We start from the raw sequence: 46,128 nt of genomic DNA, 5'->3' as shown, positions 1-46,128 counted from the left end.
GATGTTGATGGACGCGACTTGCTATTTGGGGGAGATGGAAATGACTTTCAGGGTGGGGGTGAGAGTTCCGACTCTCTTGATGGGGGTTTGGGTAACGATACCCTTCGTGGAGGCAAGGATGACGATGTTGTACAAGGAGATGCTGGCGAGGATTTGATCTACGGTGATGATGGCAGCGATATTTTGTGTGGCGATGAAGGTAATGATACTATTTTTGGCGATCGCGGGGAAAATCTGCGAGGCGCTGTGGGCTCTGACGGTCAGCAAGACTGTATTAATGGTGGTAGTGGCGATGACCTGTTATACGGCAATGAAGGTCAAGATACTCTCAATGGTGATGATGGTAATGACACTATTTACGGAGGGAAAGATAGGGATATTCTCAATGGGGGTGTTGGGGATGACTGGCTGTTTGGTGATGGGGTAGATGATACTTTGATTGGGGGGATTGGGAGTGATCACTTTGTGTTAAGCGCTAACAGTGGTCTGGATACTGTGCTCAATTTTTCCGTAGGAAGTGATAAGTTTGTTCTGGCTGGTGGCTTGAGTTTTGAGGCTTTGCAAATTAATCCGACGGCGAATGCCACACTGCTACAAGTTGCGGCGACTGGTGAGGTTTTGGCTCAGGTTTTTGGTGCTGATAATTCTATCACTGCTCTGGATTTTCTCACTCTTTCTCCTTAATAACAAAGCGCATTAAACAGCGTGTAAGGTTCCATTCACACAGCACCTTACCGCTGTTTATTCAAAAAATCTAATCCTAAAAAAATAGCTGCGATGCTTCCGGCTACACAAATTTCTCGGGTTTCTATTTTTAATAAAACTTCGGCAAGGGGGACTAAAACTACTTCAATATCTTCTGTAATATCTAATTGTATTTTGCTGGCAAATTTGACATTTTTAGCAAAGTAGAGGTAGATAGAATTGGTATCTTTTACGGGGTTATCATATAAGGTTGCTAGTTCCAAAATTTCTTCAGCAACATATCCCGTTTCTTCGGCAAGTTCTCTGGCGGCAGCACATTTGCCACTTTCTTCAGCAGGGTTGAAAGATCCAGCAGGCAGTTCCAGCAAAATTTCGCCTACTCCGTGCCTGTATTGTCGCACTAATACAAGTTCTTGCTGCTCTGTCGTGGCAAATACGAGGGCGATATTTGGTCGGACATTAACAAAAAAGTCGTCTATAATTTGTCCGCTTGGCAATTCTATTTCATCTTGTCTAACCTGACACCACTTGTTGTTAAGAACGAAGCGCGATCGCAATAATTTCCATTTAGTTAAATTTTTCATATCGCAATAATGTTAAACTTTCAGCGTCATCCGAAGGCAAAATTTTCCCATCCATAATCTATTTCAGATCAAAAATTTCACCCAGCAGCCATGCCATACAAAAAATTACCACGAAAATTTTGGGCAGACTTACAAAAATTGACTGTTAATTCTCTACCAGCGGGATTGTTTGCGATCGAGTCACTGAGTCTGAGTCTAGCAGTCGTCGCCGCAGTTGCAGCAGTGCCCGCAACACTGGAACCAGCAAATGCTTCTACAGTCACAAGTTGGAAATTCGATCCGGCGACAAATCAGCTAGAAATTACTCTCCCAGAGGGAACAACCCCCACATATTCTCTACTCAATCCGTCTCAGATTGCTGTGGATTTGCCCAATACTGAGATCGGAGTAGATGCAACTCAGCTATACCCACAAGGTAGAGTGCGTTCTGTGGGAGTGAGTCAACTTCAACCGGGAACGGCGAGAATTCTGGTCAATTTGGCTCCTGGAGTCGGTTTCAGCGCAGGGCAAGTTCAATTCCAAAGAAGTGGGGTAGAAAATCGCTGGGTGTTGCGTCCTTCGATCGAACCGACTCCGAATATGGAAACTTCCGAAACTCAACCCCCGCCTGCAAGACAAGTACCGCAAAACCAGCCGCCGACTGATTCCAGGTCAAATGCTGTCCCAGAGGTCGATCGACCTGAGCCTCCTACTTCCCCGAACCCCGCTACAAATTTTTCGCAGCGGTCAACTTCAAATGACCAAATCCGGCCGCTAAGAGTGCCTTTAGTCAATGTTCGCCTTGACGAACGCAGTGGGGTAAAAGCTGCTGCTCTACCCCGCCTAGATCCTCAAATAACGGCTGCTGCACCCCAACAGCGGACGCTTACCTTTGGTGAACCGCTTCCTGGCGGACGATCGAATGCTCCTTTGCAGGCTGCGACTGGGGCGAATGTCTTGTTGCCGGCGGGCACGGAGCTCAGTTTGGTATACCCCGGCGATCAGGCTTTGCGGCTGCAAGCGAAGCCCAGCCAAGAGGAAGTGCTGCTGCTGCAAGGGGGAATTTTCGACAGTCGTGGTAATACGATCGTACCTGCTAATACGCCAGTCATCGGCCGGTTTGAAACGACCAACATCGGCAGTCGATTTGTGGTCGAAGCTATTAGTCTCAACGGCCGCAATATCCCTCTTTTGGCTCGCTCGGAACCAGTGGGAGGCCGTCGGCAACAGCCGACAGATCGCAGTTTGTTGCGAAATACTGGTATTGGTGGCTTAGCTTTGTTCTTGCTGAGCGGCTTTTCCGGTGTCGGTTTGTTGGCTGGAGCAGCCGCTGGTGCTGCTACAACTTACGTCGCTGCTCCTCAACCTGCTACGATTGAACCCGGCCAAATTTTTCAAGTTCAGTTAATGGAAGATTTCCCCCAGTTTGGTTTCTGAAGGAAGAAGGAAGAAGGAAGAGGGAAGAAGGAAGAAGGAAGAAGGAAGAAGGAAGAGGGAAGAAGGAAGAAGGAAGAATGAAGAATGAAGAATGAAGAATGAAGAAGGAGGGAGGAAGACTTTTTTCTTCCCTCGAACCTCTTAGTTCAATATTTTCTGAGAGCAGTGTTCCATTGTATGAAATAAAGTAAGGACTTAGGCAAAGCCTAAGTCCTACCCCCTATCTGTAATTGACTCAACTGAAAACCGCTATATCGGCGATTTAGAAATTTTGACCTTCACTGGTTGGAGCTATCGAACCCGGTTGATTGAGGAACAGGTTTTTAGCGCCGTCATTTTGGTAGATACAGTTAATTTCGGGTTGAGCTTCCAAGGGGCCGGTGAAGCCAAAGGTGTTCATGCGATTTTTGCAATCCCGCACTTGGTCTTGGCTGATGAGTTTTCTTTGTTCAAGAATTGCCCAGTTATTGGTTCGCAGGACGCATCCGGGGCGCATACTCGGCTGCGAGATGTAGACGTTGAAAGGGTTGAGGGTGACGTAGAGGCGCATATCTGTCACCATCGCGCTTGCTCCAAACTGCACGCAAAGTTCTGGGTTCGGGGCGCTGCGATCGATAAATTCACGGGAGGCTACGTTCTCTGGGCTAATTGTAGCTGTAGAGCTAAAGGCAATGCCAATCCCAATTCCCAGAATAAAGACGGCTGTTAAAATCCCTAGGGTGGCAGAATTGAGGAAAGAGGGTTTGCCGGACTGAGGTTGACGCCGCGACTGTCCGCCAAAGGAGCCGGAGTAGTCGGAGTCTTCATCTGCTCGGGATGGGTCGCCGCTGAATCTGTCGTTGTAGGATTTAGGTTTGCGTTTCATATAATGTTCGTTCCCTCAGTTCTGGAGACTCAACAGGTAGTAGTTTGTTATTTTTAACCGATCGCGCCTTTCTAATATTATGGCGCTAGGAAGGTGGTTGCGGAGGGCCCAGGACACCCCCTGTGGGTTTGGTGTTGGGTTCACAGCTCGCGATCGACCAGGGGGCTGCCTTGTCTGAATTTTCAGATTTCAATAAAATAGCTGAAAGTGAGATAGTCTTGCACAGCGGAGGAATCCGGCTCAAGATTGTTGACAAATTTTAACATTTTACAAGTCAGGAGGTATAGATTAGTGTCTGTCGAAATTATTCAAAAGCCTTCCACAGTCCGCAAGCTTGCACCGCGCTACCGCGTTCTGCTGCACAATGATGATTTCAATCCTATGGAGTACGTGGTGCAGACTTTGATGGCGACGGTACCGAGTCTGACTCAGCCACAGGCTGTAAATGTGATGATGGAAGCCCATACTAACGGGATGGGATTGGTGATTGTTTGCGCTCTCGAACACGCTGAGTTTTACGCTGAAACGCTCAATAATCACGGATTGAGCAGCAGCATCGAACCTGACGATTAGAACCTGACGGTACTGCAACGGATTCGCCCAGACGATTTCAGACTCATACCGTCCACCCTCATACCAAAAAGCCAAGGGTTAGGCCCTTGGCTTTTTGGTATATTTAATCCGGTAGATATGGAAATTTGAAGAGCATAGGTTTTTCGGAACGGCCGGAAGTGGTTCGGAGCTAGGTGAGCTCTCGCGCCAATTTCAACTCTCCAATCTCAAATCTTTATCCGAGGAAATTAATGAGGAAATTAATAACGTCCTCCTCCGCCTCCCCCTCCTGCGCGACCAAATTTTCCAGGGCCGCCGCCCCGGTTGCCGCCACCCCGGCCGCCTTCATCTTCGCGGGGCTTAGCTTTGTTAACTTTGAGGTCGCGACCCATCCACTCTGCACCGTCGAGAGCACTAATGGCTGCATCTTCTTCTGCATCTGTGGACATTTCTACAAAACCGAAGCCGCGGGGGCGACTGGTTTCTCTGTCGGTAGGTAGATGTACTCGCTTAACGGTTCCGTATTCGGCGAAGACGGTGGTGATGTCTTCTTGGGTAACTTGGTAGGATAAGTTACCGACGTATATCGACATGAGGAATAACTCCAAAATTTAGACAGTGCGAAGATTTCAGTTTCGGAGAGTCCCCTGCCGATACAGAAGGGCAAGTTTTTAGACAATTCTGTAGCAATGAACAAAGCCTGCAACTGAATCTGATTCACACTTGGTACTTTAACATAGAATAATGTCTTTTGAGTAGGTTTCAGGAGTTAATTAAGTTGTTCTAATTAAAGGTAAAACTTTTAGGGTATTCAGAAACCTGGTTGATCGGTGTGATGTTTTGCCTGCAGTGGAAGCAGAGAAAGTTATGCCACGCCCTCTCACCGCAGGAAAGATACATCCACCTTGCCAAAGTTGGTACTCAAAGCTAGGTTTACGTTTTCTAGGGCTTTGACTAACCACACCACGCCTTCTCGGGCACTGCATTCGTAGTGACCGAACAAAATTGCCAGTCGCTTTTCTAGGTAGGGCTTGACTTTGCCGCAAATTAGTACGATTTTCAGCAGCAAACCTGTGGTTTGGGTCGGCCCGAGGTTTGAGATCAGGTCGATGAAGACAAAGTGGTTGGGCCGCACAGGACTCTCTACTACTAAAAAGTTCAATAACTGGCTGCAAGTTCTGATCATTAAAAATTCGTTAAACTTCTGATCATCGCTGTGGGGCAGGGTATTTTGTAGTTGCTTATACAATTTTTCGTTAAAGAGACGTTTGCCGTAGCGATCGTCGGTGACAGAAGAAATCAGGTATTCGTACAAGTCGTCTTTAAAGGAGCGGTAGGACTGATGTGTGCTGGCGTTCGCCGTGAAACGGCCTGCTAGCTGTCTGTAGGTATCGGCTCCTTCTACTTTTCCGACAAATTGCTTGAGGGCAAAGAATAGTTCAGGGTCGGTCAACAGGGTCGGATTTTTTATAAGCTGTATATTTCTGCCGAAGGAAAGGGAGGTTTCCCGACGCGCTATGTGGGCTTTTCTCACTTGGTGAGCGACATATTGTGAGAGGTTGATCTCAAATTGCTGCTGCTTTTGAGCTTGGATTTTTTTAATGATTTTTTGCTGTTCGTAGGTGCTGTCGTCGCTGAGGAGGCAGTGTTTGTAGAGGTAAGGGTAGCGGGGAATCAAGGTTCCGAGGGCAAGGGTAGCAGGGGTTTTGCTGTTGCTGCTATCTTCATTGCTGTGAGTTATGACTTTCGCTAAACGCTTGAGGGTGAGGTACTGTTCGCTTTCGGTAAATTGATTTACTAATTGGGGGATGGAGCCTCGCCCCCGCGATCGATGGTATCCAAATAATATTTTGGGCGCTTCTTCAAACAGAGCGATCAATTCAGGGATGGCTGCTTGCTTGCTGGGGTATGTTTGCCAACGGTTGATCAGGATGTGGCAGCAGCGGTTGAGGATGTACTTGAATTCTTGTTGGGCGTGTTCTGAGGCTGCTATTTTTTCGAGTGCGTCGGCGACGGAGCGATCGGGATATCCGGTACCCTGGATAAACAAAGTGCGAAAGCGGCTGATGAGTTCGGCCGGCTGCTCTCGTTGTACCAACTCCAGCCAGTGCTTGTAAAGTAGCTGTTCTTCTTCGTGGCTTTGTCTGTTGTAGTCGTTCACTGTGGATTAACCCTCCGAGGCTGGGGCAGGAGCTTTCAGCGCTATTAGCTTGATGAATTGGCAAATGAATCGCAATAATTGAGTCAACCGAGCTTCTCGCCGGATGAGGCTTAGGGGTAGAAGCTGTCAGCAGCTTAAGCCGATCGATATTTTTTGCTTAGTTAAACTATTTATCAACACCAGCATGACATGAATTGTTGGTAATTAGCAAGGCCTTAAATCACCATCGACTTTATAAAGTATTGGTAAAGATTGTGGGTAGGTAGGGGATAATTTCTGGGTGGGCGGACGATTTAGTATTAGGATGATCAAGGTCAATCCTGATCCGCAGCCCGCTGTTAGTTAAATTTGAGGTTGGGCGAGGTAGAATTAGTTGTGAAAATAATTATTTGAAATGTGAGTGCTGGTTATGGTTTGTCGCGTAAGTATCGCACAACTTGCTGAAATTTTAACTGTACCTTTGCCTGCTGTGTCTAAGGGCGTTTTGACAGCTTTAGGGACAGGTATTGCCACAGATACGCGCACTCTTGAGGGGGGCGAAGTATTTTTGGCGCTGCGGGGAGAGCATTTTGACGGCCATAAATTTGTGGCAAAATCCCGGGATTTGGGGGCGATTGCGGCGATAGTCGATCGAGATTGGCAAGAGGAATTGCCTAATTTTCCGCTATTGCGCGTTGACGATACTTTAAAAGCTTATCAGTCGATCGCCCGTTGGTGGCGTGACCAATTCAGTATACCTATAGTTGCTGTTACTGGGTCTGTAGGTAAAACTACTGTTAAAGAGTTAATTGCGGCGGTTTTGTCAACGAAGGGAAATGTTCTTAAAACTCAATATAACTACAACAATGAAATTGGCGTACCAAAAACTCTGTTGGAGCTTTCACCGACCCACAATTATGCTGTAATTGAGATGGGAATGCGCGGGAGTGGCGAAATTGCGCTGCTGTCACAAATTGCGCGTCCTACTGTGGCGGTAATTACTAATGTAGGAACGGCGCATATCGGGCGATTGGGTTCGGAAGAGGCGATCGCCCAAGCTAAGTGCGAACTGTTAGCCGAAATGCCTACTGATAGCATTGCTATTCTCAATCACGATGGTGAGAGATTAATCGCAACTGCGACCAAAGTTTGGTCGGGAAAAACTTTAACTTATGGTTTAGAAGGCGGGGATTTGTGCGGAGAATTGCTCAACCATGATACAATGTTAGTTGAAGGCGTAGAATTGCCGCTGCCGCTGCCGGGACGACACAATGCTCTAAATTACTTGGCGGCTTTGGCGGTAGGAAAAGTGTTAGGTATTGATTGGGAAGTTCTAAAGCAAGGTTTGTCTGTGCAGTTACCGGATGGACGGGCGCGCCGCTACGATTTGCCGCAGGATATTGTGATTTTGGATGAGACTTACAATGCTGGTTTGGAGTCGATGTTGGCGGCCCTGAGACTGTTAGCAGATACTCCAGGAAAGCGCCGGATTGCGGTGTTGGGAACGATGAAGGAATTGGGCGACAGGGCGATCGAATTTCACCGACAAGTGGGAATGGCGGCGCGAGATTTGCATCTTGATGCTTTGTTTGTTTTTGCTGATTTTGAGGAAGCGGCGGCGATGGCTGCGGGTGCGGCGGGTTTGCCTTTTGTGGAGATAGGAGATATTACAGCCAAGGATGGGCGGGAAGATTTAGCAAAGCGGTTGTTGGGATTTGTCGAAAAGGGCGATCGGATTTTATTTAAAGCTTCTCATTCAGTTGAGTTGAATCGAGTTGTGGAGAAATTTAGGGCAGATTCTGCGGGGGAGTAATAGAAAAGAAATTTTGGGGATGTTAAATTATGCGATCGCTTCTAGTCGATCGCCGCCTCAAACTCACGTTTCGATCGTTGATGCGTAGGGTAAGATGCCCATCTGCACCTAAGTCCCGATGGCTCAATATTTTGATAGCCCTCTGGCCTCGATTTCGATATCGGGATCGATCTCAATTATTGAAATTTTGGCATTTTCAACTACTGTATTTCCCATCATTGTATTGTGCATGGCCTCAAACTTAGATTCATCTTTAGCAATTCGTTCGTAGTGCAAAATTACGTGATAACGCTTTTCAATCGGCTCTCCCGAATCCGAAATTTCCACCGCGTCCCAATCTATATTTTGAGAGTCTTCGGCTTGCTGGCGGTAGCGAGAGGCTAAATGTTCTAAGGCGATCGTGATCGCGTGTTCTTTCGTTTGTCCGTAAAAATTCATGGTATCATCAGGCCGATCGCTCAGAGATGATGATATTTGACAAAGATACTGCCCGTTTGATTGAGCGCAAACGTCGATCGCAATTGTTCCAGTAGTGCGATCGGGATTTATTTGAGTCATAAGCTGTTCGGCATTTAAAAGACGATAGTAGGGCGCGTCAGTCCATAAGCGTTTCCCTTGTCCAGTAAGTATTCTAACTGACGCACCCTACAAGGCTGGAACTCACCCCAGCACAAGTTTTAGGAGCCGGGGAAGCATGACCTATTTCAGGATATGTCGAAAAAAAGCTAAAATATCGATTAGTTTTCGTTGGACTTGTCATGTCGGAGAGCAGATATGAATTCAGTTGAGGAGACCGGATTGTCACAAATCGTTGACTTGCCACTGATAGGGTCTGCTGAACAAGATCTCTTCTCAGTCGAAGACAATCGAGAGCGTGCTGATAAGCTAAAAAAATTACTTGTCCCTAAGCTTAAAACACTCATTAAACAAGCTTGTGACCAAATTCACCAAGTTTATGGCACAGATGTACTCTCAGATTGTCGAATAGTGACTACACCAGCTCATCGCTCTGGAGCCAAGAAAACCAAGCCCGTGGAAATAGCAACCGCTGGCTTGACTATAAATGGAACAAAAACTTGGTATTTCCAACAGAGGTTAGAGTGTACTTCTGATAGTTTATTTGTGAACTTTTTTGGATTGAGAGGGCTAGAAGGAAATCCGATTGTCCAAGTCTTGAATAACAATTTAAAAGATGTAAGTCGGATTTTAAAACAGGGTAGATATGAAATTATCTCTCATACTATTACACCTACTATTACACAGGAAGAAGCTGACGGGTTAGAGTATGATGAGTACATTAACAAAATGCAATTGGTTCCTGAACGAGAGTGGAAAGGTACTTATATTCTGAGTCCATCCCTAGTTCTTCCTATTAAAGACCTAGATGCAACTCAGCCAGTGATTGATAACTTTGTCGAACTCTTTGCTATCTTTCGTGCTGCAATAAATGTGTATCTTGGTGAGGAAGACCATTTTGAGGACTACCTAAAATGTTTGAGGGATTGGCAAAATCCGCTTCAAATTCAGGAATCTGTAACTACTACTAGATACTTTCCTGATGAAGTAGATTCAGTACAAACATTTCGTGAGGGGGCAGTACGGCAAGTTTCAGTCAACGCCTATGAACGTGAGCCTAAAGCTCGGCAAAAATGTATTGATTATTACGGTTCAAGTTGCTCTATTTGTGATTTCGATTTTGGCAGAGCTTTTGGGCAACTGGGAAAAGGTTTCATTCATGTTCATCATCTAAGACCCCTTTCAGAAATTGCAGAAGAGTATGAAATTGATCCTATAAAAGATTTGCGTCCTGTTTGTCCAAATTGTCACGCTATGATTCATCGTCGTTCACCACCATTTAGTGTTGAAGAAATCCAGATGTTGTTGAAGTCTGCTCGTGGTTCTGTTGACTTATTCTAACCGATAGTTTACAAAAATTAGATCCCCGATTTCTTCAAAAAGCGGGGATCTAATTTTTCTGTTTGACTCCAGATAGCACCTACCAGGAGTCAAATGCACTACTTCGCAGCTTGACGCTCTTTTGCCGCCTTGATCACTTCTTCAGCGATGTTATTCGGACAAGGAGCATAGTGCGAGAAGGACATTGAGAACTGTCCGCGCCCAGATGTCATAGTACGCAAATCGCTAATGTAACCAAACATTTCGCTCAACGGCACATCTGCCTTGATCCGTGCTCCTGTCTGGCTGGTTTCCTGAGATTTCATCATCCCCCGGCGGCGGTTGAGGTCGCCGATCACGTCGCCCATGTAATCATCTGGAGTGAATACATCGACATTCATAATCGGTTCGAGCAACTGAGGCGCGGCTTTAGGCAGAGACTGCCGATAGGCCGCTTTGGCAGCAATTTCAAAGGCCATTGCTGACGAGTCAACGGGGTGGAAACCGCCTTCTAGTAGGGTGAATTTCAAGTCTAGGCAGGGGAATCCGGCCAAGACGCCTTTGTCGATGCAGCTTTCAAAGCCTTTTTCGACCGCTGGCCAATATTCTCTCGGCACGCTACCACCGGTCACTTTTGACTCAAACTGGAAGCCGCTTCCAGGCTCACCAGGCTCGATCACATAGCCGATTTTGGCAAATTGACCGGAACCACCTGATTGCTTTTTGTGGGTGTATTCGTCTTCGAGGCGCTTGGTAATCGACTCGCGGTAAGCCACTTGTGGTTCGCCGACTTCTACTTCAATGCCGTGGGTGCGCTTAAGAATGTCTACTTTGATGTCGAGGTGTAACTCGCCCATCCCCTTAAGAATCATTTCGCCGCTTTCTAGATCCGTCACCATGTGGAAGGATGGGTCTTCTTGCACCATTTTGGTGAGGGCTGCTCCCATTTTTTCTTCGCCGCCTTTTTGTTTCGGTTTGACCGAAATCGAAATAACGGGATCGGGGAATACCATCGGCTCTAGGGTGGCGGGATTTTTGGGGTCGCATATGGTGTGTCCGGTGCGGACGTTTTTCATACCGACGATCGCCACAATGTCCCCTGCTTGGGCAGATTCAATTTCTTCGCGCGAGTTGGCGTGCATTTCCACCAAACGGCTGATGCGCTCGGTTTTGCCTGTGGCGGTGTTGAGTACGGTGTCGCCCTTGGACAACTTACCGGAGTACAGGCGCGTGAAGGTTAAAGCACCGTAGCGATCGTCCATGATCTTAAACGCCAGTGCCCGCAATGGCCGATTGGGATCGACAAGGGCAAATTCGCCGGTCTCATTTCCATCGAGATCGACTTCTGGCTGTGGTGTGACTTCCATCGGGTTTGGCAGGTAGTCAACTACGGCATCGAGAACCAACTGTACGCCTTTGTTTTTAAACGATGAGCCGCAGTAGGTGGGGAAAAATGCCCGATCGCGAGTACCTTTGCGAATACAGCGCTTGAGGTCATCAATACTCGGTTCATTGCCTTCGAGATATTGTTCCATCAGAGCGTCGTCTTGCTCTACTGCCAGTTCGATCAACTGTTCGCGCCAAGTTTCGACATCATCGACCATATCGGCGGGGACATCTTTAATTTCGTAGTTCATCGGATCGCCGGAGTCATCCCAGATCCAGGCTTTGCGGGTCAGCAAATCGACTACGCCACAAAACTTTTCTTCTATGCCGATCGGCAATACCATCACCATCGGTTTAGCGCCAAGGATTTTATCAACTTGCTTGACAACGCGGTAAAAATCTGCACCGGTGCGATCGAGCTTGTTGATGTAGATGACGCGAGCGACTTTGGAATCGTTAGCGTAGCGCCAGTTGGTTTCCGATTGCGGTTCAACTCCACCCGAACCGCAGAACACACCAATGCCACCATCGAGAACCTTCAAAGAACGGTAAACTTCGATCGTAAAATCGACGTGTCCCGGGGTATCGATGATGTTGAGCTGATGCTCGTTCCAGAAGCAGGTGGTAGCAGCGGACTGAATCGTAATACCGCGCTCTTGCTCCTGTTCCATGAAGTCAGTAGTCGCCGCGCCTTCGTGAACTTCACCAATTTTGTGGATTTTACCTGTCAGTTTCAGGATTCTTTCTGTTGTGGTGGTCTTGCCAGCATCTACGTGGGCGAAGATGCCGATATTTCGATAACGAGTGAGATCTTTCATAATTACTGTTGAGATTAAATGCGACGAACCGTCGGCGACCACCTGCAAGCGTGACAAGCGAGGAATCAATGTTGCCTGGTAAGGCCAGTACAGGCCGGATTTCCGTTTCCCTGTTTCTGGCAGGACTATCTTAATTTTGACACTTCTCCGTCATTCCTGCGAAGGATTCTGGGTTTAATAAGTGCCCCAAGCCTGACAACTCATAAAAATACCCTAGACCAAGGGAAAAATCGTCTCCGAAAGTAGGTTGGGTTGAGGCACTCCTACCCAATAAATTCGTGTTTTTGACGCTTCGCTCAACCTGATATTTTGCACCATTCTCAGCAAAACCCTATAAACTGGGTTTCTTGACAAAAAAACTATGATTTTACGTGACTTTGTGGCAAGAAACCCGCTTTCTGACATTAAATAGGCAAATGCAAATAAACCGCCCTACGGGAAGAGGGCTGGTTTGGCAGCAATAAACAGCCGGCTTTGATATATATTCGCTTAACCGGCCACTACCAAATATTATTAAAAACCTCGTTGCTGCGTTCAAAACTATCTAAGTCAAAATCGACCCACTCATCATCCGCTGATATCTCCGCTCCAATTCATCCCGCACCACCGGCCACTGATTCAAACTTTCATCATTCTCAATTACCATTTGAGCCGCCGCCCTCGCCAACTCCAAAACCTCCTGATCCTCCACCAAACTCGCCAAAGCAAAATCAGGCAAACCCGACTGCCGAGTTCCCAAAACCTGACCAGGCCCGCGCAATCTCATGTCCATTTCCGCAATAAAAAAGCCATCTTGAGATTGTTCTAAAACCTTCATTCTCTGCATAGCTTCCGCTGTTTTGGAACCGGGCATTAACAAACAATAAGAACGGTTGCTGCCCCGACCGACTCGACCCCGCAACTGGTGAAGTTGCGAAAGTCCAAAACGCTCCGAATTTTCAATCAGCATTACCGTGGCATTCGGCACGTCTACTCCCACTTCGACGACAGTAGTAGATACTAAAATATCAGTTTCTTTGTCTCGAAACTTAGAAATTGCTTCATCTTTGTCAGCACTGCTCATTCTACCGTGCAGCAAACCCACCTTAAACTCAGGAAATACACTTTTTTCAAGTTTTTCTTTTTCTTCAATTGCCGATCGCACGTCCAACTTTTCCGACTCCTCCACCAGCGGCAGCACCACATAAACTTGACGCCCGCTCGCCACTTCCCGCCGAATCAAATCGTAAGCTTGGATGCGTTCTTTTGCCGACAGTACAGTTGTTTGAATTGCCTGCCTACCGGGGGGAAGTTCATCAATTTGACTCACATCTAAATCCCCGTGCAGCGTCAGGGCCAGCGTCCGGGGAATGGGAGTTGCTGTCATCGTCAAAACGTGGGGAGCCTCGCCTTTTTGCTGCAATTTAGCACGCTGCTGCACACCGAATCTGTGCTGTTCGTCAATTACCGCCAAACCCAATTTATGGAAATTCACCGTATCTTGAATCAGCGCGTGAGTTCCCACTAAAACAGGTAATTCTCCTGTTTCTAATTGGTTGTGAATTTCGCGGCGCTTGGCTATTTTGGTGGAACCAGTTAACAGTTCGACAGACAAGTGCATCAAGTTAAACCAACCTACCAATTTGCGATAGTGCTGTTCTGCTAAAACTTCTGTTGGTGCCATTAAAGCGGCTTGATAGCCGGATTGAATTGCTGCTAGCATTGCCACCACGGCTACTACAGTTTTGCCAGCACCGACATCGCCTTGCACCAATCTGTTCATCGGTTGCGACGAAGCTAAATCGTTGAGGATGTCGTTAATTACTCTTTCCTGAGCATTAGTCAAGGCAAAAGGCAATATTTCATAAAAATGTTCGATCAATTTGCCAGTCGGAATGATGACTGCACTCGCTTGAGCTTTCCTTTGGGTTTGGCGGCGCTTTAAAAGCCCTAATTGCAGGTAGAAAAATTCGTCAAAAACTAAGCGGCGGCGGGCGGCGGCCAAACAATCTCGATCGAGCGGAAAGTGAATATTAGTCACGGCATCGGCTAAACCCATTAAACCGTAACGCTCGCGCAAATCCTCTGGTAGGGATTCTGGCAACATTTTTGCGGCCGGCATTGCAGCCAAAATCGATCGCCTCACCGAACCAGCATCCACTCCCTCCGTTAGCGGATAAACTGGTATCAGGCGACCAACTTTCATTGATTCGATCGCACCGCCGGAGTCGTCTAATACTTCTAACTCAGGATTTTCTAAAGTAATTCCATATTTACCTTGCTTCACCAACCCGGAAGCTGCCAGCACCGCACCAGTACAATACTCGCGCTTTTTAAATTCTTGCCAGCCGCGATTACTGTAGCGAGGGCCTGCAAAAAAACGACTAATTTTTATTTCTCCGGTGCGGTCTTTTAAAATTACTTCTAATATGGTTAACTTCTTATTCTTCGGGCTAGAAAAGCAATTACAGCGCTTTACTTCTGCGATTAAAGTGACAGTTTCCCCGGCTATTAGCTCGCGAATTTGTACTTGCTTTGCATAGTCGATGTGGTTGCGGGGATAGTAGTAAAGCAAGTCATATACAGTGTATAAACCCAGTTTTACCAAGCGGTTGCCGTTGGCGGGGCCGATGCCGGTGACGCGGGTTAACTGTTGGTCGAGAGTCAGGCTGGGCGGTGGCGGGGCTGTACTCAGGGGTACTGTTCGGGGAACGGAAAGTGTTGGGGCGGTTAGTTCAGAAGCGTTAGCGTTTGCGGGTCTGACTTGTGCTACTTGTTCTTGCTGGTGGCGAGTTTCTTGTTCCCAAACTTGCTCCATTTGCCTCAGAAAACTGACCGTAATGGCGATCGAATGTTGGCGCTGTTCGAGATCTTTCTGAGGGTAGATGTCAAATTCAGCGGCTAGTTGTCTGGCTCGATCGCGCGCCGAAGCCGCCACAGAACCTGCAAGTTGTCTCAAACTCAGGCCCAGAAACTCGCTGAAGCGGTATTGACTGCCTTGGATGTCGTTAAATCCGCGATCGGCTTCTACTGAAAGAGCTTTTTGCAATCGCTGCCATTCGGGTTGGTTATTAGTCATCAGTCATTAGTAATTAGTCATTAGTTATTAGTTATTAGTCATTAGTCATTAGTTATTAATCATAGCTCAAGAATTCCCGACAATTGACAACTGACAACTGGCAACTGTCAACTGACAACTGTCAACTGTCAACTGTCAACTGTCAACTGACAACTAACAACTGACTAATCTTCAAACCAACTCGATCGCCAAGCCGACTCAGCCTCCACCACAGCGAGTTCCCGCTGCTTTTTCTGGTAATCGCGGCCCAGCGAGTTCAACTTTACAGACAGGTTACGAATTTGCTGGCGCCAAGCCGAGGTTCCCGCATCGGCAAACTCTATTTCCGACAGCCGCAGTTTAATCGCTGTAATGTGCAGCGCCCTACTACCAAAGGTTGCTGCCAATTTTCGTGATGCTGATGAGGCATCGGTTTCAATGATTAAGTTTAATAAGTTAGGCGGCCCGGCAACACTATCGCCGGAGGATTCAGCTTGAGAAGCAGCTTCTAGAACCGGTTCTGGCAATTGACTCGGCAAGATTGCCGATTGTTGCAGCAAGCGGTTGGTGTCGCGAGAAAGCAGCTTGAGTATATTGACGATCGACTTTTCAATACTATTTTGCCAGCGTGCCAAACTTTCAGGGGAATTGGCGTTTGGCAATTGATAATTTGCCAATGAAAATAGATAGTTAATGGCCGAAACTTGGTTTTTTTCCTTTTCGTCTTCTTCCTTGTCGTCTGATTTGTCTTCCTCTTCATCGAAGTCGTCTTCCTCTTCATCGAAGTCGTCTTCGTCTTCGTCTTCTTCTTCCTCTTCCTCTATTTCTTCATCTGCTTGTGATTCAGTCACCAGCGATCGCAATTTTTCCTCCGACGCCGCAGCCAAAGCCCTTACAGACTGCTGCATTTTTTGCCGCGCCTCGAAGGACAACTTGAGAAACGACTCCGGTACTGCTTGAGTGCAAAGGTGATAGCAAGCCAAAATTAACTGCTGCCGCACCGCTTGTCCCAACGCAGTTAAATAACCTTCGTAGGTACTGCTAAACTCCAACTTCAAGGCTGCTAAAGCCTCTTCGAGTCCTGCCAAATCTTGCTCTATTCGCTCTCTTGGTCGCACCATATCTCTCGTATAAAATTAAAATAGGACTTATATCATTTCCGGTTACACCAGAATGATGTTGACTGTTGACGGTTGACTGTTGACGCCGTGAACAGTGAACAGTGAACAGTGAACAGTGAACTCTAATTTACTATGCCGATGCTAACGGATTTGATATTACGCAAGTTTTCCATTTTTAGGCTGTCTGTAGTAGTAAGGTTTGCAGTGCCCACACTACAAATATAGTCTGTCGATAAGTCCTATAAAAATTAAAAATTAAAAATGCAAAAAATTGATTTTTCACATTTTTAATTTTTAATTCTCTATCTTAATTTGGGATTATTGAACACCCATTTGGGCTGCCACTTCATCGGCAAAGTTAGCTTCTACCTTTTCAATGCCTTCGCCCAAGACAAAACGCACGAATCGGCGCACTTGGATATTTTCTCCAATTTGGGCGATCGTTTGTTTCACCAACTCTTCCACCGAGATATTCTGATCTTTAATAAAAGGCTGATCCATCAAAGATAACTCTTTCATGCGCTTCTCAATCCGCCCTAGAACAATCTTTTCTTTGATGTTTTCCGGCTTATTGCCCAAGTCATCTTTGCCCATTTCAATTGCCTTTTCTCTTTCGACAACTTCGGCGGGGATATCTTCAACTTTCACGTATTCCACATTCGGGCAAGCTGCAATTTGCATCGCAATATCCCGCACCAACTTTTGGAATTCTTCGCGACGTGCGACAAAATCTGTTTCGCAGTTAACTTCCACCAGCACTCCCACGCGGCCGCCGGTGTGAATGTAGCTGCCTACAAGTCCTTCTGAGGCGACTCGTCCACCTTTTTTACCTGCCGAAGCCAGACCTTTTTTCCGCAGCCACTCAATGGATGTTTCCATATTGCCTTCGTTTTCAACGAGGGCTTTTTTGCAGTCCATCATGCCCGCGCCAGTTTTTTCGCGCAGTTCTTTAACAAGTTTTGCAGATATGTCCGCCATCTTCTTTAAGTTCCCAATCAAAATTAGTTATTAGTCATTAGTCATCAGTCATTAGTCATCAGTCATTAGTCACTAATTTTAATGTTAATGATTAGACCAGAGTGAAGAAATACCCAGTCGATCTTAGTACCGACTTTGTAGGTGTAGCGCCAGAATTAATTCTGACCCTGACACAATGAATGCTTTTGCCAGAGCTCTACTAATGACTTAGACTCGTGCTATGTACAATTAAAAATTAAAAATATCCAACTAAAAATAATAATTATTTTTAATTTTCAATCTTTAATTTTTAATTTCCTGGTGTCAGATTCCGAGGGCAATACTAGCTCTCGGTTTCTTCGCCCTCGGCCTCAGCAGCGTCGTCGGGATCTACATAATCGGGGTCATCCAATTCTTCGATTTCGACATCATATTCCGCGCCTTCGTAGCCACCTTCGTAGTCGTAGTCTTCCTCAGAGTCCCCGCCCTGCTGACCGTGACGACCTTCGTAGATGGCATCAGCCAACTTGCCGACAATCAGCTTGATCGATCGAATAGCATCGTCATTCGCCGGAATCGCAATGTCAACCAAATCCGGGTCGCAGTTGGTATCCAACAGAGAGACGATCGGAATTCCTAACTTTTGGCATTCCAACACCGCATTATACTCGCGACGTTGGTCTACCAGCACCACTCCGTCGGGAATCTTCCGCATAGATTTAATCCCGCCCAGATATTTCTGGAGTTTTGCCATTTCTCGGCGCAGTACCGAAGCTTCTTTTTTCGGCAGCAAATCGAGGGCGCCGATTTCCTCGCGGCGCTCCAAATCCTTGAGGCGCTCCACGCGGGACTTAATCGTCGTCCAGTTGGTGAGCATTCCCCCCAACCAGCGCTGATTGACGTAATAAGCACCGCAGCGTTGAGCTTCTTGGGCTACAATCCCGGCAGCTTGGCGCTTCGTACCCACGAACAAAAACTTTTTGCCTTTTTCTGAGGCAACTCTCATGTACTCGTAGGCGTCTTCCATAAGCTGAGCGGTTTGCACGAGGTCGATGATGTGAACCCCGTTGCGCTCTGTGAAAATGTAGGGAGCCATTTTCGGGTTCCACCGACGGGTTTGGTGTCCGAAGTGAACCCCTGACTCTAACATTTGAGCCAAACTGACTACTGGCATTGTATTTTTAACTCCTAATTCGGGTTAATCCTCCACCCGGTCGTATTTCTGAAGGTTTGCGCCCTAGAAACACCCGAAAACCCGGATGTGCGAATTTAAACAACTTTTCTAGTTTATCACAGCGCGCGCTACTTTTTCTGACAATCTCATATCCGTAGGGTTGGCTTCTCACCTCCTGGTGAGATTTAGGGCGCGGGTTGGGTGCGGGGTACGCACGCTGCGGTTAAAGTTACTTGCAAGGGCTTCTTAAAAACAAAAAATCCAGGTACTAAGGTTGCCAAAGCCTTTGTTCGCTTGTGAGACAATGACGTTGTTGGTGCGCCTCTTGTGCGTTCTACCTTCGATCGAGCTGGTATCCATTTTTTTCGATCGCCAATTCAGTCAGCTTTAGTACCCTGCCCTCTCGATCCGCAAAAATCCCAAAGCTAAAAACGTCATGCCCATACCCATTCTCGTTCTGCTTGAAGTTCTAATTGTCATCGCACTTTCGAGACTTGTAGGTTTAGGATTTCGAGCGATAAAACAACCTCAAGTCATTGGAGAAATTGTCGCAGGAATTATGCTTGGGCCTTCTCTATTTGGCTTAGTTGCACCAGATTTAGCAACAGCACTTTTTCCAGCCGAAGCCGTTCCCTTCCTCAACGTATTGTCTGAGGTGGGGCTGATCTTTTTCATGTTCTTGATTGGTTTGGAATTGAATCCCAAGTACCTCAAAAGCAATTTAGATATAGCGATTTTAACTTCTCACGTCAGCATTCTAGTGCCGTTTTCCCTGGGAAGCATCCTAGCACTGCTGCTGTATCCCATCGTTTCAAATAATAGCGTTTCGTTTACAGCCTTTGCCCTATTTTTGGGCGCTGCCATGTCAATTACTGCCTTTCCGGTGCTGGCAAGAATTATTACAGAACACAACTTGCAGAATACAAAATTGGGGACGCTGGCCCTAACTTGCGCTGCGGTAGATGACGTAACGGCGTGGTGTTTGTTAGCGGTGGCGATCGCAGTTACTCGTACTAATTCGATGATCGGTGCTTTGCCGACAATTATTGAGTCTTTAATTTACATCGGTTTCATGCTGACTGTAGTCCGCTGGTTCTTGCAGCGGCTTTCCAAACACTACAACCGCACGGGCAGATTAACACAGTTAGTGCTCTCCGGCATTTACATGGGAGTTTTAGCTTCTGCCTTAATTACTGAATTGATCGGCATTCATTTAATTTTCGGTGCATTTTTGCTGGGTGCTGCTATGCCTAAAAATGCGGGATTAACCAGAGAATTAGCTGAAAAAACCGAAGACTTTGTACTAATATTTCTGCTGCCCATATTTTTTGCTTATAGCGGGTTGCGGACTCAAATCGGCTTGCTCAACAGCCCCGAATTGTGGCTGCTGTGCGCCGCAGTTTTGGGAGTGGCTATTGTCGGCAAGTACGTCGGGACTTACGTTGCCGCCAGAGTCTGTGGTATAAGCAACCGCGAAGCTTCAGCCCTGGGATGGCTGATGAATACTCGTGGTTTGACTGAACTAATTGTGCTAAATATCGGTCTTTCCTTGGGTGTAGTTTCGCCGCTACTATTTACGATGTTAGTCATCATGGCTTTAGTGACAACTTTTATGACTTCCCCGCTGTTGGAGTGGACTTATCCAAAACGGTTAATTAGATTAGATATTTCCGAAGTAAACTCTGAGGATTCAGAATTAGAAAATTCACCAAAGGCTGACAGCAGCGAAGAAACTGCTAACAAATTGCTGCCCACTTATCGAATTTTAGTACCCGTTGCCAATCCCAGCACGCAGAAAGGTTTACTGCGACTAGCGGTAGCGCTGGCGCAGCCTGCTACTGGTATGGGTGGTGAGGATTTACAGTCGGCGGCGGTTCATCCTCTGAGTTTGATAGAATTAAATGATGACTATGCCTTTGAAAGTACGCCTGCGGAAGCCGATCGCATTATTCAAGAACGTCGCTCGAAATTATCAGAATTGATTGAGAGTTTGGAACTGCCGGAGGCGAGAAAATTCGTACATCCCATCATTCGGGTTACTAATGATGTAGCCAGGGAGACGGCACAAATTGCGGAAATAGATCGCGCTGATTTGATTTTAGTAGGGTGGCACAGACCTACTTTTAGCAGCAACCGTTTGGGAGGACGTGTCGGCCAAATTCTCAGCAACGCTAAGGTGGATGTAGCAATTTTTGTTGACAGAGGCCGGGAAAGGTTGAATAACTTGTTAGTACCTTACGCGGCAAACATTCACGATGATTTGGGTTTAGAATTGGCGCTGAGACTGTTAGTTAATAGCGAGGAACGCCGTTTGACGGTGCTGCGGGTGGCGGTTGACGGGGAAGCTGAAAACGAGCTGAGTTACGATTTTCAGCGAGTGATGGAGCAGTTACCTGTTGAGGTACGATCGCGCATTGAAACTCCGATTGTGGAGGCTGCTGAACCCATTCAAGCAGTAGTAGCGGCTTCGGCTAATGCTGATTTGACTATTGCGGGTACGAGTCGGGAGTGGGGAATTGAGCGGCAAACTTTGGGACAGTATACTGATGAATTGGCTGTGCAGTGTCATTCTTCGCTACTGATTGCGCGGTGTTACGTTAGAGTTCGATCGCACTTGGCATCGGTACTGCCTCAAATGTAGTCAGTTGACTGTTGACTGGTGGCAGTTGTTATTAGTTATTGGTTATTGGTTATTGGTGAGTTAGTACCAATGCCCAATGCCCTGTTTGGCCAATGCCCAATGCCCTGTTTGGCCAATGCCCAATGCCCATGCCCAATGCCCAATTATTAATTAGCAAGATGATCAATCATTTAAGCCTGAAATCACTGGCATTTTACGGGATTGCGATCGGCTCAGTTGCACTGCTGTTTAAAGTAGTAACTGCTTATGGGGAAACAAATTTAAAGGCGGCCCCGGCAATTGCGGGAACTTATCGCTTCGATCCTAAAAATTTGCCCGAATGTCTGAATTCTGATGTTTTGGTATTGACAATCGAGCAATCGGGTGTTTATTTGAGCGGTAATTTGCGATCGAGCAGCAGGGAGGGCAGGGAAAAAACAGCCGAGGAGAAACCTTCTCTATTTGGTAAGTGGGAAACTCAAGGATTGAACTTGTCGGGTGCGGTTCCTAATTTAGCTGGTTGCAGCGACTCCACAGCAACCGGTCAAAACAGTTCTGTTAAAATGCGCGGAATTGTGGAGCAAGAAAGCCTCAAGGGAAAAATTAGTCTAACTGATAAGGCGGCGGCTACTGATTTTACGGCTCAAAGAGAAGCGGTGGTGCAACCCCAGAAGCAGGAACATTGATTGATCCCAATAGAGAATAAGAAATGGGAAATGGGTAATTCTTTGTCGCTTTCCGACTCTCCCCTTCTCCCCTCATGAACCAAGGAATCACAAAGTTGCGGCGGGGTGGGGGAGTGGGCGATCGAACTCCGGCCGCCGGAGCTCGCCTGTGACGGTCGGTTGCTGCTAAATTAGAAAATATACCTAAAAGTCAATGATAAAAATAAAGTATCCCAGAGAAGTTCTTGGTTGAGAATTTGTCTTGCTCAAGACCCCCCGTGCCCGTATAGTTTGTTTGGAATGGATGTTGCCGTGATATTAATGCCGTCAGAAACTTCGCTTACCCAGTCAAACCCGTTAATTTTAGACAGTTTGCCAGACTTGTCGCCCTCCGATGGGGGATGTCCCCGCCGAGCCAGATTGCAAATTGACTTGATGTTGCTGGCGATCGAAGCCTTGTATCTCGGAGGTGCGGAAGAAATGCTGGCAGTGTCAAAGGACCTGGAATTGGAATCAATTATCAAAAATCGGGTTGCCCTTTGGCTGATGCGTAATACTAACCCGCTGAGACGCTACACCCAGCGCCGCTCCCTTACCATTGTGGAGGCAAAAGCGCTGGTGGCGATCGCCTGTAATATGGCGCGTAAGTTAACCGCGACAATTCGGCAGTTGCTGCTAGACTCGCAGCAGTTGCGATCGAAAAATATCCCCCTCAACCAGCACTTGCCACTGGCTGAGTATTTAGAACGCTTTCGAGCTCACTTTCGATCGCGAATGAACCCCAAGCGATCGCTAGTTGCAGCTTACGATTCCGACGACAAGCTCAACGAACTAGCTTTGAACTTGTTGAGCAAACTGCTATTTTGTACAGGCACAGCCGGAATGCAGCGCTTCTGGGTTAGTCTGTTTGATGGAGAAGTTGAATAACAAATGACTATTAGGCGTCAGTACAGTCTGCCAAATTGCACCCTGGTTCTAGAAGGGTTGAGCGATGGATCGGCAGCCAGCCAGTTAGATCTACGGCCGGTGCTTTCCATATTAATGAGCGCTGAATGCTATGTGACCGGTATCGGCGAGCCCCTAAGCGGGGGACGGGAGTTTTTTGAAAGCTTGGTGAGGGCCGTCAGCAGCTACGCTCAAGAATTTATGAGCGGAGTGCATTATCCCGATCGCTACGGCCCGAATGTGGGTATGGTGCAGTTACACAGAATTGACGGGAATGTGCATCGGTTGACCGTTCTACCCGCCTCCACAGGCAGCGCCACCCAAATCGATCAAAAAACAGAACTGTCGGCAAAAGTTGATTTGACGACGGTACAGCTATTTGACTTGGTAGAGGCGATCGATCAGTTTTTTGCCGACACGCAGACACTGCCGGAATTGTCCCTGCAATTAACCCCAATTTCCAGGCGTTATATCAAGTCGGCCGAACCTTTGGCGAAGCGGACTTTACCTGCTGTGGTGGGGGTGTCGAGTTTGGCTTTGGCGGCGATGGCGTTTTTCTTGGTGCCGGTGCCGGAAGTCCAGCGCCAGAGAGATCCGGTGCCGCAGCCCAATCCAGCGGGCCAGAATCAGGGGACGCCGAATCCGGGCGGATCGGGTTCGCCTAATCCCAATCCCACGCCCCCTGCTGACGGTTTGCTGCCTGGGAATCAAACTCCGAACGCTGAATCGATTTCGCCGACTCCGATCCCCGCCCCGCAGCCGGACGCTTCACCTAGCGCCACACCGCAGTCGAGCACTTCACCGGAAAGCACGCCCAGCCCTGTTGCTGAAGGTTTGGCAAGCCCAGATGTGGCAGCCCTGCCAATTACCGATCCAGGGGAAATTGACCTGTTGAGGGGCAAACTTTCCCAGCAAATTGATGGAGTTGTGAAGAATCAGCCTCCGGTTGATGCGGAGTTGGTTTATCGGGTGAGTGTGGCCCCAGACGGGGCGATTGTCGGTTACAAGCCGGAAAATTCGGCAGCAGTCGAGAGATCCGAAACGCCGTTGTCGGAGTTGCTTTACAAACCCATTGGCACCAGGCCCCCTGCGGAACCGCTGGCTGATTTCCGCGTAGTTTTGGCACCAGACGGCAAAGTTCAAGTCACTCCTTGGTAATGGTTAACTGTTGACTGTTAACGGTTAACTGTTGACTGTTAACGGTTGACAGTTGACTGTTGACTGATACCAAATCCCGCTTAAATACTCCCTCAATCTCTTAGTCGGCGGAGGCAGACTTGGTTTTTCTAGTAGCGATTTCATATCGTTTCTGGTTGCATCGGTATTGTTCAAATGTCCAAACAGTCAGTTGTCATATCAATTCCGGTTGTATCGGAATGATGAAACCGCAGAAGACACAGAGGATACAGAGAAAGGGAAGAGAGAGATCAATAATTCCGATGCCAACGGATTTGATATCAATCGCCGAATCATCTACAAACCGATTGCTGATTTAAAGGCCTGTTGGTGCTATCGGCTCAATATCTGGGTCAAATCCTCCGACTTGATTTGTGCGAATTATCCACAAAAATGCTCCCTGTTTTAATAAAACTTTGGCGATTTCATCTTGGGTGCGCCTCGGCAACATTGTTCGGTAACTAATAGCAGCTTTTATCAGGGTTGCTATACCAGCAAAAAAGGTTTTTTTCAGTTCAGAATCAATCCCCGCTAATCTCGAATTTTTTCGCCAATCTGGACGAACAATACCGAGGGGCATTAATACTGTTTCTAAACTTTCTCCTAATGCTACTAACTGGTGAAATCTTTGGGTTTGTGCGTCCGTAGGATGTGTTTTCAACCAGTCTTGAATCTGAGGATTTGACTCTATTTCGGAAGTGATTTTTTTAATTGTCGCGTAAATTGCCTGACTTGAATCTTGGACGCAAGAAGTGGCTGGGGTGACTAAACTTGCACCGGTGCCGTCTCCGCTGCGGTAGCGGGCCATCATGATATCTAGTTGCTGGTTTAATTCGGTTAAAGGCGACAAGGTTATCCCGTCAAAATCGTAGTCGCAACACACGCAGTCTAATTTACAGATGATATCGCAAACCGGGCGATCGCCCAACCAGCCGCGATGCAAGTCTCCCATATAACTTTGCCATTTGCTGGAACCGGCAACAATTCCGTCGGGATTGTGGGCGTAAACTTGTTTGTATTCTATGTCAAAACGCAGTTCGCTGGTAAAGCGATCGCGCACCACTTTTGCTACTCCGAAAGCAAAATGTCCGGTGACAATTCCCAACGGTGGCCGTTCGCCTTTTTTGCCGCCGATACCGCCGAAACTGTGAATCACTATCCCGATATCTCCTTCTTGCCAAGGGGGGATTGAAGCGTTTTCTTTAGCATCATTTGGCGTTAACAATACTCTTTTTGCTTGCCCTTTTTGGGCTGGTGTATTTTCCCAATTTTTGTTGCTTAAATAAGCGAGAGATTTTTTCAGTCCTAAATGTGTTTCATCGGGTGTTAATTGGGCAATTTTGCGGGGTTCGATTGCCTGCACTACAAATACACTGTCTGCGTCTCTTTCGCCGTAAATGTACCAACCGTCTGGATTTAATGGCGATTTTTCGATCAGGTGATTGGTAGACCTCGCTACGCCATTTTTGTCTGGCTGTACTTGTGGAATCCGAATAACTTCGGCGGCGCCGTCAAATTGTCGAGATGTTTTGTTGAAATGCCGGACAATAAATTTGTCGCTGTCGGGTTCTTTTCGCTGTAAAATTGAGACTAAGGCGCAGAAACGTCCGATAATTTGTACTGGTTCGCGATCGATCGTGAGTTCCTGGCGATCGCTGCTGCTATAATTAACCGCAATCACGGGTCTGCGTAGCATCACAGTCACGCTGTCTTCAAGTCTGCTGCCTGCTAGAGTTTCTAAAGGGCCGACATTTCGCCAGCCGTTCAATCTTTCTGGATGGATATTGCCAGCTTTTTGACTTTTTTTAGTTTCTTGTGTGAAGTTTATATCTTGAGTGACTGCGTGGACAAAAAACTGTACTTCGCGATTTGTACTACATTTCAAAAATGCTGTTTTGCCAATAAAACTTTTATACTTTTTGGGGGCATTTATTACTTCAAAAAACACTGTTCCGTAGGGCTGGCGCTGTTCGTTTGAGGGCAAAATTAAGCGTCCGTGCCAAAGGGCGATCGGCTTATAGAGATAGGCAACTGATGCTGAATTCTCGCAGATTATCTCCGGCTCTAAAGCTATTGAAATATCGCTTTTGCCTCCAAAAATAGTAGCAGTTAAATTGCCGTCGCTTTCTACAAATCTGGGTTCTAAAAAAACTTTTTCAGGTTGTGAAATATTAGGGGTTAAATGACCAGTTTTTTTTGTGAATGATCGCCTAAATAGGTGATTGTTCTCGAATTTTGCCTGCAACCAATTGAGGAAAATGCGAAGAAAAATAAACGCTGTTAAACCAAAAACAACAGCTAAAATAATCAGCCCTAGGGTCAAAATGAATTGGTTGAAAGACTGACCTGACAGTAAAACAATGGTTGGCCCGATCCAAGGAAATGCCGCCATAATATCTAAAAACGAGTTTTAGGTTCGATCCAGTCTGTGCTGGCTTGACTGCCGAAAACTAAGGGTTTGTCCTCGGTGACTGCTACCGTTTGCCCTGTCATATCAACTGCACAAAGAGGCCAAGATCGATCGCCCAAATTGCCTGCGCGGAACAGAACTTTTCCGGGACAAACTTGACTCCAACCCAACAATACAGCATGAGTGTAAAGACTGCGAGCGGGAGCAACGGTATAAGTATAATTATCATTTTTGTCCCAAATGACACCGTAGTCGGACATATCCGAAGAGTTGAAAAGTGCTTCAAATTCGCGGGCGAGAATGCGCGAACCGTCTTGATTCCAAGAAACAGGCACTAAAATGGCGATCGTCCCGGACATATCTGTATCATCGCTAGCATACATCCCACTTTCTGCCAGTGGCGAAGCAGCCGCCACTGTTTGCAGTTCCCCGGTTTTGAGATTTTCCACAAACATGACACTGCTAACCCGACACCGGGAGAATTCCGGCTGTACTTGCAACTCAATTCGACTGTAAGCTGCGTATTGGCCGTTAGTTGATACTAGGGATGGACTGCGATAGTAGCGGAGACCTGTGCCGGCAGTGGAGCTCACTTTAGCATGAGTGGCACTAATCCATTCCCAAGGAACGGGATAAGGGCTATTTAAAGGGTCAGTCATCGGTTTTTTTTCCAAAAATTTTACTGAATTATCCAACAGATTCAGGCTGGCACGCAACAAACTAGAAACCAGGTTTCTGCCTCCATGCTTCGCCACTAAACCCCAGATTTATAGAAACCGAGTTTCTTTTTTAGATTTTAGATGGGAGGGCACATCTCAAATCTCAAATCTCAAATTTCCAATCGGATAGGTAAGATAGTATCGAAATTAATCTGGTATGTACACTGAGAGGGATGAAATATGACGCGATCTTTTAACCAAAAACCTTCAATCCCCCCCACTCGCGTCTCCAAGTCGCGGGGAAAAGGTTTGCTTGTACTGTCGCTGATTTTTCGACTGCTGCTGCTGGGGGTGGGCAGCGGTTTTGCGTGGGTTTTGGGGATGGCGATCGCTCAAATTTATCCGTCAGGCGCGACGGAAATGCCGGTGGCAGAGAGATTGCTGCGTGTAACTCAAAATTTGACCTCCAGCCCGAAACGCGCCCCAGCAACGCCAATTCCGGCGCTTCCGCCACCAACCGCTACACCGACTCCGCAGTCAAAAGTCAGTCCTGCCCAGAGAGAGAAATTGCAGTCGGATTTGAGACAGTTGCAGGGCGAACTCAACGCGCTGATTGGTCGCACGGCGGCTTTGGAGAGTCAGTTGGGCAGCAGCCGCCCGACGGAAACTTTGGAAAAGCGTTTGCAGTTGATGTCGCGGGAATTGGCGTCGCCGGAAACGGCGGCAACTCTTGCCCCTGCTTTACCGGCGATCGGCAGCAGCCCCAGTCTGAACTCTGAAACGGTGAATACTGCCCCACAGAATGCCAATAATCGGGTGTTTGGGGGGGATGGGCTGATGGTGACTCTGCCCAGCGATGTTTTGTTTGATACTGGCAGCATTTCTTTGCGCGCGGGAACTAATGCGATTTTGGACAATTTGGTGGCGGAGTTGAGCAATCACGAGGGGGCAACTGTGCGGGTTGCGGGCCATACTGACGACGCGGGGGAAGCGGCGGATAATCGCAATGTGTCGTTTGCGCGGGCTCAGGCGGTGGTGCAGTATTTGTCGGGTGTACTCGGTCAGAAGTATCATTGGGTGGCGATCGGCTATGGGGAAAGTCGCCCTTCGGTGGATAATAGTTCCGATACTAATCGGCAGCGCAACCGTCGCATTGAAGTGGCAATTAATCCTTAGTTTTTAGCGATCGGTAATCACTCACCAGTCATTAGACTTATTGCATAAATATTTTGATTGAGATGCTACCCCCATTTCCTCATTTCCCCATCTTCACCGCTATCACGCCGAAGGTGTAAGAGGTGGTAAGTCAGAATTATTTTTAGCCTGATTTATTGCCTCTCGATGTTCGCTCCTAAGTTTGGGTTTTAAATACAAGTTTTCAATCAAAGCTGCCACTCCCGCAAACCAAGGTGGCACAATTACTGCCCCAATAATTCCCAATACTTGTACGCCTCCCAACACAGACAGCAATTGATACAAAGGATGCACCCCAACCGACGAACCAACAAGCAAAGGATCGAGGACGTAAGTTTCCAAGTTTTGGATGATTACAAATAACAGCAATACCCACAAAAGTACCCAGCCACCTTTAGCTAATGCTACGATTAATGCTGGTACTGCTCCCAATACTGGCCCGATGAAGGGAATCAGGTTTGTCACACCGGCGATCGCACCCAAGCCTAAAGCAAATTCCGGCATTCCCAAAATGCTCAAACCTGTGGTAATAAATATCCCTAAAATGCCCGAAACTAAGACTCTGCCTCGAATATAACTCCCCATTCTTTGACCGATTGGCGCCGCTTGTGAAGCTAATTTTGCATCCCAAGGTTTCGGGAAAAACTGCACCAAACTTTTGATTAATGTGTCGCTGTCGGCAACCATGTAACCTGAAATAAATAATGCTAAAACTAAGCTGAAGAAACCGCCGAGAATGCCTCTGGTTAAACTGTACGATCGCAAAACCAGTTGTTGACTCGATCGAATCAGCCAATTAGTCAGCGATTGAGTGTCCACCAACTGACCTACTAAGGCAGGGGCATCGTCGGTTAGGCGACTCAATACATTAGTTGCTAAGGTTTCCAGGCTTTCAACATAAACTGGTAGCTGCCGCAGCAGTAACTCTATTTGTTCGATTACCGTTGGCCCGATTAACACTACCGTCCCGCTAAATCCGCCGATGAGAGTTAAATAAACCATAATCACCGCCAGCCAGCGGGGAACGCGCATGGTTTCGGCCCAATTCACGATCGGGACGATCGATGCGGCCAGCACAACTGATATCATCAGAATTACTAGCAGGCTCCGCAATTGCCACAGCAGGACTAGGAGCAAGGACGATGCTACAATTAGCAGCAAGTTAGGTAAAGAAATAGTTATCCGCTGTTCTGACATGATTAAGTAATCAAGGTTTGTATTCGGGCTTATGTCATCCCGCAGGGCGGGTTTATTTATATTCTCATTTACCAAATATATGTCGGGTAAAACCCGCACTTACTCATATTATAATAAAAAGTAACATCGGTTCAAAAAAAAATAATATGCAACCCCCATATTCAACCCAAGATTTCTCCACCATCTCATCTATCAAATCCCCAACGCTGTTTTACGAATGGCAAAATTATCGCTGTGCTTATGAAGTTTATCACCCAACTACTGCGACAGAAGATAGCATCCCTTTGTTGTTAATTCATCCGATAGGAGTTGGTTTGTCAAGAATCTTTTGGCATAGATTTTGTGAGAGTTGGTACAAAGCAGGGAACACTAATCCGATTTATAATCCCGACCTTTTGGGCTGCGGCGATTGCGAAATGCCGGCTGTGGCTTGCTATCCAGACGATTGGGCCGCACAGTTGCAGTATTTCTTGGAAACTGTAGTCAAAAAACCTGCGATCGTACTCGTGCAAGGTGCTTTACTGTCTGTAGGCTTGGCTTTAGCAAAAATGCAGCAGGAAAGGGGCTCAAATTTAATTCGCGGCTTAGTCCTCGCAGGGCCTCCCGCTTGGGCGGTAATGAACAAACATTCGACCGAAAGACAGCAACGGATTGTCTGGAATTTGTTAAATTCTCCCTTGGGAAATGCTTTTTACCGCTACGCCAGACGCGCTGAGTTTTTGCGTTCTTTTTCTGTGAAACAACTGTTTGGCGATGCGGCAAAAGTTGACAGCGAATGGTTGGATGCTTTGCAGGCTGGGGCGGCAAATCCTGACAGCCGTCACGCGGTTTTCTCGTTTTTAGCGGGGTTTTGGCGCCAGGATTACAGCGATACGATTCAAAAGTTCGATCGACCCGCACTCATTGTGATGGGAGAAAAAGCCTCAAGCATCAGTCAAGCGGGTAAGGAAGAGAAACCGGATGAAAGATTAGCGCAATATTTAACAACTTTTCCCCATGCTGAAGGTTTATTAATGCCGGGGCGCAATGTTTTACCCTACGAATCAACCGCAGAATTTGTCGCGGCTGTTGCGGAGTTTGTCAATGGGAGTTTTTAACCGCAGATATCAGCAGATGAACACAGATGAACGCGGATGGAATTTCATCTGCGTTCATCCGCGTTCATCTGCGGTTAAAAAACTCTAAATTTCAACTCCTGTGCCAGATGGTTGTACCATCCTTTTGATCGATCAAAGTAATCCCATTATCCTTAAGTTCGTTGCGAATGCGATCGCCCTCAGCAAAATCCCTCGCTTTTCGGGCATCTTTCCGCTGCTGAATCATCGCTTCAATCTCCGCATCACTCAAACCGTCAACAGCATCATTGCTATCACTTTCCGGCTGAACTTCTAAACCCAAAACTCCCGCCAAACTCACCAAAGTTACCCATTTTTGCTGCAACAAATCTGGCGAAGTTTCTGTTTTTCCCTGATGCACTAAAATATTGCCTTCTTTGGCCAATTCCTTAGCCAATTCAAACAAAACCGTCACAGCGCCGGGAGTATTGAAATCATTGTCCATCGCTGATTGGAATTCCTGCACAGCTTTGCCATCCTGTCCAGTTTTCTCAACGTCCCAACTTAGTTGAGAATTATATCGAAGGCCAAACAGCAAACCTTCATTGATGGTATTCCAGCCATTTCGAGCGCTAGCGATCGCCTCTTCGGTAAAATCAATTTGACTGCGGTACTGCGCCATCAACGCAAACAGCCTCACCGCCATCGGTTCCACCGCTTTTGACTTCTCGCTTCCTTCCTTCTTACTCCCCCCCTTACCAAGGGGGGGCTGGGGGGGGTTAGATTCCAAATCACCCGACCAATTCCCCTCCAACAAATCGCGAATTGTAATAAAATTGTGCAAAGATTTCGACATCTTTCTGCCATTGACAGTCACAAAAGCATTGTGCATCCAATAATTAGCAAGTGACTTGCCCGTCGCGGCTTCAGATTGAGCAATTTCGTTTTCATGGTGCGGAAAAGTTAAATCGGAACCGCCGCAGTGAATGTCAATTGTTTCGCCCAAGCAATCGCGCACCATCGCCGAACATTCGATGTGCCATCCGGGGCGACCTTTTCCCCAAGATGAATCCCAAGCAGGTTCTCCCGGTTTAGCACTTTTCCACAGGGCAAAATCAGAGGAATCTTGCTTTTTTTGAGCTTCTATTTCTGCGGTTTCCAATCTACCGCTAGCCCCTGCCTGCATTTCTTCCAACTTGCGGCCGGAAAGTTTTCCGTAATCGGCAAACTGCCTCACCTTGTAGTAAACGTCGCCGCCAGACGCATAGGCATAACCTTTATTTTCTAATTCGTGAATCAGCCGTTTAATGCCGTCCATTGTATGGGTGGCGCGGGGATATTCATCGGCCCTGAGAATATTCAGCTTGTCCATATCTACAAAATATTCCTCGATGAAGCGTTCCGCCACGGCTTCCATTGTGGAATTGGTTTCGCGGGCGCGGTTGAGAATTTTGTCGTCAATATCTGTAAAATTCTGCACGTAGCGCACATCGTATCCCCGCCACATCAGATAACGCCGCACCATGTCCCAAACAATGTAAGCGCGCGCATGGCCGACGTGGCAGTAATCGTATACCGTAACGCCGCAGCAGTACATCCGCACCTTTGGGGGTTCGAGGGGTTCAAAAGGTGATTCGCGACGGGTCAAGCTGTTGTAAAGCGTTAGGGGCATGGGATTTGAGATTTGGGATTGAGGTACTGCTCTAATTTATTATATTGCTGTTGGTGAATCTTGCGGTGTCATTACCAAACATCTGTTAAATCTAAGACAAATCCCGGTAACACATCTTCCCCTGACAAAGTGCTGGGATTATCTAATATTTCCCCATCCTGATTTTGTCTGTATATCTCGACTTTCTGGTTTTTGCGATCGATTAACCATCCCAAAATGGCTCCATTTGCGATGTATAGCGGTTCTCAAGAAAGTGAAATACACGGGCTAGTTCGATGCCCCATGCTTTTATGCCCGATGCCCAATCCCCAAGAGCACCTCATGTTACTGAGAAAGGCTATATTCCAGCATTTTTTCTGGCAATGGTTCCAGGTTGTCAGACTTAGAACGCAATACAGATTCAGAAGAAATAGCGACCTTAGAAGGGAAGAGAGAAAGTAGTACGTCAACAGATGCTAGAATATGTCAGCCCCAAAGTTGCCTTTTTTTATCCAAACAGTAACCAAAACGGTTAAAGGGCGATCGCGCACGCTTAACAGTTATTTACAGTTTGTAGGGGGGAGTTGACAGTGAAATATAAAGAAAAAAATAGTTTCAAAACAGGAGTCAAATGGCTACTGTGGTCTAGTTTTCTCACTCTAGGCATCGGCGGCTTATTTGCCTACGGGTTATATCAAAATCGACCTCCCGAACCCATAGGAGTGCGCTTGATACCCGTCAAACTTGGCGATATTGAAGATACGCTTAATGAAAGCGGCACTATTGAATTGGCTGGTCAACAAACTCTTAAATCTCCCGTTGATGCTACTGTTGATGAAGTGTTAGTAAAAATCGGGCAAAATATCACATCGGGTCAGAACTTAATCACTCTTCGTAATCCCCAAAAACAAACAATTCTCAGCCAGCAAGAGTTGGCGATTCAAAAAGAAAAACTCACTCTAGAAAGCTTACGCCAAAAACTTGTCGCAGCCCAGGAAACGCTCAGTATCGCCCAAGGGAGAGTTCAAAATTATAAATCCGGGCAAAATAACAATTTATTAGAAATTAAAAAACAGGAAATTGCCTTAGCAAATAATCGCAAAAAAGTTGTTGACGCTGAGGTGGTTTTGGCTGCTTCTGAGCGGAAACTTACCGAGCAAAAAGCCTTATTTGCAAGAGGTTATATTGCGGGAAATGAAGTGCGATTCCAAGAAGACGAAGTTCGCAATGCTAAAGTCAGTTTACGAAACGCACAGTCTCAAATCAACACCGATCTGCTCGAACTCAAAAGTCGGCAAATTCAGCGACAAGATAAAGAGCAAGAACTTCAGCAACAAGTGATCGCTGCTCAGTCAGGAGTGCGACAAGCTCAGTTAGATTTTGCTACAAATAGCCCCAATCTCCAAAGCTCTCTGCTTGAGTACCGAGAAAAAGAACAGGAACTAAAAAACAATGTGGTGACTGCATCTATTGATGGCAAGGTACTTAATATTCAAGTTAAAAATGGCGACGGAGTGCTGCGTGGAACAGAGCTTTTGACATTAGGCGACCCTTCACAAGAACTGGTAAAACTACAGCTTTCTACGCTCAATGCTGCTAAAGTTAGACCCAATCAGTCCGTTCGCATCAGCATTATTGGTCCCAATTCTAAGCAGTTTTCAGGAAGAGTAGAAAGCTTGTATATTCTTGCTCAAAGTGGTGATAGTAAAGGAAATGACGGCTCTAATCAAGGCAGTCAACCAACGGTTCCTGCAACAGTAAGACTCGATGCTCCAAGCCGGACTTTGATTCCAGGGAGTCAAGTGAATGTGGAGATCATGTTGCAGCAGCGCCAGAAGGTAGTAGTTTTGAATACGGAGGCAATTGTGCGATCGGAGTCTAAGCCTTTTGTGTGGATTCGTGACAGTCAAGGCAAAGCCCAGAAACGGTCAGTTACATTAGGTTTAGAAGGATTAACTCAGGTGGAAGTAACTTCCGGTTTGCGGCCAGGTGACAGTGCTGTGATACCCCCTCCTGAACCTTCCTTAAAGCCAGGAACTCCTATTCAGGAAGAAAAAACAACTAAAAACAAAGAAAAAACAGACGGTGACGATCTGGAATAAAAATTAAAGAGTAGGATCAAATCAGCTAATTTTATTAATGTACGAAATGGTGATTTTTGATTTTTAATTACTTATGAGCCTTTCTCCTTTAGACCTCCTCCGCCTTACTTGCATTTCCCTAAGTGGCAATCTTTTGCGATCAGCCCTAACTACAGTCGGAGTTTTTATGGGTGTAGCTGCGGTCAGCGCAACGCTGCAAGTAGGCAATATTAGTCGCGCCGTGATTGCTGAACAACTAGCCAAGCAAGAAGCGCCTCAAGTTAAAATCTTTATGTGGGATGGCTTAGGTTTGAAGTTAGAAGATATGGAATTTTTGCGGCAGCGGCTGAACAGCATTCAGGCGATTAGCGCATCAAATGGGTTCTATTTCGAGGGCGGCAAAGTTGTATTTCAGGCTGAAGAAGCAGAACCAGAGATGATTGCCGTTTCTCAGGACTATTTGCTGACATCGGGGCGGCAGTTAATGGGGGGACGGTTTTTTTCGCCTACTGATTTTGCTGACTATCGACCAGTAGTGGTAATCGATGAATTGCTAGCCACAAAACTTTTTAAAGGTGACGCGGAACCTGTAGGTCAACGGATTTATGCTGCTCGCAGACCTTACATTATTGTCGGCGTGATGGAGAGCAAGCAAGGTTCTTTTGGCAAACCAACAGGTGAAATGTTGGTGTCGATGTCGGTTTACAAGGCTATAACAGGGAGCCAGAGAATTAACTCAATTTCGGTGCGTCCTTACAATCTCAAAGATATTAAAGGGATGGAAAAGCAGGCAAAAAAGGTGTTGAAGCAGCGCTTTCCAAAGGCAGAGGTTTATGTTTTGAACAATATTAAGAAAATTTTGGAGCAGCAGGAAACTCTGGAACTCTCTTCGCGGGGACTATTGGCGGTGGGGGTAATTTCGCTATTGGTGGGAGGGGTTGGTATTGCTAATATTACGATCGCGGCGGTGATGGAACGTACCCCCGAAATTGGTTTGAGACGTGCGATCGGAGCTACTCAGCGGGATATAATGTTACAGTTTATTTTAGAAGCAGTTATTTTAAGTTTAGTGGGGGGAATTGCTGCTATTGTGACGGTACACGGGTTAACGGTGGTAGTTGCGAATACTTTTAAGTTGCCTTATAAATTTGACAGCAACACAGCAGCTTTGGCTTTAGGATCGGCATTAGCTGTGGGAGTGGGAGCTGGATTTCTCCCGGCTCTGCGAGCTAGTCAACTCGATCCTGTTAAAGCGCTGCGTCAAGGGTAGTCATCCCGTAGGAAATCGCCAGAGCATTACTGGCAGAAATAACTGGAGTTAGCATGACTGAGCAACCGCACGAAGATTATCTCCCAAATAGCGATTCCCCTGCTCGCTACGATATTCCTTGGATATTTCGTTTTAGCCTAGTTATGCTTGCAATCTGTGGGCTATTGGCGATATTTGCTGTTGCTTTTAAGTCGAGTTCAACAGTCAAAAGTGATGTTAGCTCTAAATCTGCGATCGCGCCCAAAATTCTGCCACTTCCCACTGAAAAATATCTCCCACACCTCCCAAATTTACCACAAAATCAGGCGCTCATTAAACCCCCAAATCAGAGAGAAACGCTAACTACAAACCAGAGAATAGTTATTCCTCAATTCCCGCGAGAAAATCCAACAAGTAAAATCAAAGACTCACCAAATCCCAATTCCCAAGTATTAACAACTTCTACTCAAAAAAAAACTGTTCAACCAGAATTAATAGTTATTTCTGAATTTCCACAAAATCCAGAAATAACATCAGAACCAATACCTAAAAATAGCCAAAATTCAACTATTCAAAAGCAATCTATAGCGGATGAATTAGGGGTTGAACTGACACTAGCGGAAGTTGTATTTTTAGGCTTAGAAAACAACAGAGATATCAAAAATAAATACCTCGAACGCATCGCCCAAAAACAAGATTTAGCCGTAGCAGAAGGCTTATTTGTCCCTATTTTTACACCGAAACTGTCCGTGTCATCAATTCGTTTGAGGAATGGGGGAAGAGTCGCCACTACTGGCGAAGTCGATTTATCTGCCCAGGTGAGTGTCAAAATTCCCACAGGAGGAAATATAAGTTTTGTGTGGAGTGGTAAACAAGGACAAGATGCTAATAATTTTGGCATTAATAGTGAAGGTTCTTTAAGTCAAAATCTAACGTTAAATTTTACGCAACCTTTGTTAAGGGGAGCTGGAGTTGCTGTCAATCGAGCACCAATTGAGATTGCTCGCCTGAGTGAAAAAATAAATACTCTGAGTTTGAAATCGACGCTAATTAAGACAATTACTGAAGTAATTTTAACCTATAGAGAGTTGATTAAGGCTCAGGAACAAGTTAAAATTTCACAAAGTTCTCTGGAAATTGCCCGTCAAGAATTGGAGACTAATCAGGTTTTGATTGAGGCAGGAAGGCTAGCAAAAGTTGAGATTTTTACAAGTGAAAAAGCTGTGGCAGATCAGGAAGTGACAGTATTAGCTAGTGAGGAGCAACTGAAGAAGGCAAGATTAGCACTGCTGCAAGTTCTAGACCTCGATCGCAATCTTAATATCACAGCAAGAGAAGCTGCTGCTGTACAGACTAACCCTCTGGATTTCTATAAGATTCTACCATTAGCTCTGTCAAATAGTCCTGATTACTTACAAGTACAGCTCGACCGGGAAATCGCTAAATATAAGTTGCTCGTAGCGGAAAATAATCGAAAATGGAAATTGGATGTCAATGCAAGTATTAATAATAATGCTACTAATCTTTCAGACAGCAGCTCTGATTGGAGAGCGGGACTGGTTTTAACTCGCGAATTGGGAAATAGAGGAATTGAGCGAGATTTTCAGAATAGTCGTGTTAACCTATTACAAGCTGAGAATATTTTAAAGGAGTACAATCAAAAGCTGGAATTTGAGGTCAGAAATGCAATTAGAGATATAAATTTGAATCTTAAGCAAGTAGAACTAGCTCAAAGGTCAAGGGAGTTAGCGCAAAAGCAATTAGAAATAGAGAAAGACAAGAGAAGATTGGGAGTGGGAAGTTCTCGGAGTATCGATATTGTGAATTTTCAGAAGGATTTAATAGAGGCTAGAAATGCCGAACTTAATGCGAGAATTGCCTACTTTAATGCTTTGACAAATCTTGATAAAATAATAGGTACTACTTTGGAGACTTGGCAGGTGAGGATTGAAAATGAATAATGATGTTAGTTAGTTGTTATCGGATTGAATGAGACTTGTCAGTAATTCCCACTAGCCTCCATCGGAGCGGGAGCGGTAGAATTAGCCGTCAAGCAAATAGGTACAAGGCTAAAAATTTCATTCTTCACAGTAGAAATCTGAAAGTGTTTCTCAAATGTTACAACTGCGTTGTGCCTACTTGAATGGTTAATTTGCAGTCTAATATTTTTGCAAAATCGGGATGCTCCCGCGAAGCCTTCTTGTTAGAAGGATTATATAGAAAGTCTTCCACTTTGTCATATTCGCAAAGACATATCCATTCTAAACGATCGCCCCCACCCTCCAAACCCATCAAAAGCCCCCTCTCCCCATTTGTCATCACATCCTGACATTCGCTTCAACACCGATCCCCCAAATCTCCCGAATGTCAAGATTCCCTGACATATTGATCCCCAAAATCACGAAAATGCGTATAAGTACCCAGGATTGAGGCAAAAGACCCCTTGACCCGATCGCAACTTGTCTGCAACATTAAGTCATGACAAAGCGATCCCAAAGAAATGCTTCGATTAAGCAGCCCTGGGAGTCGAATAGCGCGTGTGCTGCCAGCACAGCGTTGCTAGCAGCACCGATCGCACTCACAAAATCGATCTTGTCAATCAAGAATCGACAGATAAAGCTTTATTCAGATCGGACGGTGCGCGCAGAAGCCAATAAGTCCAAACCCCCGATCGCATCGGGAAAAGACAAGCTAAAAACAAGCAAGGCTTCAAAGGTTGGAGAGATTTGGAAGCTCGATAATATGTAGATTTAAAAGAGTTTCTAACTCAAAAAGTCAACACATTTGTGTTGAAAGGAAAAATCTAACCCGCAATCCTAAATTAGTGGAGAACCAACTCATGGCAAAAGAACGCCCACCATTAGAAGAGATGACTTTGCGACAACTCCGCAGAGTTGCTAGCGAATGTGGAGTCTCTCGCTACAGCCGAATGCGGAAATCGCAACTCCTGGCATCAATTCAAGAAATTCAGCGCACCAAATTTTCCTACAGCCCATCTCGCAAACTAGAGGCACAAGAAGCAGTGGAAGCAGCAAAGTTTGAACTAGGTCAAGAAGATAGAACAGGCGGTTCTTTGTCGTCTGTAGATGAAGGTTTAGCAGATTTGCCCAACGGCTACGGCGAAAGCCGGGTGGTGTTAATGCCACGCGATCCAGAATGGGCCTACACTTACTGGGACATTCCCAACGATCGCAAAGAAGAATTGCGCCGCCAAGGAGGACAACAACTCGCCCTGCGGATCTACGACGTTACAGATGTTAACCTCGACATTCAAAGCCCGCACAGCATTCAAGAATATCCCTGCGACGAATTGGCGCGGGAATGGTACGTGCCAATCCCCGTGAGCGATCGGGATTACGCGATCGACATCGGCTACCGCTGTGCAGATGGCCGCTGGCTGGTATTAGCTCGATCGGCAGAAGTCCGCGTTCCTCCCGTCTATCCCAGCGACTGGATTGAAGACCAATTCATCACCCTCGACTGGGAAGAAGAATTGCAAGGCAAAACCTTCGCCGAACTGGTTCCTCCGGCAAAGAAAATGGCACAAGCAGCCAATGGCTTCGGTTACAGCACCGAAAACGCTATCTACGAACAAATCTTCGGCATGGCAGAATCTGCCGAATCCCTGCGCGTAGCCGGTTCTATTTTCGGTTCTATGCAGCACGTTGCCGGTTCCGTCCAGCAAGTCGGCATCCACGAACAAGCTCTCAGTTCCTACGTGTTCCCCTCCGGCGTCGGAATGTGGGCGGCTCCCACCATGTCCGGCCTCACCGCGTCGGGTGTCGGTATGTCCGGCCTCACCGCGTCGGGTGTCGGTATGTCCGGCCTCACCATGTCGGGTGTCGGTATGTCCGGCCTCACGATGTCCGGTTTCGGTATGTCCGGTGTTGGTATGTCGGGAGTTGGCTTCGCCGCCCCGATGCGCCCCCGCCAGTTCTGGTTAGTTGCTGATGCCGAATTGATCGTTTACGGCGCCACCGAACCCGACGCTACCGTCTACGTAGGCGGACAGCCGATTAAACTCAATCCGGACGGCACTTTCCGCTTCCAGATGTCCTTCCAAGACGGCTTAATCGACTATCCGATTTTTGCAGTAGCCGCAGATGGCGAACAAAACCGCGCCATCCACTTGAAATTCAACCGCGAAACCCCAGAACGGCGCACCAATACCAAGCAGGATGCTGTTGTGGAATGGTTGGGCTAATCGCAAAGGTTGATCGATAAACGGGCGATAGTGCAGGTTTGTGCCAATTTTTTAACCATCACAAGGCATAGCCTCAGCCGATCGTGATTTGTTAAGGTTAATCCCAGACAACAACCCATAACACCCCCTATACACCGTTCTCCTATTTTGAGGAGCGGTGTTTTTTGTATTTAGAAGGAAGAAGGAAGTTCGGCAGCGGATTCTGTAACGGATGTAACGGATATAACGGATACACGGAAGAAGGAAGAAGGAAGAAGGAAGAAGGAATAGGGAATAAGCTGTTACGCATTTAAATTGGAAATTCGGGACAGGCTAGAAGCCCGTCCCACAAAAGTTTTATTGATTTTTGACACACAATTTAAATGTTGAACAGCTAAGGGAAGAAGGAATAGGGAAGAAGGAATAGGGAAGAAGTTGCAATCAACCGTTTATGTTTGTGCGATTAAGAACGTCCTAATCATCTTGGCGGTTGCTATACAAAACCCGGTTGCTGGGTGTCAAAAGTGTGTAATACAAAATCCGGCTTTAATACCCCGTTGATTCTTTAGTCTCAAGCGAGAGGGACGAAAGTTTGACTCTTGAGCTGTTTCAACCGCCGACTTTTATCAAGTCAGACAATTCTCTCAATATCTATCTGTAGATAGATGTTTACTTAAATCCCATTCTCGCTAGTTAAATCAAAATTTGCACTCTTCACTCAAGCATTATTAAGTAAGCTAAAGTTTACTTAAATTTTTATTGCATAAACTCGGTAAATCCAGCGAAACAAAAGAAAGCGAGTTATGAGAGAAAGAAGGCGATCGCACCGCCATTTCTCAAAAGCAAATGCAAAAAATAAATTCCCCGCAGCAACGAAGCCAGAAGCGTCCCCGTCTTTTAGCCTTATTCGCTGTCACATTAGCCACCGTCTTGCTTTTATTTATTCTGCCGGCACTGACTCAACAGCCAGTCGTGCTCACCATGTTAATGCAAGGTCAAGACCTTGTTAACTGGAAACCCTTTGTCAAAGAATTTGAACAGAAAAACCCCAAGATTCGCATCAACCTCATAGAAGGGCCTTTTGACAGCAACCTCATAGAAAATCTTTACACATCTGCCTTTCTTTTAGGCGAATCGCCCTACGACATCATCAACATGGATATTGTCTGGGTTCCCAAATTTGCAGCCGCAGGTTGGGTAAGCGATTTGACAGATAGAATTCCCCCCGAACAACTATCAAAATTCATCCAAGGTAACGTCGAAGGCGGGCGGTATCGGGGCAAACTTTACCGAATTCCCCATGCTTCCGATGCCGGAATGCTTTATTACCGCAAAGACATTTTAGAACAAGCGAAAATTCCAGCGCCGAAAACTTTTGAAGAGATGGTAAAAATCTCTCAAAACTTGCAGAAACAGGGAAAAGCAACTTGGGGTTATCTGTGGCAAGGCAAACAATACGAGGGAGTATCTGCGATGTTTGTCGAGGTACTCTCTGGTTTTGGCGGCTTCTGGGCAAACCCTCAAACTTTTGAAGTTGGGTTAGATAAACCGGAGGCAATTAAAGCAGTGGAATTTCTCAAAAATACGATCGCCTCTGGCATTTCTCCTCCGGGTGTCACCACCTACGGCGAAGAAGAAACCAGGCTTTTGTTTCAAAATGGCAAAGCGCTGTTTTTGCGAAACTGGCCGTATGTTTGGAAGCTGGCAAATGCCGAAGGATCGAATGTTAGAGGCAAAATTGCGATCGAGCCAATGCTCAGCAGTACCGGTCAAACAGGCGGTTCCTGCTTGGGCGGCTGGGGCTGGGGAATTGCCAAAACCTCAAAACATCCAGAACAAGCCTGGAAAGCAATTCAGTATCTTACCAGCGAGGAAACCCAACGCAAATTTATTTTACAAACTGGTTTAGTTCCCAGTTACAAATCCTTATTTACCAACAAAGAAATAGTCGCCAAATATCCCCACTACCCGCAACTGCTAAAAGTAGTGGAACGATCAGGTTTGCGCCCGCCCCTGGCACAATACGCTCAAGCTTCTGATATTTTGCAGCGTTATTTGAGTTCAGCTTTTACCGGGATAATGAGTGCAGAACAAGCAATGAAAGCAGCAGCTAGCGAAACTCGCAATTTATTAGGTAGTCTGAAACAACCCCAAGCTTCGTAACTTCTTGCTTTCAGAGCGATCCCCCCTAGCCCCCTTAATAAGGGGGGACTGGAACCTTTAAAGTATTTTTTCAAAAGGGAAGAAGTGGAGCCTTCAAAGTCCCCCTTATTAAGGGAGATTTAGGGGGATCGAGACTCGGCTACAAGCGAGAGATACAAAGTCCATCTTATTAATATAAAACGAGAAAAAGGTGAACAATATGCAATTAGACAAGATGCGACAGCGCGAACAAAAAACCGGATGGATATTAGTAGCACCAGCTTTAATAATTCTGATGCTAGTATTTGCTTACCCAATATTGCGCGCTTTTTGGCTGAGTTTATTCACCCAAAACCTCGGTACAGAATTAAAGCTGGTTTTTTCCGGTTTTGCTAACTACAGTCGAATGTTAGGCGACGGGCGTTTCTGGCAAACTTTAGGCAACACCACAGTATTTACAGTCGCCTCTGTTTTACTGGAATTAATTCTCGGTATGGGCATTGCCTTAGTCTTAAATCAATCCTTCGCAGGGCGCGGCATTGTTCGCACAATTTCCCTACTACCTTGGGCGCTGCCGACTGCATTGATGGGAGTAGCTTGGGCGTGGATTTTTAACGACCAATACGGCGTAATTAACGACATTTTAAGGCGTTTGGGATTGATTCAAAATAGCATTAGCTGGTTGGGAGATCCGACTTTGGCAATGATGGCAGTAATTACAGCCGATGTCTGGAAAACTACGCCCTTTGTCAGCTTACTTTTACTAGCAGGATTGCAATCAATTCCCGGTGATTTGTACGAAGCCCACGCCATTGACGGCGCGAGTAGCTGGCAGAGTTTCCGTCAAGTTACCGTGCCCCTGCTGATGCCCCAAATTGTGATTGCTTTGCTGTTTCGCTTTGCCCAGTCTTTCGGCATTTTTGACTTGATTCAGGTGATGACGGGTGGGGGGCCGGCGGGGGCAACGGAGACGGTTTCTATCTACATTTACAGCACGGTAATGAGGTATTTAGACTTTGGGTACGGGGCGGCTTTGGTGGTGTGTACTTTTTTGATGTTAGTGGCAGCAGTTGCGATCGCCGCTTACCTGTTATCGAGAGCCCGCACCAATGCAGCAGGAGGAAACTAAGACGATTTTAGATTTTAGATTTGAGATTTTGGATTTTAGATAACCAACAGTTGCACTTTTATTTCATTGGTATAAATTATGTCGATCGCCCGCGAAAAACCTCCCCAAAAAACCTTTAACATCCGGCAATTAATCTTGCCAATCTCGGCGATATTAATCGTGGCATATTTTCTCGCACCCATCCTCTGGCAAGTGTTAACTTCTTTCAAGGTAAATGCAGATATTTCGGCGATTCCAAACGTCTACATTCCCAAACGAATTACTTTCGAGCATTACCTGTCGCTGTTCCAGCGCCGCCCGTTTGCACTTTACATTTTAAATAGCGCTTTTGTGTCGATTACTTCAACATTGCTGTGTTTAGCAGTAGGCGCTCCCGCAGCTTACGCTTTAGCCCGGTTGCGGCTGTGGGGCGAGAGAATCATCCTGGCAACTGTGACGATAGTTACCCTATTTCCGGCGGTGCTGCTATTTTTGGGACTGCTGGAAATTGTCAAAGCTTTGGGTTTAGGGAATAATTATTTAGCATTAATTATTCCTTACACTGCTATCAATCTGCCTCTGACAATTTTGGTAATGCGAAGTTTTTTTCAACAGTTGCCAAAAGATTTGGAAGATGCGGCTAAAGTAGACGGATACAACACTTTCCAAATGCTGTGGCCAATCGTACTACCGATGACATTTCCGGCGTTAGTCACAACTGGAATTTTGACATTTATTTCAGCTTGGAACGAGTTTATTTTTGCACTAACATTTATGACTCGCGAATCTCTGAAAACTATTCCTGTCGCCACGGCTCAACTCAGCGGGGTGTCAGTATTTGAGATTCCTTACGGCCCGATCGCCGCAGCTACCGTTTTGGGAACTTTGCCCTTGGTTTTGCTGGTTTTGGTGTTCCAGCGGCGCATTGTTCAGGGTTTAACTGCGGGGGCAGTAAAAGGATAAATCGATTTTAGATTTTAGATTTTAGATTTTAGATTGAACTGGTTCCGGGGCTCTTGCTGGGAACGAGTCAAACAACACAGTTAACAGTTAACAGTCAACAGTTAACAGTTAACAGTCAACAGTCAACACTTTAAAAATCATGGCAAAATTGCAACTCAAAAACCTCAATAAAACCTACAGCCCTAAAGTAGTTCCCGTAAAAGACATTAGTTTGGATGTCAGCGAAGGAGAATTTCTGACTTTGTTGGGGCCGTCGGGGTGCGGCAAATCTACCACGCTGCGGTTAATTGCCGGGTTGGAACAGCCGACTAGAGGCGAGATTAGAATTGGCGATCGCAATGTCACTTATCTCAGACCGGGCGATCGGGATATTGCAATGGTTTTTCAAAGTTACGCGCTGTATCCGCACATGACAGTATACGAGAATATGGCATCGAGCCTCAAACTTCGCAAAATCCCCTCCAGCGAAATCAATCGGTTAGTGACGGAAGTTGCAACTTCCCTCGGATTGACGGAATTAATCGATCGCAAACCAGGAAAACTATCAGGCGGACAGCGGCAGCGAGTCGCCCTCGGCCGCGCATTAGTGCGCCAACCGGAAGTATTTTTGCTCGACGAACCTTTGAGCAATCTTGACGCATTATTGCGGGAAAAAGTTAGGGCCGAACTCAAACAATTATTTTCCTCCCAAAAAGCTCCTGTAGTGTACGTAACTCACGACCAAACCGAAGCAATGACGCTTTCTACCAAAGTCGCAGTTCTCAACAGCGGCAACGTGCAGCAACTAGACCCGCCACACTTAATTTATACTCGTCCGGCAAATCAGTTTGTAGCTGGTTTTGTGGGCAGCCCGCAAATGAATTTGCTCGTGCTTAAATGCCAGGGAAATTTTGCTCAGTTGGGCGATTTTCGAGTTCGACTCCCAGATATGCCGACTGTGCCACCAGAAATTGTGTTGGGAATTCGCCCCGAACACGTCGGCTTTGCAGATGCAGAGGCCGGCAAGATGTCTACCCCAGAGGCAATTAAAGGTGAGGTTTTTTTAGTGGAAAACTTGGGAATGCAAAATTTAGTTAGCGTCCGAGTTAAAGGTGTGGACTCAGTAACGGTGCGGGCTTTGCTGCCAAATGACCGCCACTGGAATTCCGAAATTGTAGAGCTGGTTTTTCCGCCTCAGTTGCTGCACTGGTTTGACGTGAAAACGGGCGATCGCTTGCAATAAGAATTTGCCCTGCAGAGCATGATTGATTAAAAATTGTCTAACCATGTGTATAAAAATATGTTTTTTGCTTCTAACTAAGTTATGACTTTAGTTAGAGGTAGAAATATTTGGCGGCTGTTAACGTGATATTCATGTGTGAAAAAGCTAATTGGCTGACACATAGGTGGCGTGTTAACCAGATTTTATCGCTAACCTATAACTCTATTTAGGTGGTTAATCGCAAGTTAAAGCTAAGTTGGCTTTACCTCGCATTAGCTGCTGATTTTGGAGCGAGTCAATTAGATGAAAAAATGTTGAAAGTTATCACCAATTAACTTAGGGAGTATTACTGAGATGAATTTGATTTCCACAGCCATTGCTCGCATCAGTTCCCTGCTTAAGGGTTTTCAAATCAAGAGTTTTTTGAGTGTTGTCCTAGTCGGTTTTCTGCTCCTAACAACAAATGTTGATGCGGGAAGCAGTAACAAAGGTTTTGGCGCGCAAGCCAGCTCAAAGTCTGAGCTCAACAATCCTGAAAGACCCCAAACAACACGGGAATGGAGGCAAGAAGCTCGCGAAACCTCAGACTCTCCCGGCGAACGAGCCCAGAAGATTGGCCAAGAGGCAGGAGCAGCCGTGAAAGAAATGGGGGAGATGTATCAAGATACTGCTAAGAGAAGTATCCGCGAATTAAAGGATTAGTAGCTCTACCTAAAAAAATATAACACTTTGAGAAACCTGATTGCTTTCGGGGCGCAGCCAAGAGTGCTCGCCCTTCCGGGTTTCTGAACACCTGAAAAGTTTGACGTTTAAATAAGTTGAGCTACTTAATACGGCAGACGCAATCAAGTAGGCGAGCATAAATAAACTAGAACAGATGCTCAAAAACCCAGTTTCTCAGGTGAAACTGGGTTTTTGAGTTGGAAGTTTTTTATCTTTTTAAATTAAATCAAATTCGCGTTAAAAAACCGTTGATCAGACTCGGTGGTTAAAACTGAGATATTGCAGGATTCTTAATCAGCATTTCAAGGGCACGCTAGAAACAATGGCCCACAATATAGAATTTCTGCGTAATTCCTGAGGAATAAATATACAGCAAATTCCATGTAAATGTGGTACACTACATTCAGTACATCAGCAGAAAAAATGAAAGCTTATTCGATCG

At 46.3% G+C, this 46,128-nt stretch carries 37 protein-coding genes and 2 pseudogenes; 22 read left to right on the top strand and 17 right to left on the bottom strand.

What is annotated here, in order from left to right; genetic code table 11:
- A partial coding sequence (locus tag QUA90_RS23400) for a calcium-binding protein (protein ID WP_333448016.1) occupies window positions 1-684 on the top strand: 684 nt, incomplete at its 5' end.
- Between the two features lie 47 nt (window positions 685-731).
- Here QUA90_RS23400 and QUA90_RS23395 read toward each other — a convergent pair.
- A complete protein-coding gene (locus QUA90_RS23395) occupies window positions 732-1,289 on the bottom strand; it encodes an NUDIX hydrolase (protein WP_333448014.1) in 558 nt (185 codons plus the stop codon).
- A gap of 90 nt (window positions 1,290-1,379) precedes the next feature.
- Here QUA90_RS23395 and QUA90_RS23390 point away from each other — a divergent pair, with 90 nt between their 5' ends.
- Window positions 1,380-2,705 carry an AMIN domain-containing protein gene (locus QUA90_RS23390; protein ID WP_333448012.1) on the top strand — a complete coding sequence of 442 codons (1,326 nt, stop codon included), beginning with the start codon at window positions 1,380-1,382 and terminating at the stop codon, window positions 2,703-2,705.
- Between the two features lie 262 nt (window positions 2,706-2,967).
- Here the strand turns inward: QUA90_RS23390 and QUA90_RS23385 are convergent, their stop codons facing one another.
- Window positions 2,968-3,570, bottom strand: a complete 603-nt coding sequence (locus QUA90_RS23385; protein WP_333448011.1) for a DUF3172 domain-containing protein — start codon at window positions 3,568-3,570, stop codon at window positions 2,968-2,970.
- A gap of 291 nt (window positions 3,571-3,861) precedes the next feature.
- Here QUA90_RS23385 and clpS point away from each other — a divergent pair, with 291 nt between their 5' ends.
- Complete coding sequence (gene clpS / locus QUA90_RS23380; RefSeq protein WP_015178019.1) at window positions 3,862-4,143, top strand: ATP-dependent Clp protease adapter ClpS; 282 nt, start codon at window positions 3,862-3,864, stop codon at window positions 4,141-4,143.
- A 239-nt stretch (window positions 4,144-4,382) separates the two neighbouring features.
- On the opposite strand, the gene QUA90_RS23375 is transcribed toward clpS, so the two are convergent.
- Window positions 4,383-4,715 carry an RNA-binding protein gene (locus QUA90_RS23375; protein WP_333035208.1) on the bottom strand — a complete coding sequence of 111 codons (333 nt, stop codon included), beginning with the start codon at window positions 4,713-4,715 and terminating at the stop codon, window positions 4,383-4,385.
- Window positions 4,716-5,002: 287 nt separating this feature from the next.
- A complete protein-coding gene (locus QUA90_RS23370) occupies window positions 5,003-6,283 on the bottom strand; it encodes a hypothetical protein (protein ID WP_333448009.1) in 1,281 nt (426 codons plus the stop codon).
- 409 nt (window positions 6,284-6,692) lie between these two features.
- On the opposite strand from QUA90_RS23370, the gene QUA90_RS23365 reads away from it, so the two are divergent.
- Window positions 6,693-8,075 carry a UDP-N-acetylmuramoyl-tripeptide--D-alanyl-D-alanine ligase gene (locus QUA90_RS23365; protein WP_333448007.1) on the top strand — a complete coding sequence of 461 codons (1,383 nt, stop codon included), beginning with the start codon at window positions 6,693-6,695 and terminating at the stop codon, window positions 8,073-8,075.
- A gap of 123 nt (window positions 8,076-8,198) precedes the next feature.
- On the opposite strand, the gene QUA90_RS23360 is transcribed toward QUA90_RS23365, so the two are convergent.
- Window positions 8,199-8,633, bottom strand: a complete 435-nt coding sequence (locus tag QUA90_RS23360) for a hypothetical protein (protein WP_333448004.1) — start codon at window positions 8,631-8,633, stop codon at window positions 8,199-8,201.
- Between the two features lie 216 nt (window positions 8,634-8,849).
- Here QUA90_RS23360 and QUA90_RS23355 point away from each other — a divergent pair, with 216 nt between their 5' ends.
- A complete protein-coding gene (locus QUA90_RS23355; protein WP_333448002.1) occupies window positions 8,850-9,992 on the top strand; it encodes an HNH endonuclease in 1,143 nt (380 codons plus the stop codon).
- A 98-nt stretch (window positions 9,993-10,090) separates the two neighbouring features.
- Here QUA90_RS23355 and fusA read toward each other — a convergent pair whose 3' ends face one another.
- The 5 genes from fusA to rpsB form a co-directional block, all read right to left on the bottom strand.
- Window positions 10,091-12,175: an elongation factor G gene (gene fusA, locus QUA90_RS23350; protein ID WP_333448000.1), complete on the bottom strand. Its 2,085-nt coding sequence runs from the start codon at window positions 12,173-12,175 to the stop codon at window positions 10,091-10,093.
- A 544-nt stretch (window positions 12,176-12,719) separates the two neighbouring features.
- Window positions 12,720-15,233, bottom strand: coding sequence for an ATP-dependent DNA helicase RecG (gene recG / locus QUA90_RS23345; RefSeq protein WP_333447998.1), 2,514 nt, complete (start codon window positions 15,231-15,233; stop codon window positions 12,720-12,722).
- 164 nt (window positions 15,234-15,397) lie between these two features.
- A complete protein-coding gene (locus tag QUA90_RS23340; protein WP_333447996.1) occupies window positions 15,398-16,333 on the bottom strand; it encodes a hypothetical protein in 936 nt (311 codons plus the stop codon).
- Window positions 16,334-16,651: 318 nt separating this feature from the next.
- Complete coding sequence (gene tsf / locus QUA90_RS23335; RefSeq protein WP_333081940.1) at window positions 16,652-17,311, bottom strand: translation elongation factor Ts; 660 nt, start codon at window positions 17,309-17,311, stop codon at window positions 16,652-16,654.
- 322 nt (window positions 17,312-17,633) lie between these two features.
- Window positions 17,634-18,464: a 30S ribosomal protein S2 gene (rpsB, locus tag QUA90_RS23330; protein ID WP_333447994.1), complete on the bottom strand. Its 831-nt coding sequence runs from the start codon at window positions 18,462-18,464 to the stop codon at window positions 17,634-17,636.
- A gap of 436 nt (window positions 18,465-18,900) precedes the next feature.
- On the opposite strand from rpsB, the gene QUA90_RS23325 reads away from it, so the two are divergent.
- The 4 genes from QUA90_RS23325 to QUA90_RS23310 all read left to right on the top strand — a co-directional run bounded on the left by QUA90_RS23325 (window position 18,901) and on the right by QUA90_RS23310 (window position 23,852).
- Entirely contained in the window at window positions 18,901-21,105 is a 2,205-nt protein-coding gene (locus QUA90_RS23325) for a cation:proton antiporter domain-containing protein (RefSeq protein WP_333447992.1), read from the top strand.
- A gap of 128 nt (window positions 21,106-21,233) precedes the next feature.
- The gene (locus QUA90_RS23320; protein WP_333447990.1) at window positions 21,234-21,770 is read left to right on the top strand and encodes a hypothetical protein; all 537 of its coding nucleotides are present in this window, start codon (window positions 21,234-21,236) and stop codon (window positions 21,768-21,770) included.
- A 279-nt stretch (window positions 21,771-22,049) separates the two neighbouring features.
- A complete protein-coding gene (locus tag QUA90_RS23315; protein WP_333373823.1) occupies window positions 22,050-22,676 on the top strand; it encodes a DUF3038 domain-containing protein in 627 nt (208 codons plus the stop codon).
- A gap of 3 nt (window positions 22,677-22,679) precedes the next feature.
- Entirely contained in the window at window positions 22,680-23,852 is a 1,173-nt protein-coding gene (locus QUA90_RS23310; RefSeq protein ID WP_333447988.1) for a DUF4335 domain-containing protein, read from the top strand.
- A gap of 334 nt (window positions 23,853-24,186) precedes the next feature.
- On the opposite strand, the gene QUA90_RS23305 is transcribed toward QUA90_RS23310, so the two are convergent.
- Window positions 24,187-26,262 (bottom strand): abortive infection protein, encoded by a 2,076-nt coding sequence (locus QUA90_RS23305; protein WP_333447986.1) that lies wholly within the window; start codon window positions 26,260-26,262, stop codon window positions 24,187-24,189.
- 5 nt (window positions 26,263-26,267) lie between these two features.
- Window positions 26,268-26,939 carry a hypothetical protein gene (locus tag QUA90_RS23300; RefSeq protein ID WP_333056017.1) on the bottom strand — a complete coding sequence of 224 codons (672 nt, stop codon included), beginning with the start codon at window positions 26,937-26,939 and terminating at the stop codon, window positions 26,268-26,270.
- A 240-nt stretch (window positions 26,940-27,179) separates the two neighbouring features.
- On the opposite strand from QUA90_RS23300, the gene QUA90_RS23295 reads away from it, so the two are divergent.
- Window positions 27,180-28,115: an OmpA family protein gene (locus tag QUA90_RS23295; protein ID WP_333447984.1), complete on the top strand. Its 936-nt coding sequence runs from the start codon at window positions 27,180-27,182 to the stop codon at window positions 28,113-28,115.
- Window positions 28,116-28,217: 102 nt separating this feature from the next.
- On the opposite strand, the gene QUA90_RS23290 is transcribed toward QUA90_RS23295, so the two are convergent.
- Entirely contained in the window at window positions 28,218-29,330 is a 1,113-nt protein-coding gene (locus QUA90_RS23290; protein WP_333447982.1) for an AI-2E family transporter, read from the bottom strand.
- A gap of 146 nt (window positions 29,331-29,476) precedes the next feature.
- On the opposite strand from QUA90_RS23290, the gene QUA90_RS23285 reads away from it, so the two are divergent.
- Complete coding sequence (locus QUA90_RS23285; RefSeq protein ID WP_333447980.1) at window positions 29,477-30,427, top strand: alpha/beta fold hydrolase; 951 nt, start codon at window positions 29,477-29,479, stop codon at window positions 30,425-30,427.
- Between the two features lie 91 nt (window positions 30,428-30,518).
- Here QUA90_RS23285 and cysS read toward each other — a convergent pair whose 3' ends face one another.
- Both cysS and QUA90_RS23275 read right to left on the bottom strand, forming a co-directional pair.
- Window positions 30,519-32,057 (bottom strand): cysteine--tRNA ligase, encoded by a 1,539-nt coding sequence (cysS, locus tag QUA90_RS23280; RefSeq protein WP_333447979.1) that lies wholly within the window; start codon window positions 32,055-32,057, stop codon window positions 30,519-30,521.
- Window positions 32,058-32,128: 71 nt separating this feature from the next.
- Window positions 32,129-32,293 (bottom strand): annotated as a pseudogene (locus tag QUA90_RS23275) (Uma2 family endonuclease); the annotation flags it as partial.
- Between the two features lie 333 nt (window positions 32,294-32,626).
- On the opposite strand from QUA90_RS23275, the gene QUA90_RS23270 reads away from it, so the two are divergent.
- From QUA90_RS23270 to QUA90_RS23255, 4 genes and pseudogenes are all read left to right on the top strand, one after another.
- Window positions 32,627-34,138: an efflux RND transporter periplasmic adaptor subunit gene (locus tag QUA90_RS23270; protein ID WP_333447977.1), complete on the top strand. Its 1,512-nt coding sequence runs from the start codon at window positions 32,627-32,629 to the stop codon at window positions 34,136-34,138.
- 73 nt (window positions 34,139-34,211) lie between these two features.
- On the top strand, window positions 34,212-35,387 hold the full coding sequence (locus QUA90_RS23265; RefSeq protein WP_333447975.1) for an ABC transporter permease: 1,176 nt from the start codon (window positions 34,212-34,214) through the stop codon (window positions 35,385-35,387).
- 53 nt (window positions 35,388-35,440) lie between these two features.
- Window positions 35,441-37,327, top strand: a complete 1,887-nt coding sequence (locus QUA90_RS23260; protein ID WP_333447973.1) for a TolC family protein — start codon at window positions 35,441-35,443, stop codon at window positions 37,325-37,327.
- A gap of 51 nt (window positions 37,328-37,378) precedes the next feature.
- Window positions 37,379-37,517: pseudogene (locus tag QUA90_RS23255) on the top strand (ISKra4 family transposase); the annotation flags it as partial.
- On the opposite strand, the gene QUA90_RS23250 reads toward QUA90_RS23255, so the two are convergent.
- Together QUA90_RS23250 and QUA90_RS23245 are read right to left on the bottom strand one after the other, a co-directional pair.
- The gene (locus tag QUA90_RS23250; protein ID WP_333447971.1) at window positions 37,485-37,685 is read right to left on the bottom strand and encodes a hypothetical protein; all 201 of its coding nucleotides are present in this window, start codon (window positions 37,683-37,685) and stop codon (window positions 37,485-37,487) included. The pseudogene QUA90_RS23255 and the gene QUA90_RS23250 sit on opposite strands and share 33 nt — an antisense overlap.
- A gap of 152 nt (window positions 37,686-37,837) precedes the next feature.
- On the bottom strand, window positions 37,838-37,969 hold the full coding sequence (locus QUA90_RS23245; RefSeq protein WP_333179782.1) for a hypothetical protein: 132 nt from the start codon (window positions 37,967-37,969) through the stop codon (window positions 37,838-37,840).
- A gap of 236 nt (window positions 37,970-38,205) precedes the next feature.
- Between QUA90_RS23245 and QUA90_RS23240 the strand changes: the two genes are divergently transcribed.
- The 7 genes from QUA90_RS23240 to QUA90_RS23210 all read left to right on the top strand — a co-directional run bounded on the left by QUA90_RS23240 (window position 38,206) and on the right by QUA90_RS23210 (window position 45,665).
- Window positions 38,206-39,570, top strand: coding sequence for a DUF4912 domain-containing protein (locus tag QUA90_RS23240; RefSeq protein WP_333084388.1), 1,365 nt, complete (start codon window positions 38,206-38,208; stop codon window positions 39,568-39,570).
- Window positions 39,571-39,734: 164 nt separating this feature from the next.
- A complete protein-coding gene (locus tag QUA90_RS23235; RefSeq protein ID WP_333447968.1) occupies window positions 39,735-39,863 on the top strand; it encodes a hypothetical protein in 129 nt (42 codons plus the stop codon).
- Window positions 39,864-40,395: 532 nt separating this feature from the next.
- Window positions 40,396-41,712, top strand: a complete 1,317-nt coding sequence (locus QUA90_RS23230; RefSeq protein WP_333447966.1) for an ABC transporter substrate-binding protein — start codon at window positions 40,396-40,398, stop codon at window positions 41,710-41,712.
- Window positions 41,713-41,911: 199 nt separating this feature from the next.
- Window positions 41,912-42,820: a sugar ABC transporter permease gene (locus tag QUA90_RS23225; protein WP_333447964.1), complete on the top strand. Its 909-nt coding sequence runs from the start codon at window positions 41,912-41,914 to the stop codon at window positions 42,818-42,820.
- A 78-nt stretch (window positions 42,821-42,898) separates the two neighbouring features.
- A complete protein-coding gene (locus tag QUA90_RS23220) occupies window positions 42,899-43,762 on the top strand; it encodes a carbohydrate ABC transporter permease (RefSeq protein WP_333447962.1) in 864 nt (287 codons plus the stop codon).
- A 139-nt stretch (window positions 43,763-43,901) separates the two neighbouring features.
- Window positions 43,902-44,984, top strand: coding sequence for an ABC transporter ATP-binding protein (locus QUA90_RS23215; protein WP_333447960.1), 1,083 nt, complete (start codon window positions 43,902-43,904; stop codon window positions 44,982-44,984).
- A 333-nt stretch (window positions 44,985-45,317) separates the two neighbouring features.
- A complete protein-coding gene (locus QUA90_RS23210) occupies window positions 45,318-45,665 on the top strand; it encodes a hypothetical protein (RefSeq protein ID WP_333389715.1) in 348 nt (115 codons plus the stop codon).
- Window positions 45,666-46,128 lie beyond the last annotated feature (463 nt).

The sequence above is a fragment of the Microcoleus sp. D3_18_C4 genome, from assembly GCF_036702355.1.
In the GTDB taxonomy this organism is placed as follows: domain Bacteria; phylum Cyanobacteriota; class Cyanobacteriia; order Cyanobacteriales; family Microcoleaceae; genus Microcoleus.
The sequence above is the reverse complement of the archived record's forward strand: the minus strand, read 5'-3'. Positions and strand labels throughout refer to the sequence as shown.

Bases quoted from the DNA above. Each gene is read 5' to 3' on its own strand.
- QUA90_RS23390 (WP_333448012.1), top strand. From the start codon at position 1,380: ATGCCATACAAAAAATTACCACGAAAATTTTGGGCAGACTTACAAAAA.
- QUA90_RS23375 (WP_333035208.1), bottom strand. From the start codon at position 4,715: ATGTCGATATACGTCGGTAACTTATCCTACCAAGTTACCCAAGAAGAC.
- QUA90_RS23360 (WP_333448004.1), bottom strand. From the start codon at position 8,633: ATGACTCAAATAAATCCCGATCGCACTACTGGAACAATTGCGATCGAC.
- QUA90_RS23210 (WP_333389715.1), top strand. From the start codon at position 45,318: ATGAATTTGATTTCCACAGCCATTGCTCGCATCAGTTCCCTGCTTAAG.
- QUA90_RS23300 (WP_333056017.1), bottom strand. From the start codon at position 26,939: ATGACTGACCCTTTAAATAGCCCTTATCCCGTTCCTTGGGAATGGATT.
- QUA90_RS23295 (WP_333447984.1), top strand. From the start codon at position 27,180: ATGACGCGATCTTTTAACCAAAAACCTTCAATCCCCCCCACTCGCGTC.
- tsf (WP_333081940.1), bottom strand. From the start codon at position 17,311: ATGGCGGACATATCTGCAAAACTTGTTAAAGAACTGCGCGAAAAAACT.
- cysS (WP_333447979.1), bottom strand. From the start codon at position 32,057: ATGCCCCTAACGCTTTACAACAGCTTGACCCGTCGCGAATCACCTTTT.
- QUA90_RS23305 (WP_333447986.1), bottom strand. From the start codon at position 26,262: ATGGCGGCATTTCCTTGGATCGGGCCAACCATTGTTTTACTGTCAGGT.
- QUA90_RS23260 (WP_333447973.1), top strand. From the start codon at position 35,441: ATGACTGAGCAACCGCACGAAGATTATCTCCCAAATAGCGATTCCCCT.
- QUA90_RS23285 (WP_333447980.1), top strand. From the start codon at position 29,477: ATGCAACCCCCATATTCAACCCAAGATTTCTCCACCATCTCATCTATC.
- QUA90_RS23310 (WP_333447988.1), top strand. From the start codon at position 22,680: ATGACTATTAGGCGTCAGTACAGTCTGCCAAATTGCACCCTGGTTCTA.
- rpsB (WP_333447994.1), bottom strand. From the start codon at position 18,464: ATGCCAGTAGTCAGTTTGGCTCAAATGTTAGAGTCAGGGGTTCACTTC.
- QUA90_RS23325 (WP_333447992.1), top strand. From the start codon at position 18,901: ATGCCCATACCCATTCTCGTTCTGCTTGAAGTTCTAATTGTCATCGCA.
- QUA90_RS23265 (WP_333447975.1), top strand. From the start codon at position 34,212: ATGAGCCTTTCTCCTTTAGACCTCCTCCGCCTTACTTGCATTTCCCTA.
- QUA90_RS23290 (WP_333447982.1), bottom strand. From the start codon at position 29,330: ATGTCAGAACAGCGGATAACTATTTCTTTACCTAACTTGCTGCTAATT.
- QUA90_RS23395 (WP_333448014.1), bottom strand. From the start codon at position 1,289: ATGAAAAATTTAACTAAATGGAAATTATTGCGATCGCGCTTCGTTCTT.
- QUA90_RS23225 (WP_333447964.1), top strand. From the start codon at position 41,912: ATGCAATTAGACAAGATGCGACAGCGCGAACAAAAAACCGGATGGATA.
- fusA (WP_333448000.1), bottom strand. From the start codon at position 12,175: ATGAAAGATCTCACTCGTTATCGAAATATCGGCATCTTCGCCCACGTA.
- QUA90_RS23230 (WP_333447966.1), top strand. From the start codon at position 40,396: ATGCAAAAAATAAATTCCCCGCAGCAACGAAGCCAGAAGCGTCCCCGT.
- recG (WP_333447998.1), bottom strand. From the start codon at position 15,233: ATGACTAATAACCAACCCGAATGGCAGCGATTGCAAAAAGCTCTTTCA.
- QUA90_RS23355 (WP_333448002.1), top strand. From the start codon at position 8,850: ATGAATTCAGTTGAGGAGACCGGATTGTCACAAATCGTTGACTTGCCA.
- QUA90_RS23240 (WP_333084388.1), top strand. From the start codon at position 38,206: ATGGCAAAAGAACGCCCACCATTAGAAGAGATGACTTTGCGACAACTC.
- QUA90_RS23315 (WP_333373823.1), top strand. From the start codon at position 22,050: ATGGATGTTGCCGTGATATTAATGCCGTCAGAAACTTCGCTTACCCAG.
- QUA90_RS23365 (WP_333448007.1), top strand. From the start codon at position 6,693: ATGGTTTGTCGCGTAAGTATCGCACAACTTGCTGAAATTTTAACTGTA.
- QUA90_RS23340 (WP_333447996.1), bottom strand. From the start codon at position 16,333: ATGGTGCGACCAAGAGAGCGAATAGAGCAAGATTTGGCAGGACTCGAA.
- QUA90_RS23220 (WP_333447962.1), top strand. From the start codon at position 42,899: ATGTCGATCGCCCGCGAAAAACCTCCCCAAAAAACCTTTAACATCCGG.
- QUA90_RS23215 (WP_333447960.1), top strand. From the start codon at position 43,902: ATGGCAAAATTGCAACTCAAAAACCTCAATAAAACCTACAGCCCTAAA.
- QUA90_RS23250 (WP_333447971.1), bottom strand. From the start codon at position 37,685: ATGACAAATGGGGAGAGGGGGCTTTTGATGGGTTTGGAGGGTGGGGGC.
- QUA90_RS23385 (WP_333448011.1), bottom strand. From the start codon at position 3,570: ATGAAACGCAAACCTAAATCCTACAACGACAGATTCAGCGGCGACCCA.
- QUA90_RS23320 (WP_333447990.1), top strand. From the start codon at position 21,234: ATGCCCAATGCCCAATTATTAATTAGCAAGATGATCAATCATTTAAGC.